The sequence below is a fragment of the Peptoniphilus grossensis ph5 genome (assembly GCF_000311825.1).
Taxonomy (GTDB): Bacteria; Bacillota; Clostridia; order Tissierellales; family Peptoniphilaceae; genus Peptoniphilus_A; species Peptoniphilus_A hominis.
On sequence record NZ_HE978567.1, the window covers coordinates 473497 to 529989 of the forward strand.

At 34.1% G+C, this 56493-nt stretch carries 60 protein-coding genes and 1 tRNA gene (1 of these 61 only partly in view); 22 read left to right on the forward strand and 39 right to left on the reverse strand.

Translation table 11 applies throughout. From position 1 onward, the window contains the following. Positions 1-26: 26 nt before the first annotated feature. Together HGPG_RS06530 and HGPG_RS06535 are read right to left on the reverse strand one after the other, a co-directional pair. Positions 27-656 (reverse strand): VanZ family protein, encoded by a 630-nt coding sequence (locus HGPG_RS06530; RefSeq protein ID WP_019125260.1) that lies wholly within the window; start codon positions 654-656, stop codon positions 27-29. Then, positions 653-1291 (reverse strand): HAD family hydrolase, encoded by a 639-nt coding sequence (locus HGPG_RS06535; RefSeq protein WP_019125261.1) that lies wholly within the window; start codon positions 1289-1291, stop codon positions 653-655. Before HGPG_RS06535 ends, HGPG_RS06530 begins: the two co-directional genes overlap by 4 nt. Before the next feature lie 188 nt (positions 1292-1479). Here HGPG_RS06535 and HGPG_RS06540 point away from each other — a divergent pair. From HGPG_RS06540 to HGPG_RS06560, 5 genes are all read left to right on the forward strand, one after another. After that, a tRNA-Pro gene (locus HGPG_RS06540) sits at positions 1480-1556 on the forward strand. A 359-nt stretch (positions 1557-1915) separates the two neighbouring features. After that, positions 1916-3370, forward strand: coding sequence for a carbon starvation CstA family protein (locus HGPG_RS06545; protein ID WP_019125262.1), 1455 nt, complete (start codon positions 1916-1918; stop codon positions 3368-3370). 76 nt (positions 3371-3446) lie between these two features. Next, positions 3447-3767 carry a CC/Se motif containing family gene (locus tag HGPG_RS06550; RefSeq protein ID WP_019125263.1) on the forward strand — a complete coding sequence of 107 codons (321 nt, stop codon included), beginning with the start codon at positions 3447-3449 and terminating at the stop codon, positions 3765-3767. A gap of 16 nt (positions 3768-3783) precedes the next feature. Next, positions 3784-4662 (forward strand): AAA family ATPase, encoded by an 879-nt coding sequence (locus HGPG_RS06555; protein ID WP_019125264.1) that lies wholly within the window; start codon positions 3784-3786, stop codon positions 4660-4662. 8 nt (positions 4663-4670) lie between these two features. Continuing rightward, positions 4671-6362 carry a hypothetical protein gene (locus HGPG_RS06560; RefSeq protein WP_019125265.1) on the forward strand — a complete coding sequence of 564 codons (1692 nt, stop codon included), beginning with the start codon at positions 4671-4673 and terminating at the stop codon, positions 6360-6362. Between the two features lie 90 nt (positions 6363-6452). Here HGPG_RS06560 and HGPG_RS06565 read toward each other — a convergent pair whose 3' ends face one another. Together HGPG_RS06565 and hpf are read right to left on the reverse strand one after the other, a co-directional pair. Further along, on the reverse strand, positions 6453-8069 hold the full coding sequence (locus HGPG_RS06565; RefSeq protein ID WP_019125266.1) for an alkaline phosphatase: 1617 nt from the start codon (positions 8067-8069) through the stop codon (positions 6453-6455). A 163-nt stretch (positions 8070-8232) separates the two neighbouring features. Beyond that, complete coding sequence (gene hpf / locus HGPG_RS06570; protein WP_019125267.1) at positions 8233-8754, reverse strand: ribosome hibernation-promoting factor, HPF/YfiA family; 522 nt, start codon at positions 8752-8754, stop codon at positions 8233-8235. A gap of 183 nt (positions 8755-8937) precedes the next feature. Between hpf and HGPG_RS06575 the strand changes: the two genes are divergently transcribed. From HGPG_RS06575 to HGPG_RS06585, 3 genes are all read left to right on the forward strand, one after another. After that, complete coding sequence (locus HGPG_RS06575; protein WP_019125268.1) at positions 8938-9789, forward strand: FUSC family protein; 852 nt, start codon at positions 8938-8940, stop codon at positions 9787-9789. 8 nt (positions 9790-9797) lie between these two features. Beyond that, positions 9798-11543, forward strand: a complete 1746-nt coding sequence (locus HGPG_RS06580; RefSeq protein WP_019125269.1) for a hypothetical protein — start codon at positions 9798-9800, stop codon at positions 11541-11543. Positions 11544-11728: 185 nt separating this feature from the next. Continuing rightward, positions 11729-13036: a YjiH family protein gene (locus tag HGPG_RS06585; RefSeq protein WP_019125270.1), complete on the forward strand. Its 1308-nt coding sequence runs from the start codon at positions 11729-11731 to the stop codon at positions 13034-13036. Between the two features lie 368 nt (positions 13037-13404). Here the strand turns inward: HGPG_RS06585 and HGPG_RS09970 are convergent, their stop codons facing one another. The 4 genes from HGPG_RS09970 to rpsF all read right to left on the reverse strand — a co-directional run bounded on the left by HGPG_RS09970 (position 13405) and on the right by rpsF (position 15658). Further along, a complete protein-coding gene (locus HGPG_RS09970) occupies positions 13405-14445 on the reverse strand; it encodes a copper amine oxidase N-terminal domain-containing protein (protein WP_019125272.1) in 1041 nt (346 codons plus the stop codon). 128 nt (positions 14446-14573) lie between these two features. Further along, on the reverse strand, positions 14574-14798 hold the full coding sequence (gene rpsR / locus HGPG_RS06600) for a 30S ribosomal protein S18 (protein WP_019108153.1): 225 nt from the start codon (positions 14796-14798) through the stop codon (positions 14574-14576). Between the two features lie 11 nt (positions 14799-14809). Then, a complete protein-coding gene (locus HGPG_RS06605) occupies positions 14810-15364 on the reverse strand; it encodes a single-stranded DNA-binding protein (RefSeq protein ID WP_019125273.1) in 555 nt (184 codons plus the stop codon). A 9-nt stretch (positions 15365-15373) separates the two neighbouring features. Then, positions 15374-15658: a 30S ribosomal protein S6 gene (gene rpsF, locus HGPG_RS06610; protein WP_019125274.1), complete on the reverse strand. Its 285-nt coding sequence runs from the start codon at positions 15656-15658 to the stop codon at positions 15374-15376. Between the two features lie 118 nt (positions 15659-15776). On the opposite strand from rpsF, the gene HGPG_RS06615 reads away from it, so the two are divergent. From HGPG_RS06615 to pepT, 4 genes are all read left to right on the forward strand, one after another. After that, a complete protein-coding gene (locus HGPG_RS06615; protein ID WP_019125275.1) occupies positions 15777-16250 on the forward strand; it encodes a methylglyoxal synthase in 474 nt (157 codons plus the stop codon). Between the two features lie 78 nt (positions 16251-16328). Next, a complete protein-coding gene (locus tag HGPG_RS10520; RefSeq protein ID WP_245543895.1) occupies positions 16329-16535 on the forward strand; it encodes a PCC domain-containing protein in 207 nt (68 codons plus the stop codon). Further along, positions 16474-16752 carry a PPC domain-containing DNA-binding protein gene (locus tag HGPG_RS06620; protein WP_245543896.1) on the forward strand — a complete coding sequence of 93 codons (279 nt, stop codon included), beginning with the start codon at positions 16474-16476 and terminating at the stop codon, positions 16750-16752. The genes HGPG_RS10520 and HGPG_RS06620 overlap by 62 nt, the downstream gene beginning before the upstream one ends. A 75-nt stretch (positions 16753-16827) precedes the next feature. Next, positions 16828-18036, forward strand: a complete 1209-nt coding sequence (gene pepT, locus HGPG_RS06625) for a peptidase T (protein ID WP_019125276.1) — start codon at positions 16828-16830, stop codon at positions 18034-18036. A 64-nt stretch (positions 18037-18100) separates the two neighbouring features. Here pepT and HGPG_RS06630 read toward each other — a convergent pair whose 3' ends face one another. Continuing rightward, positions 18101-19231: an LCP family protein gene (locus HGPG_RS06630; protein WP_019125277.1), complete on the reverse strand. Its 1131-nt coding sequence runs from the start codon at positions 19229-19231 to the stop codon at positions 18101-18103. Between the two features lie 96 nt (positions 19232-19327). Between HGPG_RS06630 and HGPG_RS06635 the strand changes: the two genes are divergently transcribed. Continuing rightward, positions 19328-20017 (forward strand): DUF188 domain-containing protein, encoded by a 690-nt coding sequence (locus HGPG_RS06635; RefSeq protein WP_019125278.1) that lies wholly within the window; start codon positions 19328-19330, stop codon positions 20015-20017. 1 nt (position 20018) lies between these two features. Continuing rightward, positions 20019-20564: a nitroreductase family protein gene (locus tag HGPG_RS06640; RefSeq protein WP_019125279.1), complete on the forward strand. Its 546-nt coding sequence runs from the start codon at positions 20019-20021 to the stop codon at positions 20562-20564. Positions 20565-20595: 31 nt separating this feature from the next. Here the strand turns inward: HGPG_RS06640 and HGPG_RS06645 are convergent, their stop codons facing one another. The 7 genes from HGPG_RS06645 to HGPG_RS06675 form a co-directional block, all read right to left on the reverse strand. Next, complete coding sequence (locus HGPG_RS06645) at positions 20596-21192, reverse strand: response regulator transcription factor (protein ID WP_019125280.1); 597 nt, start codon at positions 21190-21192, stop codon at positions 20596-20598. Beyond that, positions 21170-22330, reverse strand: a complete 1161-nt coding sequence (locus HGPG_RS06650; protein ID WP_019125281.1) for a sensor histidine kinase — start codon at positions 22328-22330, stop codon at positions 21170-21172. The genes HGPG_RS06645 and HGPG_RS06650 overlap by 23 nt, the downstream gene beginning before the upstream one ends. Next, entirely contained in the window at positions 22327-22959 is a 633-nt protein-coding gene (locus HGPG_RS06655; protein WP_019125282.1) for a hypothetical protein, read from the reverse strand. Before HGPG_RS06655 ends, HGPG_RS06650 begins: the two co-directional genes overlap by 4 nt. After that, on the reverse strand, positions 22950-23651 hold the full coding sequence (locus tag HGPG_RS06660) for a hypothetical protein (protein ID WP_019125283.1): 702 nt from the start codon (positions 23649-23651) through the stop codon (positions 22950-22952). The genes HGPG_RS06655 and HGPG_RS06660 overlap by 10 nt, the downstream gene beginning before the upstream one ends. Continuing rightward, the gene (locus HGPG_RS06665) at positions 23648-24307 is read right to left on the reverse strand and encodes an ABC transporter ATP-binding protein (protein ID WP_019125284.1); all 660 of its coding nucleotides are present in this window, start codon (positions 24305-24307) and stop codon (positions 23648-23650) included. The genes HGPG_RS06660 and HGPG_RS06665 overlap by 4 nt, the downstream gene beginning before the upstream one ends. Positions 24308-24620: 313 nt before the next feature. Continuing rightward, positions 24621-25976, reverse strand: coding sequence for a PFL family protein (locus HGPG_RS06670; protein WP_019125286.1), 1356 nt, complete (start codon positions 25974-25976; stop codon positions 24621-24623). Between the two features lie 9 nt (positions 25977-25985). Further along, complete coding sequence (locus HGPG_RS06675) at positions 25986-26255, reverse strand: ACT domain-containing protein (protein ID WP_019125287.1); 270 nt, start codon at positions 26253-26255, stop codon at positions 25986-25988. A 115-nt stretch (positions 26256-26370) separates the two neighbouring features. Between HGPG_RS06675 and HGPG_RS06680 the strand changes: the two genes are divergently transcribed. Continuing rightward, complete coding sequence (locus HGPG_RS06680; RefSeq protein WP_019125288.1) at positions 26371-27447, forward strand: hypothetical protein; 1077 nt, start codon at positions 26371-26373, stop codon at positions 27445-27447. Positions 27448-28168: 721 nt separating this feature from the next. On the opposite strand, the gene HGPG_RS09975 is transcribed toward HGPG_RS06680, so the two are convergent. From HGPG_RS09975 to HGPG_RS06695, 3 genes are all read right to left on the reverse strand, one after another. Continuing rightward, positions 28169-30367 carry an S-layer homology domain-containing protein gene (locus HGPG_RS09975; RefSeq protein ID WP_019125289.1) on the reverse strand — a complete coding sequence of 733 codons (2199 nt, stop codon included), beginning with the start codon at positions 30365-30367 and terminating at the stop codon, positions 28169-28171. Positions 30368-30459: 92 nt separating this feature from the next. Continuing rightward, entirely contained in the window at positions 30460-31599 is a 1140-nt protein-coding gene (locus HGPG_RS06690; protein WP_019125290.1) for a YibE/F family protein, read from the reverse strand. A 527-nt stretch (positions 31600-32126) separates the two neighbouring features. Further along, positions 32127-32861 (reverse strand): gamma-glutamyl-gamma-aminobutyrate hydrolase family protein, encoded by a 735-nt coding sequence (locus tag HGPG_RS06695; protein ID WP_019125291.1) that lies wholly within the window; start codon positions 32859-32861, stop codon positions 32127-32129. Between the two features lie 129 nt (positions 32862-32990). On the opposite strand from HGPG_RS06695, the gene HGPG_RS06700 reads away from it, so the two are divergent. Further along, positions 32991-34313, forward strand: coding sequence for an MATE family efflux transporter (locus HGPG_RS06700; RefSeq protein ID WP_019125292.1), 1323 nt, complete (start codon positions 32991-32993; stop codon positions 34311-34313). Positions 34314-34373: 60 nt separating this feature from the next. On the opposite strand, the gene HGPG_RS06705 is transcribed toward HGPG_RS06700, so the two are convergent. The 5 genes from HGPG_RS06705 to selD are packed head-to-tail and all read right to left on the reverse strand — an operon-like array spanning position 34374 to position 38252. Then, positions 34374-35252, reverse strand: coding sequence for a DegV family protein (locus tag HGPG_RS06705; RefSeq protein ID WP_019125293.1), 879 nt, complete (start codon positions 35250-35252; stop codon positions 34374-34376). A gap of 17 nt (positions 35253-35269) precedes the next feature. Further along, a complete protein-coding gene (locus HGPG_RS06710; protein ID WP_019125294.1) occupies positions 35270-36403 on the reverse strand; it encodes an aminotransferase class V-fold PLP-dependent enzyme in 1134 nt (377 codons plus the stop codon). Further along, positions 36400-36663: a putative Se/S carrier protein gene (locus HGPG_RS06715; RefSeq protein ID WP_019125295.1), complete on the reverse strand. Its 264-nt coding sequence runs from the start codon at positions 36661-36663 to the stop codon at positions 36400-36402. Before HGPG_RS06715 ends, HGPG_RS06710 begins: the two co-directional genes overlap by 4 nt. Next, positions 36657-37232, reverse strand: a complete 576-nt coding sequence (gene yedF / locus HGPG_RS06720; protein WP_019125296.1) for a sulfurtransferase-like selenium metabolism protein YedF — start codon at positions 37230-37232, stop codon at positions 36657-36659. The genes HGPG_RS06715 and yedF overlap by 7 nt, the downstream gene beginning before the upstream one ends. Continuing rightward, entirely contained in the window at positions 37233-38252 is a 1020-nt protein-coding gene (selD, locus tag HGPG_RS06725; RefSeq protein WP_019125297.1) for a selenide, water dikinase SelD, read from the reverse strand. Positions 38253-38357: 105 nt separating this feature from the next. Here selD and HGPG_RS06730 point away from each other — a divergent pair, with 105 nt between their 5' ends. Continuing rightward, complete coding sequence (locus tag HGPG_RS06730; protein ID WP_036731846.1) at positions 38358-38810, forward strand: nucleoside deaminase; 453 nt, start codon at positions 38358-38360, stop codon at positions 38808-38810. Here the strand turns inward: HGPG_RS06730 and HGPG_RS06735 are convergent. Continuing rightward, positions 38784-39335, reverse strand: a complete 552-nt coding sequence (locus HGPG_RS06735; RefSeq protein ID WP_019125299.1) for a phosphatase PAP2 family protein — start codon at positions 39333-39335, stop codon at positions 38784-38786. The two genes, HGPG_RS06730 and HGPG_RS06735, sit on opposite strands and share 27 nt — an antisense overlap. Before the next feature lie 41 nt (positions 39336-39376). Beyond that, positions 39377-39616, reverse strand: coding sequence for a CDIF630_02480 family spore surface protein (locus tag HGPG_RS06740; protein WP_019125300.1), 240 nt, complete (start codon positions 39614-39616; stop codon positions 39377-39379). Positions 39617-39785: 169 nt separating this feature from the next. Between HGPG_RS06740 and HGPG_RS06745 the strand changes: the two genes are divergently transcribed. Together HGPG_RS06745 and HGPG_RS06750 are read left to right on the forward strand one after the other, a co-directional pair. Further along, positions 39786-41522: an ABC transporter ATP-binding protein gene (locus HGPG_RS06745; RefSeq protein WP_019125301.1), complete on the forward strand. Its 1737-nt coding sequence runs from the start codon at positions 39786-39788 to the stop codon at positions 41520-41522. Next, positions 41509-43353: an ABC transporter ATP-binding protein gene (locus tag HGPG_RS06750; protein WP_019125302.1), complete on the forward strand. Its 1845-nt coding sequence runs from the start codon at positions 41509-41511 to the stop codon at positions 43351-43353. The genes HGPG_RS06745 and HGPG_RS06750 overlap by 14 nt, the downstream gene beginning before the upstream one ends. 47 nt (positions 43354-43400) lie before the next feature. Here the strand turns inward: HGPG_RS06750 and HGPG_RS06755 are convergent, their stop codons facing one another. The 3 genes from HGPG_RS06755 to HGPG_RS06765 are packed head-to-tail and all read right to left on the reverse strand — an operon-like array spanning position 43401 to position 45272. Beyond that, entirely contained in the window at positions 43401-44054 is a 654-nt protein-coding gene (locus HGPG_RS06755) for an ABC-2 transporter permease (RefSeq protein ID WP_019125303.1), read from the reverse strand. Further along, a complete protein-coding gene (locus HGPG_RS06760; protein WP_019125304.1) occupies positions 44051-44893 on the reverse strand; it encodes an ABC transporter ATP-binding protein in 843 nt (280 codons plus the stop codon). The genes HGPG_RS06755 and HGPG_RS06760 overlap by 4 nt, the downstream gene beginning before the upstream one ends. Then, complete coding sequence (locus tag HGPG_RS06765; RefSeq protein WP_019125305.1) at positions 44883-45272, reverse strand: GntR family transcriptional regulator; 390 nt, start codon at positions 45270-45272, stop codon at positions 44883-44885. Before HGPG_RS06765 ends, HGPG_RS06760 begins: the two co-directional genes overlap by 11 nt. 123 nt (positions 45273-45395) lie before the next feature. Here HGPG_RS06765 and HGPG_RS06770 point away from each other — a divergent pair, with 123 nt between their 5' ends. After that, positions 45396-45812, forward strand: a complete 417-nt coding sequence (locus HGPG_RS06770) for a hypothetical protein (protein WP_019125306.1) — start codon at positions 45396-45398, stop codon at positions 45810-45812. Positions 45813-45833: 21 nt separating this feature from the next. Then, positions 45834-47237, forward strand: coding sequence for a phospholipase D family protein (locus HGPG_RS06775; RefSeq protein ID WP_019125307.1), 1404 nt, complete (start codon positions 45834-45836; stop codon positions 47235-47237). Between the two features lie 43 nt (positions 47238-47280). Here HGPG_RS06775 and HGPG_RS06780 read toward each other — a convergent pair whose 3' ends face one another. The 10 genes from HGPG_RS06780 to HGPG_RS06825 all read right to left on the reverse strand — a co-directional run bounded on the left by HGPG_RS06780 (position 47281) and on the right by HGPG_RS06825 (position 55542). Beyond that, positions 47281-47742 (reverse strand): hypothetical protein, encoded by a 462-nt coding sequence (locus tag HGPG_RS06780; RefSeq protein WP_019125308.1) that lies wholly within the window; start codon positions 47740-47742, stop codon positions 47281-47283. Positions 47743-47749: 7 nt separating this feature from the next. After that, positions 47750-48220 (reverse strand): hypothetical protein, encoded by a 471-nt coding sequence (locus HGPG_RS06785; RefSeq protein WP_019125309.1) that lies wholly within the window; start codon positions 48218-48220, stop codon positions 47750-47752. A 7-nt stretch (positions 48221-48227) separates the two neighbouring features. Beyond that, complete coding sequence (locus HGPG_RS06790; RefSeq protein WP_019125310.1) at positions 48228-48698, reverse strand: hypothetical protein; 471 nt, start codon at positions 48696-48698, stop codon at positions 48228-48230. A gap of 7 nt (positions 48699-48705) precedes the next feature. Continuing rightward, positions 48706-49176, reverse strand: a complete 471-nt coding sequence (locus HGPG_RS06795; protein WP_019125311.1) for a hypothetical protein — start codon at positions 49174-49176, stop codon at positions 48706-48708. 7 nt (positions 49177-49183) lie between these two features. Then, complete coding sequence (locus HGPG_RS06800) at positions 49184-49654, reverse strand: hypothetical protein (protein WP_019125312.1); 471 nt, start codon at positions 49652-49654, stop codon at positions 49184-49186. A gap of 7 nt (positions 49655-49661) precedes the next feature. Continuing rightward, a complete protein-coding gene (locus HGPG_RS06805; protein ID WP_019125313.1) occupies positions 49662-49931 on the reverse strand; it encodes a metal-sensing transcriptional repressor in 270 nt (89 codons plus the stop codon). Further along, positions 49928-52711 (reverse strand): heavy metal translocating P-type ATPase, encoded by a 2784-nt coding sequence (locus tag HGPG_RS06810; protein ID WP_019125314.1) that lies wholly within the window; start codon positions 52709-52711, stop codon positions 49928-49930. The genes HGPG_RS06805 and HGPG_RS06810 overlap by 4 nt, the downstream gene beginning before the upstream one ends. A 129-nt stretch (positions 52712-52840) precedes the next feature. Next, entirely contained in the window at positions 52841-53737 is an 897-nt protein-coding gene (locus tag HGPG_RS06815) for a Fic family protein (RefSeq protein WP_019125315.1), read from the reverse strand. A 162-nt stretch (positions 53738-53899) separates the two neighbouring features. Further along, positions 53900-54535: a hemerythrin domain-containing protein gene (locus HGPG_RS06820; RefSeq protein ID WP_019125316.1), complete on the reverse strand. Its 636-nt coding sequence runs from the start codon at positions 54533-54535 to the stop codon at positions 53900-53902. Between the two features lie 8 nt (positions 54536-54543). Next, on the reverse strand, positions 54544-55542 hold the full coding sequence (locus HGPG_RS06825) for a threonine aldolase family protein (RefSeq protein ID WP_019125317.1): 999 nt from the start codon (positions 55540-55542) through the stop codon (positions 54544-54546). Between the two features lie 87 nt (positions 55543-55629). On the opposite strand from HGPG_RS06825, the gene HGPG_RS06830 reads away from it, so the two are divergent. Continuing rightward, on the forward strand, positions 55630-56493 hold the 5' portion of the coding sequence (locus tag HGPG_RS06830; RefSeq protein WP_019125318.1) for a pyridoxal phosphate-dependent aminotransferase. 210 nt of this gene lie beyond the right edge of the window; only the first 864 of its 1074 coding nucleotides appear in the window; its start codon is at positions 55630-55632; its stop codon lies beyond the right edge, outside the window.

The window sequence follows — 56493 nt, forward strand, 5'->3', positions numbered from 1 at the left end:
ACTAAAATTCCGCCTTTTTGTCAATTTTAGCCCATCTCAGTCTTCTTCAATTTTTTTCTCTTTTTCTTGGCAAATTTAAATCTTAAATTTTTCTTCCAAATAAAATATCCAATCACTGACCCAAGGACATTTAACATCAAGTCGTCAATGTCAACAGACCTTCCTATAAAAAATTGTATGAACTCAACAAAAAAGGAAGAAAAAAAAGTTATGACAAGGATCTTTGAAAGGCTTCTCGCCTTGGGAAAGATTTCTGCCACAAAAATTCCAAAGGGCACAAATATTATTACATTGCCCATTACATTTGTCATTGTGTGAAGGAAACCTGAATATTTTATGTAATTTTTTATAGTTCTAAATGGAACTAGGTTTACGCCCCAGGCTCCTGATGTTATCCTGTCTTTAAAATTTCCAACGAAGTCAAAGTTTTCGTTCGTTAAATTTATTCCTGAGTTGGCAATATAGGAGTTTGGTGTAAATAACATTATTACTAGAAAGGCAAGGTAGCCTGCAAAAAGACTCAAGAGAAATTCCCTAAATCCGTTGGAATTTATTTTTCTGTGGGAGAAAAATTTTACTCTCACCATGGAAAAGACTACAAAGGTAATTATGAAGGCAGGTATTGTCCTTGCCACAAAAAATAAAAATAATCTCATATATTTTTTAGTTCTATTAAATTTGTTATGGAATATTTATTTTCTTCTACAACTAAGTGCCACTTGTCCTTGGAATTTTCATCATAGATGCCCACTGTTTCAAGGCCTGCACTTTTGGCAGTCCTAAGGGCAAGATAGGAGTCGTCAATTAAATATACATCCCTTGGATCTTCCTTTATTTCAGAAGTTATTGTAGTGAAAAATTTTTCTTCGCCCTTTATGTGGCCAACTGAATCTGCTGTGTAAAGTCCTTCAATGTATTTGTCTATGCCGTATTTTTTTATGACTATGTCCGCAAAGTGTTCTGCAGTTGATGTTCCTATGACAATCTTTTTATCCCTGTCCTTAAAATATTTTAAAATTTCAAGGGCATTGTCCTTTAACTTAACTTTGTTGGAATAAAAATCTATAACTGTGTCGCTAAAACCATTATAAAGTTCTTCAAAGCTTTCGCTTAACTTGTAATAGTCCTTTAAATACCTTAGGGAAGTGTTAAGGCTCATGGTGGTCATCTTGTGTTGCACACTGTCTTCTATATCTATTCCCTTTGTCTTCATAAAGTCGCGAGAAACTCTTCTCCAATATCCCATGGAGTCCACCAGGGTTCCGTCTAAATCAAATATAATAGCTTTCATGTTACCTCCTTCTTTAATAATACTTATATTTTAGTTGTAATCTTTTTATAAATCAACTATAATAGTCTTCTAAGTGCTTTTAAAAATTTTTTTAAAAAGTCTTTGACAAAATTTTTTTTCATGTTATAATAATATCTGTTCGAAAATTAAATATAAAGAATATAAAATTCTTGTAAAATTTTCATTGTCGGGGTGTAGCGCAGTTTGGTAGCGCACGTGGTTTGGGACCATGGGGCCGGGGGTTCGAATCCTCTCACCCCGACCATTTTATTTTAAGGCTTAGGCCTTATTTTTTTGTCTAAAAATATCTTTATGGACCTAAGTCCATTAATCCTCTTAAGATTTTTCTAATTTTTCAACTTATTAAATGTTTTAAGTTCCAATAATATTTTTAATAAAATTTTACTTTTCTATAAGTTTTTTCATAAAAGCTCCCATAAAATTTTCCAAATAATATTAATAATTTTTAAATAAAGATTTTAAATTAAAACTTTGTAAAAACATTTTTACTCAATGTTCTGCAAACGATTGATGCGTTGAAATTCTTCAATGTTATTTCCTTGTATTTATAAGTTCATTGTTCTATAATTGAACTAAGAATAATAAAAGTAAAGGAGGATTTATATGTTACTATTTATTATTGGACTTATAATATTGCTTGGTGGCGGATTTTTCTACTCAAAATATGTAGAAAGTCAATTGGCACCAGACGACAGAGAAACTCCAGCTGTTAGAAAAGCTGACGGAGTTGACTATGTAGTAATGAGTCAAAAGAAAAACTGGCTCATCAATCTACTAAACATTGCAGGTATGGGACCAATCATTGGACCTATCCAAGGTATTCTTTTTGGACCTATTGCTTTTTTAGCAATTCCACTTGGATGCGTATTTGCAGGTTCAGTTCATGATTACATGACTGGATTTATTTCAATGAGAAATGGTGGATCACAAGTTCCTAAGCTCGTTGGAAAGTACATTGGCGATGGAGTTCGTAAATTCTACAATATTGTTATTGCAATCTTACTTCTACTTACTGGTGTAGTTTTTGTCTACACTCCTGGGGACTTAATCGCAAATGATATTCTTAAGGTTGGAGCTGATTCAAATGTTATTTGGATTATCTATGCAGTAATTTTTGCTTACTACATTGCTTCAACTGTACTTCCTATCGATAAATTAATCGGTAGAGTTTATCCAATCTTTGGTGGTTTCCTAATTGTATCTGCTATTGGAGTATTTATTGGAATCTTTATTAAGGGTTCAGGACACTTAGCATTTGAAAATGCTGGTCTTCTTGCAGAACACCCACTTGGACAAAGGTTTATCCCATCATTCTTTATCACAGTTGCTTGTGGTATCTTATCAGGTTTCCACGGTTCTCAAGTAACACTTATTTCTAGAACTGTTAAATCTGAATCAGAAGCTAGAACAACTTTCTACTCAACTATGATCGCTGAAGGTTTCATCGCCATGGTTTGGGCAGCAGGCGCAATGGTTCTATTCTCTTCTGGACAAGCTGCACTTGACACTCCGGGAACAATTATGGTTGGTCAAGTTTCTAAGTACTTCATGGGTAATGTTGGTGGACTTCTTGCAGTTCTTGGTGTTATTGCACTTCCTATCACTTCTGGTGATACTGCTTTTAGATCTCTAAGACTAATAATTGCTGAAGAATTAAATATTGACCAAAAGGCTCCTTCAAAGAGAGCTGGACTTTCTGCAGTATTATTTATCCCAGCTTTTGCAATCCTATACTTTGCAAAGACAAATCCTAATGGATTTAACCTACTTTGGAGATACTTTGGTTTCACAAACCAATTCGTAGCAACTTTCGCTTTAGCTGTTGCCACTATTTATTTAATTGATACAGGTAAGAATTATATTATTACTCTACTTCCAGGAATCTTCTATGTATTTATAGTATTCTCATTTATTATTAACATTAAGGGTCTTGGACTTGGATTGCCATTCTCAATTGCATACCCTGCAGCAGGCGTTATTGCAGTACTATATGCTTACTTCGTAATCAAACTTGGCAAAAAGAACAAAACTAGAATTGAATCTATAGTTTTAGATTAAATATTTTAAAATTTTAGATTAAATATTTTAAAGTAAGAGGTGGCTGGAAATGCCACCTTTTTTGTTAGGAGGTTTTATGAATTTTATACTAAGTGATAAGGCTCTAACTTATCTTAAAAATAAAAATAAGGATAAAATTTTTATCAATCCCGACCTTGATGCTAAGGCTTGTTGCTGCGGCGTGGGCACCTTTGACTTTGACATAAGCATAAGGGACGATGAAGACATAAGTAGGTATAAAAAAGTTGATGTCTCAGGCATAGCTGTTTTTTATAATCCCACTATTGATCTTTACCTGGAAGGTCGAGAAGACATGGATATAATAATATCTGCAGTGGGTCTTGGAAGTTTTAAAAAATTATATGTTGAGAACGAAATAAATTCAATTGACCAGTGAATCGATGAGTGATTAGATGAAAAATAATAAAATTGACGAATTTATAAAAAATTATGACTTAGATGAAAAATATAAAAATAGAATACCAGATCCTCACTTCTTTTATTCTGGCGATGAAATTTTAAGGGAGGCAATCTCTGCAGTCTTGGCAGGCAAAAATATTCTCTTAGTTGGCGACAAGTCCACAGGCAAAAATGTCTTGGCAGAAAATCTCGCCTACATTTTTAAAAGGCCTCTTTGGAATTTGTCCTTTCACATAAATATTGACTCTTCCGTTTTAATTGGCGACGACACCCTAAAAAATGGAAATGTCCTCTTTCGTGAAGGACCTATAACAAAGGCGGCAAGCTGTGGAGGCTTTGTTGTCCTAGACGAAATCAATATGGCAAAAAACGAAGCCATGGCAGTCCTCCACTCCATCCTTGACTACAGAAGAATCATTGACATACCAGGCTACGACATCATCAAGCTTCATCCTGCAACGAGATTTATTGCCACTATGAATTATGGCTACGAGGGCACAAGAGAGTTAAACGAAGCCCTCCTCTCTCGTTTTGTAATTATAAAGATGCCCCTTATTTCTCGCGAGAGACTTGTTGAGCTTATTAAAAAAGAATATCCAAAGATGAAAGATGAATATGTGGGAAACATTGCCTTTTTCTTTTACGATTTAAAACTAAAGGCAGAGTCAGGAGAAATTTCCAGAACTGCACCAGATCTTAGGGGGATCTTTGATGCCATTGACCTTGTGAGAGAGGACTTAAGTCTAACTTCTGCTCTTGATCTCACTATTGCAAATAAGCTTTTTGATTCCTATGAAGAAGAAATTTTAAAGGACTTAATAAAGACGAGATTTAAAGAAAATTTATATTTTAAAGATATTTTCCAAGAGTGATTTTTACTATGACAAATAAAAATTCAAGAAAAGAAGAAAATCGAATAAAAAATATAATTTGGGACGGGTCCATGGACTATGATAAGGAGCCTTTTATCACTGGCGAAGACATCTCTGGCAATCCCGACTTTTATCTAAATTTAATAATTGGCCTTTCTGCAAAATATTTTGGCAGCGAAAATTTAGAAAAAATTTTTAATAATTGGCAGTACAATCTCTACAGAGATAAGTTTGATTTATTTGCCATTTTTCTCCTAGAAGATTTGGTCTACGAAAAAGAAGTAGGGTCCCGACAAGTCTTGACACCTCTTCGCAAGCTTTACGCAGAAAAATTTTTGGAAGATAAATATGATTTGCAGAGAAAAAATTTGGCTCTAAAAGAAAATTTATTTTTCGAGATGCAGCTTAAAAAAGTCAATAATATTTTGGAAAGGCCCTATAATTTAAGCGACAAGAGAGAAAATATTTTTGAAAATTTAAGGCTTCAAGGTGACACTAACGAGAAAAATTTGGAAGAGAGAATCTTAAATATTTTTCGTGAAAATTTAAGTTACAAGGAAAATGAAGTCTTAAAATTTTCTCCCCTAAAAAATTTTACCCTCTTTGACAGCCTTAGCTTTGTCAAACTGGAAAGGTCCAATAGTCCAACTATTTTCGGTGATTTTCAAGAGAAAAAGGCTTCTGGTCTTACAGGCTTTTTCTATTCCCTCGCCCTAAAAAGGCGAAGGGAAAAAGAAAAATACATTGAGGAGACCTTTGGCAAATCAATTTACTCTGAGGAAGAGATGAAAGTAATCCAGGAGAAATATTTATATGGCTCCCACAAAAAGTCAAGGCTTCACTACACAAGAGGGCAAAGCCACAAAAATATTGATGAGGAAAATTTTGACGACCAGGCAATAAATAGGCACCTCTTAAAATTTAAGGAAAACAGAAATTTTTACAACAATGAAATTAAAAGTCTATCCAAAAAAATTAGGCTGGCTCTTTCCAATCACTCCGGCATGGAAGAAGTGGTGACATCTAGCGGCAAACTCATTTCAAAGCTTGCCTACAAGTCCATGATTTCTGACAGAGTAAATATTTTTTCCAAGAAAATTTTAAATCTCAACTCCTACTTAAAGGTAGACCTAGTCCTAGATGCCTCTGCATCCTTAATGGACCTAGAAAGCGACATTGCCATTGAGGCATATATTGTGTCCAAGTCTCTTGAAAACAACGAAATATTAAATCGTGTGATTTCCTACGAGACTGTAGGGGACTACACAGTCATCACTATCTTAAAGGACTATGAAGATAAGTGCGACTTTGAGAAAATTTTTAGGTACAGGACTGCTGGTTGGAACCGCGACGGACTTTTTTATCGTGCCTACAAAAACCTAGTGGATTTAAAAAACGAAAATCACCTTTTAATTGCCCTAACTGATGCCCATCCTCGTGACATAAGGCCCCTGGCTTCAAAAAACTTTTTCGGCTCAAAAAATTATTCTGACCAAAACTCTTTAGAGGACACAAAAAAGGAATTGGACAAGCTTAAAAAACTGGGCATTCACACATCGGCAATATTAAATAGCTATAAAATAGAAAATGCAAAATTTTTGTTTGGACGAAATTATATTAAAATCAAAAGCGTAAAGGAAATTGCCAATGTGGCTGGTCGCTTCATTCAAAGAGAAATTGCAAATATCGAGAAAAAATAAAAACTGCAGCTGTCAAGGTAGCCGCAGTTTTTTTGATGGATTTGAAATATAATTAGGATTATCAAATATTTGGATTTATTAAAATTTTTATTATTTTACTAGGTCAAAAGCTTTTTGTGGAACATATACGGCTCTTGTGCTGTAAATTGTAAGTCCGCCAAGTTCAACTTTTTCGCCATTTTTAATTGCGTAATTCTTTGATACTGGGAATACAATTTTGTCTTCGCCCTTTGTTACAATAGCTTCGTAATCATTTTCGCCCTTCTTCACAAAATTAACCTCTGCTCCTTTGTCTTCGAAGCCCTTTCTAATTGGTTGGTAAAGTTCTTCAGTTAACTTGTCAAGGTCTAGGTCAAGTACATCTTCAAGGTATCTTCCAATTTCATAATTGTGAACTGTTCCAATAAGTCTTTCTGCCTTATCTGATGTTGAGTAAGAGTAAAGTCCTATATCTCCACCAACGTGTCCACCAGTTGTCCATGCAATGTGGCTTCTTGCTGAGATAATTCTTCCCATTGCTGAAACTACATCTTTTTCACTTTTTATTAAGTTCATTTCTTCTTCTGTCAAATCTTTGATGCCAAAGTCCTTTGCCATTACTTCTTTTACATTAGACTTGTCTTCTTTAACTTCTTCTGCTGCCTTAGTTACAGAAATTTTTGCAGATAAAATTAAATCTGTAAATTCATTAAGAGGCCTCTTGTCGTAGCCGTGAGATATATTTCTGTGTCCAAAAGTTATTCCGCCAGTTCCATGGTCTGCTGCAATTACAATTACAGTGTCCTTGTGTGTGTCTGCAAAGTCTTTTGCAACTTTTACTGCATCGTCAAAGGCTTTGATTTCGTGAATAAGTGCAACTGGATCGTTGGAGTGAGCTGCCCAATCAACTTCTGAACCTTCAACCATTAAGAAAAATCCCTTGTCATTTTTTGAAAGGACCTTTAGTGCCTTGTCAGTCATTTCTGCAAGAGAAGGCTTGTTTACTTTATCTCTATCAATTTCATAAGGGAAGGATTTGTCTTCGAAAAGTCCCCAAATTTTGTCGCCCTTTGAATCTTCCATTGCCTTTTTAGTAGTTACATAATCGTAGCCTTTGTTTTTAATTTCAGCAAGAAGGTCTTCCTTGTCTTTTCTGGTTTCCTTACTTAAATAAGTGCTGCCTGCTCCTAGAACCACATCCATATCTTGGTAAACTTGTTGTTCGCCAAGGTCTTCATAGTTGTTTCTGTCAGGATTGTGAGCAGAGAAGTCAGCTGGTGTTGCGTGTTGAATATTTGAAGTTGAAACAATACCAGTGGATCTTCCACTTCTCTTTGCACCTTCAAGGACATTTGCTATAGGTTGTTTTGCCCTATCCTTTTCAAGTTCAGCAGCACCTGGCATGCCTGCCTTTGTTGGATAACATCCTACAAAAGGTGATTCTGTTTTTATTCCTGCTGCCATAGCTGTGGCTGCTGGAGCAGAGTCTGCAATAGGTGTGTTTGAATTGTTTGTTCTAACAAGACCTGTTGCCATATCATCCATAACAAATTTTTTGTCCTTAGTCATCCATCTTGCTGTAGTAAGTGCTTCTACACTCATGCCATCAGGTATCATCATGATTACATTTTTTGCACTGCCATAATCTTTCTTTTCAGCAAAGACGAAACTTGGTGCAAGAGTTGCCACTGCAAGTGTCACTGCCAAAATTTTCTTAAAACTTTTCATTTATTCCTCCTAGATTTTCTTTAGCTATAATGTAACAGAGGAATGTAAATTTAATATTTATCTTATGTAAAAATATTTTTTATTAATATTTATTGGCAGCAAAATTTTTCTACACAAAAAATTCCATAAAAAAAGGACGCCTAAGCGTCCATAAATTTTTATTTTATACTTCAATCTTTCCGTAATTGCCATCTTTTCTCTTGTAGACAATAGAAACAGCTTCAGTATCTGCATCTAAGAATACGAAGAAATTGTGATTTAAAAGTTCCATTTGAAGAATTGCTTCTTCTTCCTTCATTGGACTTAATTCGAAATTCTTTCTCTTAACGATTTTGTTTTCAGCTTCTTCCTTTTCTTTTTCAACAATTTCATCGAATCTAATAGTTTCGTTGTTTTGGTATCTTCTCTTTAATTTAGTCTTGTGTTTTCTAATTTGTCTAGCAAGTGCATCCACAGCGTTGTCCATTGAAGAGTACATATCGTCTGTAGTTTCTTCTGCTCTAATAATTGTCTTAGGTAAAAATATTGTAACTTCAACAGTTTGTTCTTCTCTTACAGTAGAGAATACAACTCTTGCTTCAACTTCTTCAGAAAAGTATTTATCCAATTTGGAGAATTTTTTTTCTGCCACGTTCTTTAATGATTCTGTAAGTTCAATGTTTTTTCCAACAAAGTTCAATAACATAAATGTCACTCTCCTTTTCTTTGTTAATTATTTACCCAATTTTTACAAAAAATATCAAGGCTCTCGTAAATTATCAAAATGTACTTTTATATCCATTATTGATATAATTATCTTGCATATAAAAAATAGATGGGATGATTACATGGCTATCAAAAAAAATTTGATTACAAATACAGAATTGGGATGCGTGCAATTAAGACAGCCCTTGCTGTTGTAATTGGGCTTTACATCTCTTATCTTTTAAATTTAAATTCGCCAATATTTGTATCCATCGCCGCAGTTTCTTCCATGAAGCCCTCAATGTCAGAATCACTTAGCGACATGAAGAAGAGACTTTTTACCTGCGTCTTTGGAGTAATACTTGGCTATCTAAGTTCCAAAATATCTGTGCCCGATTTAGTTGAGCCACTAATTGCTGGTTTTGGCATTTTGATTACAATCTATATACTTTCTGTAGTAAAGATGCGTGACATGGCACAACTTTCTTGCATAGTTTTCGTTGCAAGTTTTTGCTCCGATTCAAATAAAGCCCTCTACGCCGTAAATAGAATATTAGGTACAGTTATAGGAGTTGTTGTTGGCGTCCTTGTAAATTACTATATATCCTCTCCCAACATCGGGGAAGATTTTATTGCAGTTTCAAAAAAATGCTACCAATCAGCAAATAGGGTTTTGAGAGAAATAATTTACGACAAGAGGGCAAATTTGTCTGATTTTAACGAAAATTTATCTAATGCAAATACTCTTTATAAACTTTTAGAAAATGAAGTAAAGACACCCTTCCACCACGACCATTCTCTTGATAAAGAAACAAAAATTGTCTCCCTACTGGAAAGCATATCTGTTCGGTTAGAAGTAATAAATAATATGAACGCAAATTATTTAAGCGAAAAAGTTTCTGAGGAAGTGAAAAGTCGCTACGATTTAGATGAGCCAACTTCTCACAATTTAACTGAAGTGGACAGCGTCTACAACTATCACATAGAATATATTTTGCGATACATGGATGAACTAAAGGATTTAGTTGAAGAATAGGTGAAAAAATGAATTTAACTACAAGAGAAATTTATGAAATAGGAAAAAAACTCTTGAGCCAAGCAAGCATTGGCTTTGATACTTTTATAAATGAAATTGAATTTGCTCCCATTACAGAAAATCCCTATGTAATGGTAAGAGATAGAGACGAACTGGCAGCCTTTATGCTCTTTGACTTTAAAGAGTATGAGGATAATGCAAAGAGAGTTTTAAAAAGCATACTAGAAGAGCTCGAAGTTCCTGAAGAAAATTATGATTCTCTTATAAAAATTTTCAGGGATTCCTATGTGTCCCTTTTTAGGATAAGGGAAGAAGATGACCATTTTACCTTTTACGATGTCCTTTTAGATGAATATATAGAAGTTGAAAATTACACAAAGATCAATATTAGCAAAGATGAATTTGGTCTCTACAGGATTTTTGGCCATGAAAATAAAAAATCCATACTTCAAGTAATTCAAATTATGGATGAGAAAGTCTTTTTTTCTTTTTCAGAAAACCTCATTAGTTTATTCAGGCACATAGAGGACAATTACGGTCCCATAAAAATGAATAAGGACTTCTTAAAAGGAGATTTTTTAAATATCATTGCCGTCTTTGGCGTAACTTTAGAATCTATAAATAATTATTTTCTCCATCCCAATGAAGATCTAGAAGATTTAGATGGCTTGGAAGATTTTGGTCACTTGCTAAGGTCTTTTTATGAAGAGGACCTTCTTATAGCCCAAGACACACAGTTATTTCAAAAAATTTTCCCTGGTGAGGATGTGGAATTTATAATGGGATTCTTCTTCACTCTCTTCTCAAAGTTAAGTCGATGCCTAAGCCTTGGTGATTATGAAGAAGAAAAGACCTTCAAAGATTACGACCTATACTACAAGGAAATGATTAAAGACCTTTGCGAAGCTGGAGACTTTTTGTCCAGAGAAGACTTAATAAAGTCCATAGACTTTTTGCTTGTCTTTTATGGACAGCTTCAAATTATGGGCAGGGGCGTAAAAAATATTTTAAAAGATTTAGGAGAGATAAAGAACAACATATTTTATTATATGGAGCTTTTGAAAAACAGCGAAAGCGGCTTTTACTCTGACGACAACCTCCTAGATATACTTTATGAAAACAAGAAAGCAGTCTTTGGCAACAGCTTTATAGAAAACTTTGATGGCTTTATCACTTTCCTCGACATGAACTATGTGAATTTGTTAAAGTCAGGGGACCTTTCTCCCTCTATGTTAAAAGAATTTTCATCCACCATAAATCTAAAGCCCACAAAGGATGTTAAGACCCTAAAAAATAAGCACCTTCCACTAATTGAGCTCTACCTAAACTTTATGCTCAAAAAATATTTGACCCTAATAAGTAGAGATTATTTTCCACAAGAACTTTTTCTCACAGATTATGCCGATGAATACCAAGCCCTTGACGACATAACTAAGCTTTCCCTCTGGGTTGAATCCTTGACTAATAAAAAATTTCTGGAAAGCTCTTTTGGCACAAACTACGAAAAATATGTTGGCTTTGTGAAAGATCTTTTGAAAGACTTAAAAGATGTAGAAGAGATAAAAAATAGGGACTTTGCAGAAGATGAAGCCGCCCTCTTAAATATTTTAAAAGATTTGGAAGTAATAAAGATAAAGGAATCTGATAAAAGTATAAAACTTACAAAGTTTGGCAAAGACATTTATAATTACTACACAACAGAAGATATAAATGCCGACAATATTATAAAGGTTAACTTCAATGACGAAAAATAAAAAATTTTGAGCTTGTCCACTAGCTTGTGACGGGCTCTTTTTTTATGGAAGTTTAAAAAAATTTCCCTTATCTTAAATAATTTTTAAAAATAAGTTGAAACTTAGTCAACTCTCGTTTTATCTGCTAATACTATGGTATAATAAAGCTTAACCATAGTATATTAATATAAATTAAGGAGGACATTATGGAAAAGAAAAAATTCAACTCGTCAGACATTGCACTATTTATTTTTTATTCACTTTTTGGAATTTTTATGTTCTTTGTGCCTGTTACAATTGGCGGAGCAAAGAGTATACCAATTGACCACATCACAAGCCTTGTGAAAAAACTTCCAAATTACAATTTAGTTTTCGGAGTTTTCATGGTACTTGCTGGTATAGCCTATGCAATAAAAACTAAATCTTGGCAAAAGAGTAAACTTCACTCAGTATTCTTTGCAATTAAACTTGTAGCCTTAGTCTTTGTATTCATGTATGTAACTAATAAGGGTCCTGCAAGAATTTTTGATGGTGATATGCTTCCACTTATTTGGAACGGAATCATGGTATCTGTAGCTACAATCGTGCCAATTGGATCAGTTTTCTTGGCATTCTTGACTGGCTTTGGACTAATGGAATTTATTGGTGTATTTATGGAACCAGTAATGAGACCAGTCTTTAAAACTCCTGGTAGGTCAGCAGTAGATGCCGTTGCATCCTTCGTAGGATCTTATTCATTAGCACTTTTAATTACAAATAGAGTTTACTTGGAAGACACTTACACAAAGAAGGAAGCAGCAATTATAGCAACAGGTTTCTCAACAGTATCTGCAACCTTTATGATTATAGTTGCAAAAACTTTGGACTTGTTAGACTACTGGCTAGCCTACTTCTGGATTACACTTTTTGTAACATTTTTAGTAACAGCAATAACAGCAAGAATTTTCCCACTAAACAAAAAGCCACAAGAATATTATTCTGGAAAAGAATATGTACCTGAAGAAAAGAAAAAAGTTACTTTTGGTGAAGCCATAGAAGCAGGTATGGAAGCTTACAAAAATTCTGGCTCACTAGCATCAGTTGTAAAAGATAACTTTATCGATGGATTTAAAATGGCACTTAACATTGCACCATCTCTTCTTGGCGTAGGTATGATAGGACTTTTACTTGCAGAGTACACTCCAATCTTTGATATTATTGGCTACATCTTCTACCCATTCACACTAATTACTAGAGTAGAAGAACCACTTATGGTGGCACAAGCCCTTGGCATGAGTATAGCAGAAATGCTTTTACCAGCTCCAGTTGTAGCAAATGCAGGACTTGGACTAATAGCAAAAATGCTAGTAGCAGTAGTTTCTGTTTCAGAAATCCTATTCTTCTCAGCATCAATTCCTGTAATGATGGGAACAGAAATACCTCTAAAATTCTCAGATTATATTATAATTTGGATTGAAAGAGTTATTTTAAGTATAGTAATCACTATGCCAATACTTTATCTATTCTTTAGATAAGTTAAAATAATTTAATAAATTTTAAAAACCAGGTTTATTTCATTTTCCTGGTTTTTTTTACGCTCATTTTACAAGAACTTGTTACAATAATTTTGGTGATAATATGAATTTTTACTTCATTATAAAATCCATTGCTTATGTAATATTAGAATTTTTATATGGCTACAAGTTAGAAAAATCAAAATTATGCAAGAGAAAAAATTTCTATCTCTTAAGCCTCCTTGTTCTTATTTTAGAATTTCTAAAAATAAATTATTATAGGTCTGACTTCTGGGATAGACAGTCAATTGGCTTTCTGATTGGCTATAATTTGTATTTCTTTATAAAAGTCAAAACAAAAAAGACTAGCACAAGCTAGTCCCTATAACTTAAAAATTTTTGTAAGCTTGATCGTAATATACATCAAGAGTCTTTAATAGTTTTTCCATATCCTTCTTGTTGGCCTTGATAAACTTAATCTTCTTTGCATTTGCAATTTCTTCCGTTATTTGCTCTATCATTCTCTCTGGAGTGTCGTGGTAGTGAAGTGGAAGTCTGAAATAGCTAAAAGTTCCATCGTAATTTATATAATAATCAAAGTGCTCAAGTCCTGCCATAGATGGACCAGAGGCAAGACCCATGCAGTCTCTCTTGTAGTAGTCTTCTCCCTCCGTTTTTTCGTAACCTGACATGGCTTCTCCCCTTTTAGTCAAGCCTATGTCAAATCCATCCTTATTAGGATTTATAAAAGGATCCTTGTTTAATTCAGGTCCAAAAAATTCTCCAGCCTTGGCAAAGGATAACCAGGCAAGGCAAGCCTCAACATCTCCATTCTTATAGCCCTTAAAGACCTTAGATTCTTGTGCCCTCATAGTCCTTTCATAATTAACTTTTTTTTCATCAGACTTTCCTGCCATGTCTTTATTGTAAAGGTAGTCAAGTCCAAGTGGGTCTTCTGACTTTTCTTTAACAGTATCCTTTATCTTATTAGACTCATAGCCTTCGCCAATCACAACCACTCTCTTGTCATTGTCCCAATGAACTTTTTCGCCAAAGGCCTCGGCGATAGCTCTTATAGGCACAAAGGTCCTGTCATCTTTAATTACAGCAGGAGCATCAAGCTCTATCTTTCTATATACATTACTGGAAATATCTTCCATAAATTTTTCATTTATAACAAGAGAAAACTCATTGCCCTTTTCATCCTTAATAATAACCTTTTTATCATCATTATTCCAAGTAACGACCTTTCCCAAATTTTCTGAAATAACTCTTATAGGAACCATGGTTCTATCCTCAGCAATATAGGGCGCCACATCAGAATTCACAATTTTGCCCTTTACCCAAAGCCTAATATCAGAATTAGCAAGCACAAGGCTTGGAATAGAAAGAGCAAATAAACTTAGTCCCAAAATAAATTTCTTTTTCATAAATCCTCCTAAAAAATAAAATCAGCAAAAATCTTTTACTATGTAACTCTTTAAAGCAATTATATATGAGTGGAGATAAAAATACAAAATAAAAAAACTGCTGGGGTAAGCCAGCAGTTTAAGTCTAATTAGTCAGCGCTATATGGAATAAGTGCGATTTGTCTTGCTCTTTTTATAGCAACTGTCATTTCTCTTTGATGTTTTGCTGTTAAACCTGTGATTCTTCTTGGAAGAATTTTTCCACGGTCAGAAATATAATTTCTTAGCATATCAACATCTTTATAGTCAATTTTTTTAGTTTTATCTTTTTCAAAAGGATCTACTTTTTTCCTTCTGCCAAATCTTCTTTGCATTTTTACCCTCCTTAAAATGGAATATCGTCATTATCAACAGGGAAAAATCCATCTTCATCGTCGTTATCATTTTTAGAAAAATCATTTCCGTAGGCTGAATTTACTGGTTGATCACTATTAAATCCACCTTGATTAAAGCCGCCTTGGTTAAATCCACCTTGGTTTTGACTTTGGAAATTATTTTGATTAAAGCCGCCTTGGTTTTGGTTAAATCCGCCTTGGTTTTGTCCTTGGCTTGAGCCGATAAAAGAAATAGCATTTACTACAACATCTGTTGTATAAATTGTTCTTCCTTCTTTTTCATAGCTTCCTGTTTGGATTCTACCCTCAACTCCTATTTGACTTCCTTTTCTATGGTAATTGGCAATAAGTTCTGCTACTTGACCAAAAGCTGTACAAGAAATAAAATCAGCAGTTGGTTGATTATTTGCTTGAGCTTCTTGTCTCTTTTGCTTTGACATTCTTCTGTCTACAGCAATAGTGAACCTACACATAGCAGTGCCTGTTTGCGCATAACGAAGTTCTGGATCTCTTACTAGTCTTCCTATTAAACTAACACAATTCATAAAAACTCCTTAGTCTTCAACTTTTATAATCATTTGTCTCATAACTGGGTCCATGATCTTTGCGACTCTGTTGATTTCAGCAATGTCTTCTGGTTTTGTTTCGAATTCAACGAAAATATAATAAGCTTCTTTTTTGTAGTCGATTTCGTAAGCTAATTTTCTCATGCCCCATTCATCAACGTTATCAATTTTACCGTCTTTTTCGATTACCTTTTTAAGTCTGTCGAAAGAAGCATTTATTTTTTCTTCTTCCACTTCAGGATAAAACATAATCACCGCTTCGTATTTGTTCATACTTTCACCTCCTCATGGTCTTCGGCATAGCTAAAAAAACTATGCAAGGATTTCAATCTTTGATATTATATATTAAAGAAAGAGCTTAGTCAAGATTTTTTAAAAATTCGAGGTACTTATGCAAGTTAAAAAAATTAAAGTGAAGGAAAAGAAAAACATAGCCCTTGTTGCCCATGACCACAAGAAAAAGGAACTCCTAGCTTGGGTTAAAAGGCACGAAGAAAAATTAAGGGGACACAATTTTATTGGAACAGGGACTACTGCTGCCCTCATCTCTCGTGAGACATCTCTTGATGTCAAAAGACTTGTTTCTGGTCCACTTGGCGGCGACCAACAACTTGGTGCAAAAATTTCTGATTCAAAAATTGATATTTTGATTTTCTTCTGGGATCCTCTTGAGGCGCAACCTCACGACCCCGATGTCAAGGCCCTACTTAGGATTTCCACCCTATACAATATTGCCATGGCAACATCTCCTACTACTGGCGACTATATTTTGTCTTCGCCAATGTTTAACGAGGAGTATGATGTGGAAATTTTGGACAACGAATACTCTGTGGAAGATAGAATTTCAAAAAATGATTTTGATTAATTTTTAAAAATTTTTGGTAAAATTATTTTAAAGAAGTTAAATTTTTCAAAGGTTTCGATAATAAAACTAGGAGGAATTATGGATTACAAAAGATTTGGCGACAAAATTATTGCAAGAATTGACAGAACTGAAGAAGTTCACGAAAAATTAAGAGAAATTGCTTTAAAGGAAAATATTAAACTTGCCAGCATTTATGGCATTGGAGCCACAGACGACTTCACTATTGGACTCTTTAGCCTGGCAAAAAGAGATTACAAGGAAAAAAAATTTCAAGGGCGAATTTGAAATTTTATCTCTAATTGGTAGCATCACAACCCTAGATGGCGAATACTATCCACACCTTCACATATCTGCATCTGACACTGACGGAAAAGTTTATGGCGGCCATTTAAAGTCTGCTAAAATTAGTGTAACTTGCGAACTAACTATTAATGTAATAGAGGGCACTGTGGAAAGACAAAAGGACGACTACACTGGCATAAATATTTATAAGTTTGATTAATTTTTTAAAGGCGACTTTTTAGTCGCTTTTATTTTTTTTAATTTTTTTGATAAAATAAATTCATTGGAGGTTATTATGACAAATATTTTAGATAGATTTTTAAATTATGTTTCCTTTGAGACAACTAGTGACGAAAGTTCCCCTACTTGTCCTTCAACTAAAAGACAATTAAAACTTGGAAATTTTTTGGTGGAGGAGTTAAGATCCCTTGGCATTGAGGCTGAGATTGATGAAAATGGCTATGTCTATGGAAAAATTCCTGGCAGGGTAAAAGCCAAGAAGACTGTTGGTTTTATTGCTCACATGGACACTGCTCCCGACATGAGCGGTAAAGATGTAAAGGCAAGGGTCATTGAAAATTATGATGGCTGCGATATAAAATTAAATGAGGACTTTACCACATCTGTATCCGATTTTCCTTTTTTAAAAGATTTAAAGGGCGAGACAATCATAACAACTGACGGGACTACACTCTTAGGTGCCGACGACAAGGCTGGCATAGCCATAATTATTTCTGCTGTGGAAGAACTTTTAAGGGACAAAGATGCCAAATATGGCGACATAAAAATTGCCTTTACACCTGACGAAGAAATCGGCAGAGGTGCAGACAAGTTTGATGTGAAAAAATTTGGGGCAGACTTTGCCTTTACAGTTGATGGCGGACCTCTTGGCGAGCTTGAATACGAAACTTTTAACGCGGCTTCAGCAAAAATCGAAATCCAAGGCAAAAATGTCCACCCAGGTTCTGCCAAGGACACCATGATAAACTCACAGCTAATTGCCATGGAATTTAATTCAATGCTCCCAGTAAATGAAAGACCTGAATACACTGAAGGTTACGAGGGCTTCTCCCTCCTTCTTGGCATAGAGGGATCTGTTGAATTCACAAAAATGAACTACATCATAAGAAATCACTCAAGGGAAAAGTTTGAAGACATGAAAAAATTATTTGAGGAGATTGCAGATTTCTTGAATAAAAAATACGATGGCCGCATAAAACTTGAAATCAAGGACCAATATTACAACATGAGAGAAGTTTTAGAGGACCACATGGAAATAATTGACCTTGCAAAAAGAGCCTTTGAAAAATCTGGCGTCACTCCAAAAATTGGCCCAGTAAGGGGTGGAACTGACGGCTCAAAATTATCCTTTATGGGTCTTCCCACTCCAAACATCTTTACTGGTGGCTACAATTATCATGGTCGCTATGAACTTGTAAGCCTTGATCAAATGCAAAAGTCCAAGGAAGTTGTAAAAAATATAATAGAGCTTCTAGCTCAATAAGAATTACATTAAAAAAGACCATCACAGGCATGATGGTCTTTCTTTATAAATTAATTTTCCCTATTTAATTTTCATCTTTACTTTCATTTTCATTAGAATTAGAAACAGAAGTAGAATTTTCTTCTTTCACAGCTTCTTCCTTTAATTTTTCCCTAAGCTTTTTGTCTCTAATTTTTTGCTCAATAGCTGCCCTTTCTTCCTCTGTCATGTTTTGTAACTCTTCTTCAGTATAATTTAAGTCTTCTTCGCTTGCTTCTGTTTCATTTTCTCTCAGTCTTACAAGTTCATGGGCTTCATAAGTTGCACTATCTTTATCCACAAAATATAGGGGTGAACCCTTTTTAGTAGTGCCTTCCACAGTTTTCATGCCAATATTTTCCTTGTCCAGAGTTATGCCATAGTAGGCAAGATAGGAAAGCTGACCGTAGTTCATGTCCGTCTCAATGTGTTTATTAGCAATAGAAACAAGTTTTGGAACTTTCAAAAGCATTTTAGGTGACTTCATCTTGTCAAAAATCTTCATGATGAAATCTTGTTGTGCCTTAATCCTGTCAAGGTCTTGATTCTTGTAAAGTTTTCTAATTCTAAGATACTTCACAGAGTCTTCTCCATTTAAGAGGTGAAGACCTTCTTCAAAATTAATTTCTAGTGGCGGTATAGTCGATGGATCTGTGTACTTGTATTCTGGCGTGTAAACTTCCACTCCGCCAATGGCATCTACAAGCTCCTTCACTGCGTCATAATTAACTGTAACATAATGATGGATCTTTACTCCCATAAAATCTTCTACACTTGAAACTTGAAGGTCAATGCCTCCACGAGCATAGGCTGCATTCATCCTATAATTGTCGTAGCCCTTTATCTTGTAGTATGTATCTCTTGGGATGGATAAAAGTCTAACCCTATCGTACTTTGGATCAATGGATAAGAGCATAATTGTGTCTGCCCTCTTAGAGTCCTCGTCCTTTTCATAAGTAACTTGGCTGGAATCAAGTCCAACTAATAAAATATTTACAATGTCCTCATTGTCATTAAAGACAGTAATTTTTTCTGGCTCAGCAACTTCTTCTTTATTTATAATTTTTTTATTGTCATCTAATTTTTTTCCCCTTGGCATAAATATAAATGTAAGTCCTAGTGCTCCAAGGAGGAGTATAACTGTAAGGAATACAAATATTCTGTAAATATATTTCATATTAACCTCCTAAACTAAGTCTATATAAAAATTAATAAATTTTCAATACTTTTTACTCCCATGATATTGTGAAAATACTTTGGGTAAAAGATAAATATGAAAATATTATTAGACGCAGACGGTTCACCAGTGCGCGAAATATGTGAAAGGCTCTGTCAAAAATACGGTGCAAGGCTTCTCTTGGTAAAAAATTACAGCCAGGACTTCTCGCCAACTTATGGCGAGGTCATTAGCGTTGACATCTCCAAGGAAGCAGCCGACATCTACATTGCCAATCATGCAAAAAGTGGAGATCTGGTCATAACAAATGACAAGGGTCTATCTTCCCTTGCCCTTTCAAAAAATGCAAGAGTCATGGACTTTCAAGGTAAGATCATAGACGATGACAATATAGTAGCCATGCTAGAAAGCCGTCACTTTAAGAGAAAAATGCGAGAGAGACAAGTTTATTTTAATATTGCAAAAAGAGATAATAGTGCCGATGAAGAATTTTATAGGGCCCTAGATAAATTTTTGGAGGAAAATAATATGCTTACACTATTTGTTTCAAGCCTCTGCCCAGACTGTCCACCTGCAATTGCAGCAGTAAAAGAAAAAAATTTGGACTGCGAAATTGTAGACATAACGGCATCAATGGCAAACTTGAAGAGATTTTTAAAGGAGAGGGACTTCTCCGAGGACTTTGACGAAATTGTTGAAGAAAATCGCGTTGGCGTGCCTGCACTTAAGCGCGACGACGAATTTTACTTTTTTGATGGAAACTTAGATGAATTTTTAGAGGGATAATATGGATTTTAACGAATTTAAAGAATTGGCGAAAAAAAGAGAGTCATGTAGAGACTATGACCCAGATAGAGAAGTTGAAATAGAAAAAATTGAGGCTTGCCTTGAAACTATGAAGCTTGCACCATCAGCTTGCAATGCACAGCCCTACTACTATTACCTTGTCCGCGGCGACGATGCAAAAAATATTTCAAAATACTTTCAACTTGGCAAAATGAACTCCTTTACAAAGGATGTATCTGCCTTTGCTATTGTCACAGAAGAAAATTACAACTTATCTGCCAAGATTGGCTCAAGTGTAAAAAATCAAGATTACAAATCCATTGACATAGGCATTTCTGCCGCCTACTTTACAGCAGAAGCCACAAGCCTTGGACTATCAACTTGTATAATCGGTTGGTTTGACGAAGAAAAGTTGCAAAAATTTTTAAAGACCAAGAGCAAAATCAGACTTGTAATAGCTATTGGCTACGCAAAAAATGACGATTTGCGCGAGAAAAAAAGAAAGACATCTGATGCCCTATACAAAATAATTTCAGAAGACAAATAAAAAGAAAACTAGGTTCATTGGACCTAGTTTTTTACATTATGGGTTTGATGTAGCCAAGCTCCATGGCAGTGTTATAAGCCTCAACAAGATTTTTCGCCCCAAGCTTTGCGTAAATATTTGCTATGTGATTGTAGAGAGTCCTTTCGCTTATGAAAAGTTTCTCTGCAATTTCTTTTTTTGTCATACCCTTTACAAGTTCAGTCAAAATTTCTTCCTCTCTTTTTGTGAGGGTTTCCAAAAGGTCAGGGCCTTGATCTTTAGATAAAATTTTTTCATCTCTATAGACTCTTTCTAGCCTTTCAATTAATTCATCCACTTCCACAGACTTGTTTATAAAGTCTCTGGCGCCCTTTTCCTCTGATTTTCTTTTGTAGTTAATCATGTCGTAGGAAGTCAAAATTACAACCTTTTTATTTTTGTCAAAGTCATAAATTTTATCCAAGATGTCAAAGCCCGTCTCATCTCTTTTTAAATTTATGTCCACAAGAAAAATGTCATAGTCTTTTTTCATTTCAGCATAAAATTTTTCCACTTCATTTGTGTAAAAGCAAGAGATTCCCCTTTCTTCCAAGAGGAGCCTTAAGCTCTCACCAAAAATTTTGTGGTCATCTAATAAAAGAATTTTCATCTATAAACCTTCTCAATCTTATTTTCGTGTAAAGGGTCCTTCCCCTGTCCTCGTAGGAAATTTCGCCTTCATTAGAGGAAATTAGCATCTTCAAAAGGAGAACCCCCCTCTTTGAATCCTCTATATTTTTAAAGTCCCCTTCAGCCATGCCGTCGCTTTCCACTTCCATAATTATAAAGCCTCTATCTTCATAGAGTCTGTAAAAAATATAGGTGGCCTCTGAATGCTTGTAGATGTTGTTGACAAGCTCCTTGGTAATTAGGGCAATTAATTTTACTTCCTCGCCCCTTAAATTTTCTAAGGCACTTGAAATTTTCTTGTCAATTTTTGGAGTCTTATAAGGATAAAGGCTAGCCACATTTTCAAAGATGACATGAATATTTTCTTCCATGCCAAAGTCTTCAAAGAGACTTGTCTGATAAAACTTCATAATTTTTCTCAGTCTTTCATTTAATTTTGTAAGCAAGTCGCTTGCCTCATTGACCTTGGGCTCTTTTAGACTCAAATAATTTTTGGCAGCAAAAATATCTTGTAGGACCTCGTCGTGGATAAGCCTTGCAAAATTTTCCCTTTCACTTGCAAGGTACTGAGACATGTAAAATAATTTAAAGGTCTTGTCGTAGACATCTTCCCTATCCTTTAAGAATAGGAAAAAGAAAAGGCAGCAGGCAAAAAATATGACCTGATTAAAAATATTTATTACAAGGACATCTAAATCCAAGAGATAAGTTAAAAGCATAATCACGCAAATGAAAATTCCCGTAAAGACCTGAGTCATCTTTTTTGAAATTGGAAGAATACTTATGTAAAAAGTCTTCTCTTTTCGATAGTTTTTCACTATATAAAAAATTGAAGTCAATAGTCCTAGACCAAGGCAAATTAAAAAATGCAAATTTTTATTTAGGGCAAGGGCAAAAAATAAGAGTGAGGCAAAAATATAAAGTCCGTCAGTTTTTTTATCCTCTTTCTTAGTAATTTCTGTGTAAATGAAGCCATAAATAATTAGGATTAATCCTGCTGAAGTTAAGTTTATTATTGGATCCTTGCTTGTAATTTCGCCTGTCTTATAGAGGTAGGACCAATAAAAAATCAGGGCGGCATGTGAAATTATTATTTTTAAAATTCTCTTATAGATCAAAAGTAACTCACCGCAATCCTTTCCTTGCTTGTCTTTATTGCCACAAAAATATTTGCAAAAATTAAAATTAAAAACTTGCCTATCAAGTACAATTTTATCACAGAAGTGAAAATATAAATATTAGTTGAGACTATTAGTACAAGGCCTCCAAAAATAATTATCTCCTTTTGGATCCCAGCCATCTTGTTCATGTTTTCTGTATTTAAAATTTTTAAAATTAAAAAACTTGTGTAAAGACCAGCTGTAAGTAGGAAGTTTAAAATTTCAAGGACCCCAATCCTTGTCTTCAAGGCAAAAAATATTAGGGAAGGCAAAAGCGTAATGAGGCTTGAAAAAAATAAGGCTCCAAAATATTTTTCTAGCAAAAATTTTATGGAGACGCCATTGGCAAGAAGAAACTCTAATTTTTTCCTGGCCTTGTCTTCTTGGAGGGTCCCCTTGGAAAACTCTAAGGCAAAAACTAAAAAGAGGAGGGCAAGACCCTCTAGGCCCATGAGCCTTGATAGACTTGTGTTTTTTTCAAGAGATACCCTTGATAGAAGGGTAAAAATAAGTCCAAAGAAACCCATTAAGAGGGCATTCCTGTCCAGGCTTTTCTTTAGGTCAAGACCAATTAGTTTTAAGACCACTCTGCCTTCACCTCCATTACATTTTCATTTTCTAGTTTTCTAACTTGGTTAAAAGAATAAAGTCCTAAAAGAAGACCAATAATTACATTTGCAAGAATTAAAAATAGGCTTAAGTCCAAATTTACAAGTTCTAGAAAATTTAAAATCCTTCCAGAAAAATTTCCCAAGAGATAAATCATAAGACTCGTGCTAAAGAAAACTATATTTTTGAAAAACTTAAAATTCTTCCTATACATTGCCCTTATGTTAAGAGTCAAGATCAAAAAATAATGAAGGATGATACAGGTTAGGTAAAGGACGATAAAGGATTTGTCCAAGTCACAAATCACATAAGTTCCAAAAAAAATTATGAAGTAAGCAAGAGATGAAAGCCTCCAATTTTCTATTGAATATACCTTTATTATCTCTCTTACGTAAAGTCCAGTCCCCAATAAAAACTCCAACCTGCCACTTAGCTTGTCCCTGAGACTTAAATTTACAAGAATAGTGTTGGAGCCAATTATTCCAAAGCCAAGTATGAGGGCGTAGGTCATGAGGATGATAAAATCCTCTCCCCTTGCCCTAAAGAGAAACTTGTAAAGAGCAAATAGGTAGGCAAGGGCAAGTAGGAAAAATAAAATTGTGTTGATCATCACTTCTTTGTCCCTAAAGATTATGTATCTCGTAGCCTTGTTTAAATCCGTGTCCTTCATTTTGATCCCTCCTCTATAAATAAGTCCTCAAGATTTTCTCCAAGCTCTGAAATTTCTCTGGTGAATAAAATTTTCCCATCCTTAATCATAGTGACTTTATCGGCAACTTTTTCTATCTCTGACAAGTCGTGAGAGGTGATGACAAGGGTCTTGCCTTCCTCCTTTAAGCTGGCAATAATTTTTCTAATTTCCACTCGAGAAAGGGGATCTACACCAGAAGTTACTTCGTCTAAAAAGATTATGTCCCTATCCATTAAGACAATAATTAGAAGAGATAATTTCCTCTTCATGCCCTTGGAATAAGTTGCAACTTTTCTATTAAGGTCATCTGTAATCCCCAATATGTCAGAATATTTTTTATAATTTTCCTTGTCTGCGCCAAAATAAAGGGAGAAGATATTTATATTTTCCATGCCAGTTTTTTCCTCATAGAGGTAGTCATTTTCAAGTAGCATGGCATAGGAAGCCTTGACTTCCACATGACCTTGGCACTTATAAATGCCCGTCAAAATCCTCAGTAGGCTTGTCTTTCCTGACCCATTTGGTCCAACAAGGGCATGGACAGTATTTTTTTCCACAGAAAAAGAAAAATCACAAAAGAGTTTTTTGCCCTTAAAGTTTTTCTCAATATTTTTTACAAGTATTATGTCTTCCATATTGCCTCCTTGTGCAAGCTCCCTGTGATTTTTATTTTTCTATTCTATTTTTAATTTTAAATTTAAAAATTCAAAAATTTTAAGATGCATCCCAAGACTGTCAGGATGATTCCCAAAAATTTTTTCTTATTCTTATCTCTATTCAGGATAGAACTTGCAAAAATATAAATTCCAACAAATATAATAATGTTTGATAATGTTAAGTATTTCATTTCTAACTCCATTCTAATTTTTTATGGTCATAAGTTCATGAGTAATAACTGCAAATATTAAAAAAAGTGTATGCAGTCCACCTACACTTAAAATTTATTTTTTAGTTCTTAAAGCTGTGAACGGGAGCTGGTATAAAGCCACCGCGGTTTGCAAATCTTTCACTGCTTCCCACATGGACTGGAATAATTGGAGCTGAACCAAGTAGTCCGCCAAAGGTTGCTTCTTCGCCAACGCCCTTTCCTATTACTGGGATGAGTCTAACGGCAGTTGTCTTTTGATTTATAATTCCAATCATGGCTTCGTCGGCAATTATGGCAGCAAGTGTTGATGCCTTAGTGTCTCCTGGAATTGCAATCATGTCGAGACCAACTGAGCACACGCAAGTCATGGCTTCAAGCTTATCTAGTCCAATGTGACCATTTCTTGCAGCTTCAATCATGCCCTCGTCTTCACTCACTGGTATGAAGGCTCCAGAAAGTCCACCAACATGATCAGATGCCATAATGCCACCCTTTTTCACTGCGTCATTTAACATGGCAAGGGCAGCAGTAGTTCCATGTCCTCCTGCAAATTCTACGCCAATTTCTTCTAGAATTCTTGCAACAGAGTCGCCAATAGCTGGTGTTGGTGCAAGGGACAAGTCAATTGTGCCAAAGGGAACTCCCACCTTATTGGCAACTTCTGTTCCAATTAGTTCGCCAAGCCTTGTGATTTTAAAGGCAGTCTTCTTAATAGTTTCTGAAACTACATCAAAGCTTTCGCCCTTAACTTTTTCTAGGGCATACTTGACTACACCTGGACCAGAAACTCCAACATGAAGGACAACATCCCCCATGCCAACTCCGTGAAAGGCTCCTGCCATAAAGGGATTGTCTTCCACTGCATTGGCAAAGACAACGAGTTTTGCACAGCCAATGGAGTCTGCATCCTTAGTATTTTCTGCAGTGGTAACAATTTTTTCGCCAATTAATTTAACTGCATCCATGTTTAGGCCTTTTTTTGTTGTCCCAACATTTACTGAAGCACAAACTTTTTCTGTTTCAGCAAGGGCGCGAGGAATAGAATTTATTAAAATTTCATCAGCTGGCGTCATCTCTCCATGAACTAGGGCAGAAAAACCACCGATAAAGTCAACGCCAATTTCCTTTGCAGCCCTATCAAGTGTCCTTGCAAATTCTGTGTAGTCTTTTTCATCAGTTGCCCCTGCAATAAGTGCAATAGGTGTAACTGAAACTCTCTTGTTTACAATTTCTACGCCATATTTTTTGCCGATTTCATTGGCGTAGTCAACTAAGTGCTTGCCATACTTAATTATTTTATTGTAAATTTTTTCGCGAGCAGCCTCGCCATCTTTATCTATACAGTCTAAAAGTGATATGCCAAGAGTTACAGTCCTAATGTCTAGGTTCTCTTGGTCAAGCATCCTAACTGTCTCTAATATTCTTCTCTTATCCATAATAGCTCCTTAAATTTGGTGCATCTTGTCGAAGATACCTTGGTGTTGAACCCTAATAGAAAGATCTAATTCTTCGCCAAGTTTTTCGTAGGCGTCAACAACTTCTTGGAACTCAACATTCATCTTAGTCAAGTCAACTATTACAATCATTGTAAAGTAGTCGTCTAAAATTGTTTGTGTGATGTCCACAATATTTAGATCGAATTCCACCATCTTCTTTACTACTTCGTATACAATACCGATTTTGTCACTACCAATAACAGTTATAACAGCTCTCATAGCATCCCCCTTATTTAAAATTACAACCATTATACCATAATTTAAGGCTTTAATTTTATTTTTGTAATTGAATCTCCTCTTGCTTTATTATATTATAAGTTAAAAGGGTGGTAATATGAAAAAATTAAAAATTATAATAATTTCTTTAATTGCAATTTTATTTTTCACTGCTTGTGGCAAAAATAAAAATTCCAATAAAGAAGATCTAGCAGAAAAAAATAAAGTTGAAGAAAGTGAAAAGGAAAAAGTAAATGAGCCGGAAATAAAACTCCTTATTGCAAGAGAAAATCTTGGCGAGTCAAGTGAAAAATTTCCTCTTGCAGAAATTCTTGGCGACTTGACTTTAGATGACTACGAAAGAATTTTTATGGGAGTGAGCTTTAATAACAAGGACACACAAAAGACTGAAGATAAAGCAGGAGATCTAATAATTTATTCTCACGGTAGAATAGTTAAACTTTCCAAGGAAAAAGTAGATGGTATTTATAACAACGAAGAAATTAGAAAAGAAAATTCAAAATTAATTGAGTCAAAGGATAATTTAAGGGACAAGGCCCTAGGACTTCTACTTTCAAATCAAGTTCAAAATATTGAAACTATGAAGAACCCTGGCGACTACCAAATTTATTATACTCATCTAGTTAAGGACTTCTTTGAAGATGGAAAATTAATTTTTCTTGCAATTGTAACTAATGAAAATTATTCCTACAAGAATGGAATTTTTAATGACGAATCTGGCTATACTACTCCCGTGGAAATTAGGTATGTCTTAGATGGCGATAAGAATTTTGTCTTTGATGAAAAGATTGAAGCTATGGATGGGGCAGGATACGGACCTTCTATTGAAAAAATGGCTCGAGGTGACGATGACATCTCTGGCAAATTGATGTTTTCTGATAGAAGAAAGGAACACTACGATAGATTAATGGAAGAATTATTTTACAAGGCTCAGGAAAGTGGACTAAAGGACTTCACCCACAAGCTTGAAGAAATTCCTGGTTACGAAAAAGATGTAGTCTATATCGAAAAGGGTCCAAACCATTACCCAGGCACAATAGAAATTGCCAAGAAAAAAGATTACGAAGAGGCAAAAAAGAAAGTAGGAACAGAAAACTTGCCTCACTGCGACGGAATCCTCTACCACGAAAAAACAGGAATAGCAGTAAAATGGACAGTTGATTATTTTGAATAAAAATAATTTAAAAAAATTAATAAAAATCTAGGATTTTTTTATTCAATAATATGTATTTTTATTATTAGGAGGGGGAGTAATACCCATTCGGGCACACAGAGGTCATCGGAAGGCCCTTTCCTACTCCTAAGAATCTACAAGAAAAAGCAAATGTTGGGGAATCAAAATCAAAGGCTTTGACATTAAAAGAAATTAATAATATTCAGAACGTAGGACTATCTGTGTTTACAGTTTATCAAAATGGAGGATATTATCCAAAATATTTTGCAAATGATAGCCAGGGAACAATAGACGCTCAGATTGGATATATTTCTGTATTAAAGTTTAATCTTAGTTGAATTGTATCATTAACTAGTGTATAGTTAGTTAGTTAATTAATGATGATGTATTTTTAACGGTTTTCATAAATACATTGTATCAAAAAAAGACGAAGATTTTTATGTTTCCTCGTCTTTTTTCTATATAGGGTTCTTTATAGGGGTCTTTTTCAACAACACCTTTTATTAAAATCACGTATCCCATTTTAAAAATAAAATTTCATTTTTTCTTCATCAAATATAATGGCTATAAAATTTCCATATACATTTTAGTCATTATATTTGAAAATTTAAAAATAAAACTTCATTTAATGATTTTCAATGAATTTTTATTGTTTTTTAATAAAGAATTGGATAAAAATAAACCTCAGCTCTTACACTGAGATTTACTTTAACTTGTGATTTTATTTAATCATGTTTACAATCATTTGAGCGACTTCTGCCCTAGTTAAATTATCTTTAGGCCCAAAAGTTCCATCATCACGTCCAACTAATAGACCCTTTTCTGTTGCTTCTTTTACATCTTTTGATGCCCAGTCAGAAATCTTATTTTGATCCTTAAATTTAGGAGCTTCTAGATTCTTTACTTTTATATCAAATTTTTCAGCAAATAAATTTAGTATTCTCGCAATTTCTTCACGAGTTATCTCTCTATCTCCTCCAAAAGTATTATCTTCATAGCCTACTATAATACCATTTTTGATTGCCCAATTTACATAAGCAGATTCTTCTGAATTTGCATCAACATCTTTCAAAGACTTGCCTTTATATTTTTCCACATCAATTTTTTTGAATCTTCCCAATGCCTTTACTACACTATATCTTGTAGCATTTTTATTTGGTTTAAATTCATTTCCTATTAAGTCAATTAAATTATTTTCAAGTGCGTAATTTATTGAATCTTTAGCCCAATGTCCATCAATATCAGTAACTTTTCCAGAATTTTTTGTTAAATTTTTATTTGCAATTTCTTCACCTTTCTTCAAGGCATCTTCCTTTGTAAAATTACTAGACTTTGACGTATATACAGGGTATGTTTTTGTATGGCTGTGGCTTCTGTGTCTTCTTACATTTGAAGATGATTCTTCTTTGTCATCTTTATTGTCTTTTTCAGGTTCAACTGGTGTTGGAATAACTGGTTTGTCTTGATTTTCTTTTTTATCTTCTTTTACAATTTTAAAACTATCTACAATAGATTTGTCGTTAGTTTTATAAGTTGTAACTTCAATTGAATTATCTGTAACTTTTACATTTGAAATATTTGGAACTTTTTCTTGGTTCTTTACTGCTGAATATTCAAACTTTTTATCTTGCATTATGTCATAAAATTTAGAACCTGATGCAGAGTTTGTTGTAACATATATAATTCCCTTTGGATTTACATATTCACTCGGTGCTTTTCCTTCTTCTCCATTTTTCCATTCAATTATTGGTTTTGTTCCATCCATTACATGAGTTCTTGTATAAACGTGGTCGTGTCCATTTAATACAAGGTCAATTTTATTTTCTTTTAATATTGGAACAAGTGTTGATCTCATATCTGTAATATAATCATCTAATGCATGAGATGCTACTGTGTATGGAGGATGGTGAAATGTTACTACTCTCCATTTTACATTTGGATTATCTGCAATTGCTTTTTCAATTGTAGCCTTGTGTTCAGCAAAATCAGCTTTGTTTGTATTTAAGCAAATAAAAAGTGTATTGTTATATACATAATAATAATTGCTTCCCGCCTTTGTTGTCCCTTCATCTTGCACGTTTGGAACTTTAAAATGTTCTGTGTAAGCATGATTTCCTGAATCATGGTTTCCTATTATTGGTGCAAGAGTTAATCCATTGAATCCATCTCTATTAATGTAAGCATCATATTGTCTTTCATTGTCTGAAATATTTACTTGATCTCCAAGTGAGAGTAAGAATGATGCACTAGGATCTAATTCTGGTAAAAGCTTTAGTGTTTTGTCCCAACCTTTTTCATCTTCGTCTTCAAAACCAGCCCCTATTTGAGGGTCTCCTGCTGCGAAGAAACTAAAATCTCCTGTTCCACCAGTTTTAAAAGTTTTAACTTCAGAAACTGCATCTCCATTAGAGAATCTATACATATATTCAGTGTCTGGTTCTAATCCATCTAAAGTCACTTGATTACTTGAATATCCTGGAAGATTTGTTTTTTCGATAACTGCTGCATGAAGAACTGTTGCATCTTTAAAATCTTTTTCTGCATTTCGTTTTGCAAACTCAAACTTTCCTTTTTCTTTTGTGTTTGCATACCATGTGAAGTTTCTTTCTGTGCCATCTTTTCCTATAGTCAATATATCATTTGTCAATTTAACTTCTTCATCTGTAGAAGATGTTCCATTGTCCACATCTGGTGTCACTTCATCTGATGCATTATTAACTTCTTCTTTAGGTGTCACTTCATTTGATGAATTATTAACTTCTTCTTTTGGTGTTGCTTCATTTAATTGAGCATCATCTTCTGCCGCTTCTACTACATTTGTACTAAATCTAATTTCATTACCTTCAAATCCCAATCCTAATGGTGAAAATACTGAAACTAACATTAGTATAGCTAAAAATAAACTGAATCTCCTTTTCATTATATACCTCCTCTTCAGTTAGAATTATTATTTCACAGTATTGTAAAGTCAAAAAATATAATCTGTAATGTATTCTTAAAGATTTTGTAAATTTATCTTCTTTTTAATTTGATTTTTTCTTTTTTATAGATTACTCCTGATATATAAGCACTAACTGGAACCATTATAATTACTACCGCTGTACCTATGAGCGAATTGACAAGTTCAACAGCAAAAAAATCCGAACTAACTAATTGATTAAAATCAACTCCATAGGATATTAAAACTAAAACTGTAGCTATGGAGCTTCCCAAAAATGCAAATATCAAAGTATCGACCATAGTACCTATAATATCCTTTCCTATTACCATCCCAGATTTAAAAAGTTCTATTTTTGTTATTTTAGGATTTTTTACATATATCTCATGAAGTGCAGAAGATATTGAAACGGAAACGTCCTTACAAGCTCCATAGGCTGCTATGGCAACACCTGCAAACATAAGAGGATATATTTGTAATCCTGTTTTTGAATTTATAAGTAAGAGTCCTTCTACATCAGCTAAATTATATCCACTTAAATGTGTGAAATAAGATGAAATATAAAAACATATTGCAGCAGATATAAATCCAACTGACACACTTATTAAGTTTACAAGTCCAATTAATGTGTAACCTTGGAGTATTACAACCGAATAAATACTTCCCAAGACACAGGTTAATATTGTAATCCATACTGGCGAATGTCCCAAATATATTAGAGGGATCATAAAACAAAACATTAAATATAAACTTATAAAAAGTGATGCCGCAGATTTTATCCCCTTTGACTTTCCAATTGCATATAACATTATTAAAAATAAAATTAACATAATAGCTATTGGGACAGATCTGTCGTAATTATAAATTGTATAATATGGCTCAATCCCCTTTGGTTCGTCCACATAAACTATTACCTTAGAACCTTCCTTTAAGTACACAGAATGTTCCGAAAATAAATTATTTTCTATAGTTATTGGTTTATCAAACCTTTTATCTTTCATTTCAACCAAAACTTTTTGGGATCCAGTCTTTAAATTTTGATAACTCTCAACTGTATCTTCATCTAAAACTTTTATAACCTTACCCTTCTCATAAGAAACTGCGTTTTGAACTATAACTGTATCTCCAAAGTCTACATCTTTCCAAAAAATAAAAATTAAAATTAAAATTAAAACTAACGTCCCATTACAAATATATTTTATTTTTTTACTCATCCCTTCACTCCTTCTGCAAAATTATTGCATTCAAAAGTAAATTTTATATATATTTAATGTAAAATAAAATTCATTATCCCATCACCTTTATAAAAAGGCTCTATGTCAAATATTGGTGAGACTCGTTAATTCGAGTCTCTCTTTTCATTTGATAAGTTGTAAAATTAAATGTGACACAAATAAAAAATAAAAACTCATACTAACTTCGTGTAAAATGTTAATAACTACAAAAACACACACGGAGGTTAATATGAGCTATAAAAATCTTACACTAAACGAAAGAAATAATATAGAGGTGTTAAACAAATAAAAAACCTCCTGTTATTTTTGTGTTCTGGTAAACCACAATTTATTTCAACATGGAGGTCTTTTTTTATTAGTTTTTCATCGCTAAAGCTAAATTGAACCCCTGGTCTAACCAGGGATATTCTAATTACAAAAAGACGAGGATTTTTATGTTTCCTCGTCTTTTTTCTATATAGGGGTCTTTTGCAACAACCCCTTAATTTTCTCAAAAATTTATAAACTTACTTGCAAGCGTCAATAAATTTTTCAAAAATCATATTCATTTCCTTGTCGTCGTACATCATTTCTGGATGCCACTGTACTCCTAGGACAAATTTTTTGTCCTCAAGATAAGCTGCTTCAACAAGTCCTTCTTCTGAAAGTGCGGCAACCTTTAAGCCCCTTCCTAGTTCATTTATGCCTTGGTGGTGGTAGGAGTTTGTCCAAATTTCATCTCTCTTAAATATTTCATAGAGGGGAGAATTTTCAAAAATTTTTAATAAATGTGAGGGCTCATTTCTCAGTGAATTGTTAAGTGAGTGTACAGGAAAGCCTGCTGAAGGCAAGTCTTGGTGAATGGATCCTCCAAGAGTGACATTTAAAATTTGAAGACCTCTACATATTCCAAGTATAGGTAGGTCCCTTTCAAGGGCATACTCTGTCATAAAAATCTCTTGGTGGTCGCGAATGTTGTCAAAGTTGCCAGCCTTTCCGCTGTTTCTTTCCTTATAGATTCTTGGGTTCACATCGTGACCGCCAGATAAAAGTAGTCCGTCAACCTTATCAAGGATAAGAGTCATGTTCTCTATGCTTTTTATGTTTGGAATTAAAATTGGCAGGCCACCATTTCTTTCTATGGCCCTAATATAATCTGCTGCCACAAGCTGCCAGTCTTGACCCTCCGCTCCAATTTGTCCAACATCTTTTTGAGAAAGTTCTCTAAGTGAATTCACAGAAATTCCTATAATTTTTTTCATAATTTTCCTCCCTTAAATTATCTCTAATTATATCAAAGAGAATCCTTCTTGATAATAGCTAAACTTCTATTTTGTCTTTCTTGATTAAAAAATAGGGCTGATATATAATTTAGGAATCAGAGGTGTTTTATGAACTTAAAGAGACAATTTTTCAAATTTGTTATCCCATCAATAATTGCTATGTGGGTCTTTTCAATTTACACAATTGTCGACGGATTTTTTGTAGCAAACTTTGCCGGTGAATTAGAATTATCAGCAGTGACAATAGTTATTCCCTATGTAAATTTTCTCTTTGCCATTGCCATTATAACAGGCGTTGGCTCACAAACCATAATTGGCATTGAGCTTGGAAAGGGAAATCGAGACGAGGCAAATAAGGTCTTTACCTTTATTCTTATTTTTATACTTGCCTTTGCAGTTCTTCTTGCCGCCCTTGCCTTAATTTTTATGGATAAAATAATTTTGTTTTTGGGGGCAAACTCAACTTTATTTCAACTGTCTCACGATTATTTATCTGTGATTGTATTCTTTTCGCCCTTTTATATAATTTCCTATGCCTTTGAAGTATTGGTAAAAGTGGATGGCTTTCCTAGAACTGCAATAATTGGTGCAGTTTCTGCCTGCCTGACAAATATTATTTTAGATTATATTTTAATAGACAAGTTTCACATGGGAGTGAGAGGTGCCGCTCTTGCTACGGGCATTGCACAGTTCTTATCTTGCGTCATTTTTTTCCTTCACTTTAGGGCTGCCAAGGGTTATCTACGCTTTGTGAAAATAAAAATGAGGGCAAAAGAAATTTTGTCCTATTTGAAGACAACTATAGCCTATGGCTTTGGCGAATTTATTTCTGAACTTAACACAGCAACCTTTGTCTTTATCTTTAACTTATTCATTATAAAATATATTTCGCCAGAATTTTTATCAGCCTATGCAGTTATAAATTACCTCTCCGTCTTTGCAAACTCAACCTTCCAAGGAGTTTGCCACGGAACTCTGCCACTCCTTTCCTACTATCATGGATCTGAAGAGCGAGAAAAAAGTTTAAAAATTATAAAAATGAGTTTCATCTTTATCTTTATAATTTCCATAATTATGTATGCCATATCTTATTTTGGGGCAGAAAAATTATTTTCTATGTTTTTAGAAAATAAAACTATGATTTCATCTTCCATTAGACCCCTAAGGCTTTACGCCTTGATGTTTTTATTGGCAGGACACAATTTATTTATAGCAACACTTTCTTCTGCCATTGGAAATCCAAAATATTCCATAGTAATAAATATAATGAGAGGCTCTCTTGCCCTCTTCTTCTCCATTTACCTATGTGTAAAACTTTTTGGAGCAAGATATTTATTCCTTGGCGCCTTTATATCTGAATTTATAGTATTTTTAATTGCAATGTATTCTCTAAAGAAGATGACAGAAAAACCAAAATTACAAAGTGCTTAAAAAAAGGAAGTCAAACATGGCTTCCTTTTACTTTGCAATATTTTTATTTTAAATTTTATTTTAGTCCAAATATTTTTTAAATTCTTCAGGAATATTTTCTGCCAGGTATCCCAGTCCACAAATGTCTGGACCCACATGGGCTGCTATTGTTTGACCTATCTCCAGTGACAAAAATTTGTGGTAATTCTCTTTTTCTAGTTTAGAAATAAGGGGATTTAAAATGTCCTTGTCGTCTGCATAAACTGGAAAGACTCTGTCCCTTCCATCTGCTGTGGAATTTTCAGAAATAATTTCCACCATCCTCCTGTAGGATTTGTTTTTGCCGCGCACAATTTCTGACACATAAATTTTTCCATCGCCGTCAACTTCAAGGATTGGAAAAATATTTAAGACGCTAGAAATTCTTGCCTTGGTCCTGGAAACTCTGCCACCTTCATAAAGATATTTGAGGTCAAAAACTGTAAAGATGTGCTTGGTATTTTTCACCAAAAATTTTACCAGGCTCACGACTTCTTCAAAGCTCGCTCCATTTTTTGCTGCAAGGCCTGCGAAATATGTTATTTGACCAAAGCCAACGGAAGCTGCAAGAGAGTCAATGACTTCAATTTTTACAGGATATTTTCCTTCTATTTCCCTTTTTGCCATGCAGGCATTTTGAAAAGTTCCACTCATTCCTGATGAAAGTGTGATGCAAATAAAATCATTGCCATGGCTTGCCAGGTCTTCAAATTTTTGCAAGTATTCGTAGTAAGTTATTTGACTAGTTTTAAAAAATTTGCCATCTCTCATCTCTTGGTAAATTTCTTTATTAGTCATTTCTTCTTTTAGGTCTTCGCCCTTATCATCTGTGCTTTTTATTTTTAAAACTTCTACATCAAGTTCTTCAATTGTCCTCATATCTAAGTCGCATGAAGAATCAGATATTATTTTAAATGCCATTTGTTCCTCCTGTGTGCTTATTTTAGCTTTTTTATTGTCTCTATTGTCTTATCTATTTCATCCTCATTGTTAAAATAGGAAAGTGAAAGCCTCACTATGCCCTGATTTTTTGTTCCCACTCTCTCGTGAAAGAGTGGCGCACAGTGTATTCCTCCCCTTGAGGCAATTTTACTCATCTTATATAATTTTTCTGAAATCTCTGATGAGGCATAGTCCTTGTAGTTAAAGGAAACTATGGATGTATCTTTTTCATTTGAGTATAATTTTATTCCAGGAATATCTTTTATGTCGCAGAAAAGTTTTTTGCGAAGACCGTGAATTTTTGCAGAAACTTCATCTATGCTCACTTCATCAATAAACTTTACCCCAGCGCCTAGGGCAATAATTGAGTGAAAATTAATTGTACCATATTCGAAGACATCGGGCATGTCTACTGGGTTATATCTGTCAAAAGAATTTACTCCGCTGCCACCAGTAAAGACATTTTTAAATTTTTCGCCAGACAAATCTATTATTGCCCCAGTGCCACTTGGACCAAAGAGAGCCTTGTGACCTGTTATGCAAAAAATTATCCTTGGATATTTTCTCTCATTAAATTTTATTTTCACAGTCCCTGCAGCCTGTGCCCCGTCAATTATTACTAAAAGATCATGGTCTATGGCAAAGTCGTAAAGGTAATCTAAATCTGTCATAGCTCCACTTACATTAGATTCTGCAGTAATAACTATTGCCTTAGTGTTCTCCCTTAAATATTTATCCAATTCCTCTAATTTTAAATTAAAATTGTCATCAATGTCTATAAAAGAAAGTTCTACTCCCCTATCTTCAAGTTGATAGAGGGGCCTTAGGACAGAGTTGTGCTCTGTTAGGCTTGTAATAAGGTGGTCGCCTGCCTTAAAAAGAGAGGACAAACAGAGATTTAGTGATGTAGTTATATTTGCCGTAAATGCAATATTAAGTGGATCTTCGATGCCAAAAAAATCTGCAAGAATCTCCCGAGTATCGTAGACTGCCTGGCTTGAATTTATAGCTTCATCATAAAATCCACGAGATGGATTGGAAAATTTCCTGCTGGCAAGAGCCTCATATAAAGTTTTTGCCACCACATCCGGTTTTATTAGGCTGGTAGATGAATTGTCTAAGTAAATCATTTTTCACCAATCCTTATAATTTTTCTAGCAGAATTTTCTTCTAGGAACTTATAAATTCCCTTGGGACAAATATCTTTTTCACACAAAAAAATTTTTGCCTCTTCTAAATTCCCATCTAGCCTCACAGCAAAGCCGCAGCCCTTAGATAATTCTTCAGGCACTGGTATTACTCTTGCGGCTAATTTGTTTCTCCTTAGAACTCTCTCTGCCTTTATTGATTTGTTTGAGGAATCAAAGGTCAAGATAAAATATTCTAGCATGGTTTTACGACTCTGTACTTAGTCATAATTTCACAAATTCTATACATGTTTGTTATTTCGCCAATTTTAAGTTGGTCTTTTAATTTATAATTTTCAAGGCAAAGTCCACAGGATAAAATTTCTGTGCCCTTTTCTTCTAATTTTTTAAAATCTTCTACAGTTTTTTCATTTATTGTAGTTAGATGTACTCCGTAATTGTAGCACAAGATGTATTTTGGATGGCTGTCCTCTTCTGATAGGGCATAAGTGAAGGATTCCATTAATTTTTTTGAAAATTCTTCTTCGCCAATGCCAAGTTTATCTGATGAAAAAATTACTACATATTCATCACTAACAACTTCAGATTTTTTTCCATCTGCTGATTTTTTTAGATGAACTTCGTAGTCAGTCTTTGAATTTTCAACAATACTTGTTGTATAGCCCAATTGGTCTGCCATCTTTTTTAAATTTTCTGTAGCAACTTCGTTATCTACTCTTACTAAAACTTCTTCCAAATTATTTTCGCTAATTGCCCTTTTAGTCATAATTACTGGCCTTGGACAAGCATATCCTCTTGCATCAATTTCCATTTATATCACCTTAAATTTTTTATTTTCTCTTGGTATCACGCGGCCTACATAAAAAGCAGGAATGCCACTTTCCTTCATTTCTCCTAAAATTTTTTCTGCCTCATCTTTTTTTGCAGCAAAGAGAAGTCCACCAGATGTCTGGGGGTCAAAGAGCACTTCTTCTAGGGCAAAGTCATCAAAGGTAAATTCAACCTTATCTTCTAGTGCCCTTCTATTTCTCTGACCGCCTGCAGTGAATAAAAATTCACTGGCAGCTTCATAACTTCCCGGCAAGAAATTTATTTGGTCGGCAAAAATTTCTACAGAGTCTTCAGTGCACTCGTCTAGATGGCCAAGTAGACCGAAGCCAGTTACATCTGTGACAGAAGAAACTTTGTACTTCTTTAAAATTTCCGCTCCATACTTATTTAATGTGGTCATATTTTTTATTGCCTCTATGTAATTTTCTTCTGAGGTCATTCCCACAGAATAAGCGCTCATAACTAGGCTCACGCCAAGAGGCTTTGTCAGAATAAAATAATCGCCCACTTCTGCGCCCCTATTTGTCCAGATTTCATTGTTTTTCACAAGCCCTGTCACGCATTGACCAAATTTAATTTTTCTGTCGTGAATAGAATGTCCACCAGTTATTGAAACTTCTGCCTCGCCACAAACATCTCCTGCACCCCGAAGAATTTCTTTTAAAATTTCAAGATTTTCTCCTTCAGGAAAGCAAACTATATTTAGGGCAAACTTTGGCTCTGCACCCATGGCATAGATGTCAGATATTGCATTTGTAGATGCAATCCTTCCAAAGTCATAGGGATCTTTTACCATTGTAGAAAAAAAGTCCAAGCTCTCAACGAGGGAGATGTCATCGTTTATTTTATAGACGCAGGCATCGTCTCTTCCGTCGAAGCCCACTGTGATTTCTTCTCTCTTGTAGGGCTTTAAATCTTTTAAGATGCTCGATAAATCTTTGACTCCAATTTTTTCATTGCAGCCGCCGCAAACTTCAAGCTCTAATTTTATTTCTGACATATTATCACCAATTAATATTATATCACAGAGAAATTTTTTCATATATCTTTTATAAAGGCAAATTACTTGTCTACAATAAATTTTTTTATTTGCTATAATAATTTTATGGAAATCAAGTATATGAAAGAGGCAATCCGCTATGGACGGCGCTCACTTTTATCTGACGACGTGCCCGTAGGATGTGTCATAGTAAAAAATAATAAAATAATTGGATATGGCTACAATAAAAAAGAAGAGCTTCACTCTCCCCTTGCCCATGCAGAAATTATGGCTATAAATATGGCGTCAAAAAATTTAAATTCCTATCACTTGGAAGGCTGCGACATCTATGTGACCTTAGAGCCCTGCCTCATGTGTGTCGGCGCTATTTTAAATGCCCGCATAAAAAATTTATATTTTGGCGCAAGGAATAAGCGCTTTGGTGCAGTTATTTCTCACCAAAAAATAGAAAAACTCATAACTAATCACAGGATAAGTTATGAGTCGGGAATCTTAGAGAGAGAATGTGCAAACTTAATAAGCGAATTTTTTTCAGATCTTAGGAAGAGGTCTAAATAAAAATCCAGCATTTGTTTGCAAAAATTCTAAGATAAATTTGTCGTAATTATTTTTTGTAAGTATGGCAATAACTATGCCAAGTATTGCTCCTATTATTACATCGCTGGGATAATGGACAAAGTGATAAATCCTGGAGAGGGCAATTAAAGTTGCCACAAGAAGGAAAAATATTCCCATGCCCTTAAAGTAAAAGTAAATAGTTAAAGCAGCTGCAAAGGATGAAGATGCGTGTCCTGATGGAAAGGAAAAGTCTGTTGGATTTTTTATCAAAAGCTCAACTTTTGATATCCATGAAGGTCTTTTTCTCTTTAAAATATTTTTTAAAAGTAAATTGCAAACTATTCCATTAAAAATTAGGGCAAGGGCAATATTTACGCTCTCAATTCTAAATCCCAAGTAAAATAAAATAAATGTGGTGAAGAGCCAAATAGCACCGCCTGTTCCCAGGTGTGTAATTGCAATCATATACCTATTTAATGTCTCCGTCCTTATGCTAAGGAGCCATTCTAAAAATTTTTTATCCATTTGCACCTCTTATGAAAAAAGGCCTATTCCTAGGCCAATTTTTACATTCTATTTTCGTTGTCAACCCATTCTTTAGCTTCTTCAACAGAATTTTCAGTTGGAATTTCGATTCCTGTTTCAGGATCTTTTCTTTCTGTCTTAGCATATACATCAGAGTCTGGTCTGTTTTCTGAGTTGATTTGCTTTTGTTGGTCCATATTTGCCTTCATTTGTTTCTTTTTTGCATCAGAAAGAGTTTTTGAATTTTCAATTAAATCTTTTTCTTTTTTATTGTCTGTCATAATAATTCCTCCATTAATAATAATAAAATATTCTTAATATTATATTAGTACAAAAAAACCTCAATTTCAATTCATTTAAGTAAAGTATTACAATAAATTTAGTAAAATGTTTGACAAAGTTTTTTTGGGTAGATATATTAAAGTATAATAAAAATTTAGGAAGTGCTATATGCTAAAAGTTGTTTTTGATAATTTAGGCGAGTATAAAAAATATGCTATTCTCTCGCCTTTTTTTGTTTTAATAGAAGTTTTAATGAATGCAGCAATTCCCTTTTTCATGACGAAGATCATTGATGAGGGCATACTAAAAAATGCAAGAGAAAATATAATCCACTACGGCCTTATTTTATTTGTTGTCGCAGGAATATCCCTTGCCACTGGCATCATTTCAGGCTATCTTGCTACAAAGGCATCCTCTGGCCTTGCAAAAAATATGCGTTATTCCATGTTCGAAAATATCACAAACTTTTCCTTTGAAAACATGGACAAGTTCAAGAGGGGAACTCTTATAACTAGGATGACTACTGATGTGCAAATGGTGCAAATGGCATTTCAAATGACTATAAGGATGGCAATAAGGTCCCCTCTAACTCTGATTTTTTGCTTCATCATGAGCTTTAAGCTCTCGCGAGAACTTGCGCCAACCTTTGTTATTATAATCCCACTAATTGCCCTTGGCATGGGCTATATAATTAAAGGCGCCTATCCAATTTTTGAAAGAGTTTTTAAAATCACTGACAAATTAAACACAAATGTGTCTGAAAATTTGTCTGCAATAAGAGTTGTCAAGTCCTTTGCCAGAGAAGACAAGGAAATAAAAAAGTTTAACGACATTTCTGATGAACTTCAAAATAATTACATCAAGGCGTCAAAACTTCTTGCCCTTTCAAATCCACTTATGAGTTTTTCCACCTACCTCATGACTATTTTAATTGCTTGGCTGGGAAGTCACTATATTGTTGCAGGCAATATGTCTACAGGAGCTCTTACAGGGCTTGTGACTTATGCCATTCAAATTCAAATTTCACTTTTAATGCTTTCAATGATCCTGGTGCAAATTACCATTGCGAGAAACTCCATAAGAAGAATCAATGAAGTAATAGAAACTAAACCATCCATTGTCAGCCCAGAAAATCCAGTTAAAAATGTAAAAAATGGAGAAATTATTTTTGACCAGGTCTACTTTTCCTATTCAGGAGACCTAGACAAGGCAGTTTTAAAAAATATTAATCTAAAAATAAATTCTGGCGACTATGTGGGCATAATTGGTCCCACAGGTTCAGGCAAGTCCACTTTAATAAGCTTAATAGCAAGGCTCTTTGACACTACAAGGGGCGATGTCTATGTTGGCGGAGAAAATGTAAAAAATTACCATTTAATTTCTTTAAGAGATGAAGTTTCTGTTGTCCTACAAAAAAATCAACTTTTCACTGGAACTCTTCGCGAGAATTTAAAGTGGGCAAATGAAAATTTAAGTGATGATGACTTAAAGGAAGCTCTCTACATTGCATCCTGCGATGACTTCATAGACCCTGAAAAGGACCTGGACATGATGGTGCAAAGAGGAGGCACAAACTTTTCTGGTGGACAAAGGCAGAGAATTTCTATTGCCAGGTCTCTTTTGAAAAATCCAAAAATTTTAATTATGGACGATTCAACTTCAGCCCTTGACAACAAAACCGAAGAAAAAATAATTGAGTCTTTAAATAAACTTAGACCTGACATGACAAAAATTTTAATTTCACAAAAGATCAAGTCCCTAAAAAATACTGACTACACTCTTGTTATAGATAGGGGAGAAATTGAATCTATTGGTAAGCACGCTGAGCTTATCGAAAAGAGTCCAATCTATAGAGAAATTAATGAAACTCAAGAAAGTGACGGTGATTTTGATGCAAAAGAATAGGACAAAAATTACATCAAAGGAAAATAAAGATGCTGCAAAAAAATTGCTGTCTTTTATCTTTAAGAGGCACAAGTATAAACTCCTTGCAGTTTCTGTATTGGTAATTATTTCATCCCTCGCCACAATTTCTGTGTCCTTATTTATGAGATTTCTAATTGATGACTACATCATCCCCTTGGTAAATAGCTCAAACCCAGACTTTTCTGACCTCTTGTCCATGCTAATTAAGATGGGAAGCTTCTTGGCTCTAGGTGTTCTTTCATCCTTTACCTATTCAAGGCTCATGGTCTACATTTCTGAAAACACCCTTGGCGACATGAGAAAGATTATGTTTGAAAAGATGGAGGCTCTTCCTGTTTCTTACTTCGATAGTAAAAGTCACGGCGACATTATGTCCTACTACACAAATGATGTAAGGGCACTAGGCGATATGATTGCCCAGTCCTTCCCTTCCTTTGTGTCATCACTTATGACTATAATTATGGTTTTAATAGCCATGTTTTCTCAATCAGCTACTCTTTCTCTTGTAATAATTTTTACAGTGGGACTGATGATTTTTGTCATGAATGTAATTGGAGGCAAGTCTTCCCATTATTTCTTGAGCCAACAAAAGTCCCTTGCCAAGACTAATGGCTACATCGAAGAGATGATTGACGGTCTAAAAGTTGTAAAAGTTTTTAACCACGAGGATGCTGCAAGGGAAGACTTTGCAGTAATTAACGACGAGCTAATGAACAACACAATGATTGCAAATAGATTGGGATTATTTTTATTCCCACTTATTTTTGGCATTGGAAACTTTCAATATATTTTATTTGCCCTAATAGGTGGACTAATGGCCGTTCACGGTGGCTTTGGCATAACAGTTGGCGTCGTTGCATCCTTCTTGCAACTATCAAGAACTATAACTGGTCCCATGGGACAAATTGGTGGCAATATAAACTCAGTTGTCCTTGCTCTAGCAGGCGCAAGAAGAATCTTTGAATTCCTAGAAGTTGAGCCAGAAGATTATTCAGGGGATGTGGAAAAAGTCCTTCGACAAATAGATGGAGAAGAAAAATATTTTTGGCACGACTTAAAGACAGATGACTACAGAGAACTTTTGGGGGACATAAGATTTAAGGATGTAGACTTTTCCTATGACGGCAAAAATAAAGTTTTGAAAAATTTAAATCTCTACGCCAAGCCAGGTCAAAAGGTTGCCTTTGTTGGTGCAACGGGCGCAGGAAAAACTACAATCACAAATTTGATTAACAGATTTTATGACATTGACAGGGGCGAAATCACCTTTGACGGCATTGACATTAAGAGAATAAAAAAGAAGGACCTTCGCTCATCACTTGGCATGGTCCTTCAAGACACTCACCTCTTCACAGGCACTATTGCAGAAAATATAAATTACTCTGTAGATGATGTGGACATGGATAAAACCCTTGCAGTGGCTAAGAGGACCAAGGCTCACGACTTTATAAAGAACCTAGAAGATGGCTACGACACTCTTATCACTGGAGCAGGTGGCGAACTTTCTGAAGGGCAAATGCAGCTTCTTTCCATTGCAAGAGCAGAAATATTTAACCCACCCGTTATGATCCTTGACGAGGCGACATCATCTATTGACTCTCGTACAGAAAAAATCGTTCAAGAAGGCATGGATCAAATAATGCAGGGAAGAACTACTTTTGTAATTGCCCACAGGCTTTCCACAATTATGAACTCAGATGTAATAATAGTTCTTCAAAATGGCGAAATTGTAGAAAGAGGCGACCACAAAGACTTACTAGAACAGAGAGGAATTTATTACAAGCTCTACACAGGTGGCTTCGACGAATAAAATTATATTAAAAAAAGGTGCTGGATTTTTTCCAACACCTTATTTTTTTAGAAATCTCTGTTGTTATAATTCTTTTCAGAAATCTTTATTGATGAAAAAATTATAATTATAAAAATTAATAAAAATACTCCAGAACTTATAATTTTATTGTTCTCTATTGCTAACAAAACTTTTTTAGCTGTTTCGTCAAAATAACTCCCTAAAAATCCTAAAATTCCAATTATTATAACTGGTATTAGATAAATTGTCCTCCCCTTTGTGTATCCATATTTAAAAAATATTGGATATTGAATGCAAATCATAATTATATAAACGAGAAAATATGATGCATAAATTGGTAATATATTTCCCATTTCAAGGTCTTTAGATAAAAATAAAGATAAAATTGTAAATATAAGTCCAATTATTACTGCAAATAAAAATAAAATTATTGCAAATATATATCTTCCAATTACAACATCTCTATTCTTTATTCCAAAAATTTTATATAAACCATCTAATCCAGCCTCATCTCCAACTAAAAAAGGATAAGAGGAATAAATTATGGCAAATATTAGTGGCATTGAAATTGCTATGGCCGGATTTTTGCTCACAACAAAATAAAAACAATATAAAAAAATCATTATAATTAAATTTTTAAAAGTAAAATAGGGGACTATTGAAATGTAATCTAACTTTATTATTTTTTTAATATCTTTCATTTTTTCCTCCCATATAAAACTAAAATTTTATTTATATCTGGCTTTTCAAGAATTAATTCTTCTGGAATTTTTCCTATTTCAATATTTTTTACAAGGGCTTCAAAGGAAGTGCCTGTAGATTTTATGCCAAGAAGATCAAAGTCTTTTAAAAGTTCTCTATCTTCTTCTCCTCCCTTTAAAACAAAATATTTTTCCAAAAAATCTTCTTTACTAGAATTTTCAATGATCTTTCCTTGGTCAATAAAAATAATATAATCAGCAATCATGTCTAAATCTTCTGTTATGTGAGTGGAAAAAAGCACTGTATTATTTTCATCTTCCACAAATTCCTTTAACATATCTGTAAGTTCATCTCTCATACTTGGGTCAAGTCCACTTGTTGGCTCATCTAAAATTAAAAGATTTGCCTTGTGAGAAAGCGCAATTGAAAACATTAATTTTATTTTCATTCCACGAGATAATTCTCTAACTTTTTTATTTTTTTCAATGCCAAAATTTTTGATGTAAGATAAAAATTTATCTTCCTGCCAATTTTCATAGCCACACTTCATTGCCTCATTGACCATGGAAATTTTCCAGTCCTTTGACAAGAAGGAATCGTCCATAATTATCCCCACATCTTGAAGATAATTTAAGTTTTTTGCATCTTGGCCGTCGACAAAAATTTCTCCATCATAATTTATTAAGGACAAGAGTGATTTTATTGTAGTTGTCTTTCCCATTCCATTTTTCCCAATAAATCCAGTGATAAATCCCTTTTTTATATCAAAGGAATTTTCCCCAAGGACAAAATTGTCATAAGTTTTTTTCAAATTTCTAACTTCAATTTTATTCGTCATAGTCCAAGCCCTCCTTGTATAAAAATTCAAATAATTCTAAAACTGTCTTTTTGTCTAAATTTAATTGAATAGACAAATTTATTGCTTCTTGCAAATGCTCTTCTAATTTCTTTTGTAGTTCTTCTCTTTTTACTTCAGAGTCTTTTCCTGCGACAAAGGTGCCAAGTCCCTGTCTTGATTCAACAAAGCCCTCTTCTTCCAACTCATCGTAAGCTTTTTTTACTGTCAAGATGCTTACCTTTAAATCTTTAGAAAGAGTCCTTACAGAAGGGAGCTTCTCGCCTTCTTCAACCTTGTTTTTTAAAATATTTTCTTTAATTGCGTTTTTTATCTGCTCGTAAAGAGGAACAGCAGAGCCATTTATTAAAATAATTTTCATTTTGCCTCCTCGTTATATAACACTATATAACACACCATAACACTTGTCAATTTATTTCCTGTAAAATTTTATTTACAAGTTAGTCTTAAAACTTTGATATAATAAAAAAAAGGAGTGATATTGATGGTTAATAAGAACTTGAAATCTAAAAAGAATTTAACTTTTATAATTTTTGCAAGTTTAATAATATTTTCCACTTGCTTTTATTATGTAAAGCTAAGAAAACCTGACGCCTATGTGACCATGGACCCTCTCACAATTCAGTTTCACTTCACTGGCTATGATGGATCTGGCAAGGCTGAGATAGAAGTTCTTGAATATCCCAAAATTATCAGCATAAAGAATGAGAAGGACAGGGAAGATATAGAAAAAATTCTTCATAATCCAAGCATTGAGTGGAGCAAAAATGAAAATTTAAGAAACGGAGAAGAAATATTTTATTATCTTAGATATCCTAATACAGGAAAATATAATATTAAATTTGATAGAGAGTATGGAAGTACTGGTACAAGGGTCCAAGACCTAATTCCCACAAAGTAATTTTAAATTTTGGAGAAGATTTTGAAAAAGAAAAAGAAAATTATGATTTTTATTATTTTATTACTTATTTTTATTCCAATTTTATACAGCTTAAATACAAAAAATCCTCCTGGCACCAATGTGTCCAGCGATTTTAAGGATGCTGACTGTAAGTTTTTATATGATTTAACATATCTTAAAGATGGCAAGAGGATTCATGAGCAGGAAATTTTTAAGAGCGAGATGGAAACTATAAAAAATGCAAAAAAATTTCTCATGATTGATTTTTTCCTCTACAATGATGAATATGACAAGTCCATGGACTTTCCAAATCAAGTGGAAGAAATGACAGACCTTTTAGTGGCAAAGAAAAAAGAAAATCCTGACATGCCAATTTTATTTGTAACAGACCCCATAAATAATTTTTACGGAGCTTACGAAGAAGATAATCTAAAGAAGCTTCGTGAAAATGGAATTGAAGTGGTTGTCACTGACTTAAATAAAATGCGTGACTCTAACGCCCTTTTATCTGGCGGCTACAGAGCCTATGTCAAGTGGTTTGGCACATCTGGTAGTGGCTGGATAAGAAACTTTTTTGACAAGGACGGAGAAAAAGTAAATGTGAGGTCAATTTTAAAGCTGATAAATTTTAAGGGCAACCACAGAAAAGTTATCATTTCAGAAAAGGAAGCCATAGTTGCTTCTGCAAATCCACATGACCCATCAGCTTATCACTCTAATGTCGCTCTTGTCTTTCGCGGCAAGGCCATGGAAGATTTAATTAAGTCTGAATCTATATTTTTTGACAAATTACCTGACGCAATAGAAAATTTTAAGGCAGAAGAAGTAACTTCTCCTTACAAGGTAAAAGTTATTAGTGAAGGAAAAATCTTTGAAGAAATTTATAAAAATATAAGGGAGACAAAAAAGGGCGACAAAATAAGTCTTGGCATGTTTTACCTTTCTGAATTTAGGATTTTAAAAGCCCTTGGCGAAGCAGCAGAACGCGGCGTTGATGTAAAAATCATTGCAGATTTAAACAAGGATGCCTTTGGTCTTGAAAAAAATGGGTCGCCAAATAGACCTGCCCTCTGTGAATTAAAAGAGGACTATCCAGACATAAATATTCGCTGGTATCAAACTTCTGGCGAGCAGTTCCACACAAAATTTATTTATTTTAAATTCAAGGACAAAAATCCCCTTGCCATACTTGGTTCTGCCAACTACACAAGGAGAAATTTAGACAACTATAACTTGGAGACAAATCTGGCTCTTGAAATGGAAAAATCTTCTGAAATAGCAAGAGAAATGGAAGCATATTTTGAAAGACTTTGGAATAATAAAGGCGGGGACTACACCCTTCCTCTTGAAGATCATTATGAAAAGAGATTTTTCATGAGAATACTTTGGAAGATTCAAGAAAAAACTGGTCTCTGCACTTGGTAAAATTTTAAGCACAAAAAATCACGGTAAGACTACCGTGACTTTTTTATTTGTCCACTATATACTTTATCTCAGAAATTAAATCCTCATCAGATAAAAGACAAGCTCCATCGTATTTTCCAAGTCTGCCATATAAGGAATAGTGAAATTTATTTGTGTTTCTATCTCTTTCTGAGTCGTACATAAAAATTGTATCTTCCTTATTTTTATCCCTTAGTTTAATAATTAAACTTTGGTAATCTGGGATAGAAGCATAGCAATTGCTTTCGTCTGTAGCCTGGCACTTTTCCAAAAGACTAATTATTTCTTTTAACTTTTCTTCATTATCCTCAGAAGAAAATATTTCTCTAGTTTTCATATTTTCTTCGTCAGAAACTACTTCCACAGATAAAGTCTCAAACTTATAAACTTCTCCAGTGGAAAATTTTATCTCATGAGCTTGGTCCTTCTTGCAAGCTGTGAGAAAAATTAAGACTACTAACAAATAAAATATTTTTTTAATTTTCATATCACACCTACTTTGACAACTTATTTATTATATACTTTATTTCTGAAATCAAGTCGTCATCTGATAAGAGTGTAGGACCTTCTTGGTTGCCAAGCTTTCCATAGAAAGAATAGTGAAATTTATTGGTATCTCTATCTCTTTCTGAGTCGTACATATATATTGTATCTTCCTCATCTTTATTGTGTAGATTAATTAATAAAGAATTGTGGTCTGGGATTGAAGCATAGGAATATCCCTGGTCCACTACCTTACAGTTTCCCAAGAGACTTATTATCTCCCCTAACTTTTCTTCATTATCCTTAGAAGAAAATATTTCTCTCGTGGTCATTTTTTCTTCGTCAGCAACTACTTCCACAGATAAAGTCTCAAACTTATAAACTTCTCCAGTGGAAAATTTTATCTCATGACTTTGATCCTTCTTGCAAGCTGTGAGAAAAATTAAGACTACTAACAAATAAAATAATTTTTTAAATTTCATATCACACCTACTTTGACAACTTATTTATTATATACTTTATTTCTGAAATTAAATCATCATCAGATAAAAGACAAGCCCCATCGTATTTTCCAAGACTGCCATATAAAGAATAGTGAAATTTTTTTGTGTTTCTATCTCTTTTTGAGTCATACATATAAATTGTATCTTCCTTGTTTTTATCTCTCAGTTTAATTATTAAACTATCATAATCTGGGATAGATTTATATCCATAACCTGGGTCTGTAGCCTGGCACTTTTCCAAAAGACTAATTATTTCTTTTAACTTTTCTTCATTATCCTCAGAAGAAAAAATTTCTCTAGTTTTCATATTTTCTTCGTCAGAAACTACTTCCACAGATAAAGTCTCAAATTTATAGACTTCTCCAGTGGAAAATTTTATCTCATGACTTTCCTCCTTCTTGCAAGCTGTGAGAAAAATTAAGACCAAAAACAAATAAAATATTTTTTTAAATTTCATAATAAACCTACTTTGACAACTTATTTATTATATACTTTATTTCTGAAATCAAGTCGTCATCTGATAAGAGTGTAGGACCTTCCTGGTTGCCAAGATTTCCATAGAAAGAATAGTGAAATTTATTGGTATCTCTATCTCTTTCTGAGTCGTACATATATATTGTATCTTCCTCATCTTTATTGTGTAGATTAATTAATAAAGAATTGTAATCTGGGATTGAAGCATAGGAATATCCCTGGTCCACTACCTTACAGTTTCCCAAGAGACTTATTATCTCCCCTAACTTTTCTTCGTTATCCTCAGAAGAAAAAATCTCTCTTGTAGTCATATCTTCTTCATCAGCTATTACTTCCACAGATAAATCTTGAAATTTATAAACTTCTCCAGTGGAAAATTTTATCTCATGACTTTGATCCTTCTTGCAAGCTGTGAGAAAAATTAAAACCACCAACAAATAAAATATTTTTTTAATTTTCATATCAAACCTACTTTGACAACTTATTTATTATATATTTTATCTCTGAAATTAAATCATCATCAGACAAAAGACAAGCTCCATCGTATTTCCCAAGTCTGCCATATAAGGAATAGTGAAATTTTTTTGTGTTTCTATCTCTTTTTGAGTCGTACATAAAAATTGTATCTTCCTTATTTTTATCCCTTAGTTTAATAATTAAACTTTGATAATCTGGGATAGAAGCATAGCCATGGCCTGGATCGGTAGCCTGGCACTTTTCCAAAAGACTAATTATTTCTTTTAACTTTTCTTCATTGTCTTCAGAAGAAAAAATCTCTCTTGTAGTCATATCTTCTTCATCAGCTATTACTTCCACAGATAAATCTTGAAATTTATAAACTTCTCCAGTGGAAAATTTTATCTCATGACTTTCATCCTTCTTGCAAGCTGCGAGAAAAATTAAGACTACAAATAAATAAAATATTTTTTTAATTTTCATATCACACCTACTTTGACAATTTATTTATAATGGTGTTGATTTCTTCGATTTTTTCGTCAATTTCTTCCTGACTCTTGGAGTAAGAATCTTTCACGCAGCCCCTTAGGTGGGCTGTCAGGACATCCTTATTTATATTTTTTAAGATGGAAATTGACGCCATAAGCTGGTTGGATATGTCCAGGCAGTACCTGTCCTCTTCCACCATTTTTATAAGGCCGTCAATTTGTCCCCTGACAGTTTTTAATTTCCTAAGTTGGACTTCCTTGTCTGCTCTCATTTTTCTATTTTTGCAGAGTAGCCTGCGCCTTCCACTGCCTTTACAAGGGCATCATCTGAAACCTCTTTGTCCATTTTTACTTCTGCTCTTTTTTCTTCAAGCTTTACATCAGCTTCCCTTACGCCTTCTAGCTTTTCAAGTGCTTCTTTTACATGAGCTACACAGTGCATACAAGACATTCCTTCAACTTTTAAAATTTTTTCCATATTATTTTCTCCTTTATTTTTAATAATTTTATAACCTGCTTCTTCCACTGCTTTTTTTATTTCTTCTGCAGTGATTCCACTATCAACAAATTTTACTGTGCCCTCTTGGTGGTTGGCAAGGACATTTTTTGCTTTACCAGTTTTCTCCAAGGCTTCACTTACTCTTTTTTCGCAGTGCTCACACATCATGCCCTCTACTTTTATTGTAGTAAGATTTTTTTCTTCCATTTTTACATTTTCTTCGTGAAGATTTTTTATGATTTCAGAATTTTTTTCTTCATTAAGAATTTTTTCCTTTTCAGGAGTTTTTTCTTCCAAAGAATTTATACCCCTTGGCTTAAATCTTCTAAGCCTAAGTGCATTATTTACAACAAAAACTGAAGACATGCTCATGGCAAAGGCGCCAAACATTGGCGATAATTTTATGCCAAAGCCTGGGTATAAAAGACCTGCCGCAAGGGGAATTCCAATTGTATTGTAGAAAAATGCCCAGAATAAATTTTCCTTTATGTTTTTTATTGTGGCGCTGGAAAGTTCAAGGGCAGAGACAACATCTAAGAGGTCTGACCTCATTAAGACCACATCGGAAGACTCTATTGCCACATCTGTTCCGTGCCCTATTGCCATGCCAATGTCAGCCTTGGCAAGAGAGGGTGCGTCATTTATTCCATCACCAATCATGAGGACCTTGTCGCCAGATTTTTGCAAGTCATCAATTTTTTTGTTTTTTTCATCTGGAAGTAGACCTGCAAAAGTTTCGTCAACGCCAATTTCTCGGCCTATGGCTAAAGCTGTCTTCTCGTTGTCACCAGTAAGCATTATTATTTTTTTGCCCATGGCTTTTAAAAGGGCAATGGCATCTTTGGAGCTTTCCTTTGGAAGGTCCTTTACAGAAATTATTCCTATGACCCCACTTTCATTTGCAAAGTACATGGAAGTTTTGCCCTCTCCTGCAAGTTTTTCTGCCTTCCTTTCATAGTCCTTGAGGTCAATATTTTCTTCTTCCATAAATTCTCTGTTGCCGGCAAAATATTTTTTGCCATCTAAGTCTGCACTTAGACCTCTTCCGCTAACTGAATCAAAATTATTTACTTCAGAAATTTTTATATTTTTTTCATCAGCATAATTTAAAATTGCAGTTGCCAGTGGGTGCTGTGAATTTTTTTCAATTGATGCAGCAATTTTTAAAAATTCATCTTGGTCTAAGTCTGTAAGAATGTCTGTTAGCTTAGGCTTTCCCTCAGTAATTGTGCCCGTCTTATCCATAACAATGGCATCAATCTTGTGAAGATTTTCCAAAACTTCTGCATTTTTAAAGAGGAGTCCAAAGTCTGCACTCTTTCCCGTTGCCACCATAATGGAAACTGGCGTTGCCAGTCCAAGGGCACAAGGACAAGAGATGACGAGGACTGAAATTGCAAAGTTAAGGGCACTTTCAAATCCATAGCCAAGGCTTGTCCAAATAATAAAGGTAAGGGCAGAAATAATTAAAACTGCTGGCACAAAAACGCCTGCGATTTTATCTGCCAATTTTGCAATGGGAGCCTTAGATTCATTTGCCTGGTCAACTAATTTTATGATCTGAGAAATTGTTGTGTCTTCGCCAACTTTTTCTGCTATGAATTTAAAGGAGCCCGTTGTGTTAATAGAGGCAGAGATGACTCTATCGCCTACTGACTTTGAAACTAGAATAGATTCGCCAGTCACTGCAGATTCATCAAGGGAAGATGTGCCCTCGATAATTTTTCCGTCAACTGCAACAGCTTCTCCTGGCCTTACCATTATGACATCGCCGACTCTCACATCTTCAATATTTTTTTGAACTTCTTCATTATTTTCTATAACTGTTGCCCTTTTTGGCGCAAGATCCATTAACTTTGTTAGGGAAGACCTAGTCTTATTTTTAGATTTTTCTTCAAGATATTTTCCAAGAGTTATTAGGGTCAAAATCATGGCAGAAGATTCAAAGTACAAATTATTTCTGTATACATCAACTAAGTCCAGGTCACCATGACCAAAGCCATAAGCCATCATATAAATGGCAAAGATACCATAAATTAGAGATGCGGCAGAGCCTATGGCAACTAGAGAGTCCATGTTAGGCGCCCTATTTTTTAGGCCCTTAAAACCAGAGATGTAAAAGTCTCTATTGATATAGACTACTGGAAGAGCCAAGAGAAATTGTGTGAAGGCAAAAATTATTGCCCCTTCTCTGCCATGAAAAATCCTTGGACTTGGAAGGTGGACCATATGACCCATGGCAACATACATGAGAATAAGCATAAAAACTAGAGAAGACACAAGTCTATTTTTTAAATGCCCTTCTCTGTCCTCTTCTTTTTTATTTTCCCCTGTAACTTTTTCGCCAGAGATCTTGGCACCGTAGCCAATTTTTTCCACTGCACTAATTATTTTATTGTCGTTAACTTTATTTTCATCGTAAGATACTTTCATTGAGTTGGTCATGAGATTTACATTTGCATCACTTACGCCATCAAGCTTTTTTACAGCCTTTGTGACATTGGCGACGCAAGATGCACATGTCATGCCACTTACATCAAATTTTTTCTCCATATTACCTCCCATACCCCCTAGGGGGTGTTCCTATTATTATAGTAACACTGGAAATATTTTTTTGCAAGTATATGATAATAGTTCTTAAAAAAGAGCTGGAAGTTATTAAAACTTCTCAGCCCTTCATTTTTATTTACTTTCCAAAAGTCTAATATATTCATCAAGTCTTTTGTCTACATAGGAGGCGAAGAGATCTTCCATTGCAGCTAAATTATTTTTTCTATGATATTCTTCAAAGGCTTCGTAATACTTCATCCTATCCTTAAATTTAATATCAATTGGTGGATATCCATGCTTCATTAGTTCCAAATTTACTAATAATCTTCCCGTTCTTCCGTTTCCATCAATAAATGGATGTATTGATTCAAATTCAATATGAAATTTAGCTAATTTTTTTATAAGATTTTCCTCAGATGATTTGTAATCTATCAATAGAGATTCCATCATGGGTTGAATTAAATAAGGTTGAACTGGTTGGTGACTTGCTCCCATAATTCTAACAGGAACTCTTCTATAAAGGCCTCTATCATCTTTTTTATCTCCCAATACTAGATAATGTATTTGCTTTATTATGCTTTCAGATAAGTCTCTCTTTTCTTTTACCAAATCAACTACAAAATAAAAAGCTTCCTTGTGAGAGACTGCTTCTATGTGATCTTTTAAAGGTTTTTGTCCTATAGTGAGACCTCTGAGCACCATATCCGTTTCTCTCAATGTAAGAGTGTTGCCTTCAATGGCATTAGAATTGTAAGTGTACTCAACCATAAAGTCTTCTGTTAACCTTTCAACTTCTCCCTCTGTTAAAGGTCTTAAAGAATTTAGCTTTTTTAATTTTTCATCTATTGTTTTTAATAATTTTTCTAAATTTTTCTTCCTGTCGTCGGAAGGTTTTACTGCATCCTCAGGAATTTTCCATATATTTCCTTCCTTGTAGGCTCCATCTATTCTTCCCTCTGAGCACAAAAACCTTACTCTTCTTTCAGATATATTCCAAAGCTTAGCTATTTCTTTTACTCCAATATACATTTTTATCTTCTCCTCACTTAAAGAAATTATAAAACTTTGTCGGAACAATAGCAAGGGCATCGGAATGATATAAAACCATCCTCGGAATGATATAAGATCATTTAAAGGCAAAAAAATGGTCTAGCCAAAAGCTAAACCAATAAAATTTATTAAATTATAAAATTACATCTTAAATAAAATTTCGTTTTCGATGTAAATATGTCTTCTCATGTCCTCGTCAAGTTCGCCCATGAGTTTGTTGAGCTCTTGTACTTCTGGTTCTTCTGCCTTCATTTTGTAGTCGCGAGTTAAATATTTTATTCTGTCAAAAAGTCCAATAGTCTTTTCGTGCTCTGCAACTAGATTTTCGAAGTCCACATCTTTTCCTGCCAAGGCATCCTTAAATTCAAACTCTTCTTCGCTGGAGAAGTGGGAAACAAGCTCTGCCTTAATTAATAAAAGAACTTCGTAAATTACAAAGAGTTGTTCTCCCCTCTCTCTGTAATATTTTTTTATTGCTCCCCTAAAAATTTCATCGATTTTTTCCGTTGTTGCCAGTTCATAAGGGTGAATTTCATCAACGATATAGTTAATGAGCTCTTCCTTATTCATCTTTCTAACCCTATCCATGTCCTTAAAGTCAGTCTGGCCCTCAACTCTTTTTATAAAGGCATCGCAGTTTTCGCCAAGGGATTTTAAGGCATCTTCCAAGCTTTCCATGGCTATAAAATCATATTCTGCGCCAAGTTTTTGAAGTTCCTGTAAAACTTTTGGGTTTTCCATTACTGCAGCTTCAACTGTCATATTTCTTTCTAACATAATTCCTCCTAATTTTTAAGAGAATTTAGAAATCCTCTCACATCTTCTTCACTAGTTCTATAATTTGTCACAAGTCTAATTATTGACTCTTTCACATTGTCTATTTCAAAAATATTTTCTTCTTTTAATTTTTCAATTTCCTCTGGATTTGACTTAATAAAAATTTGGTTGGACTCGCCAAAAAGTGGCTCTCTATTCATTTCCTTTAGTCCATCAACAAGAAGTCTTGACATCTCATAGGCTCTCTTGGCATTTTTATAATATAAGCCATCTTGAAATAAAACCTTAAAAGATAAACCAATCAAGAAGGACTTTGCCATCATGGCTCCTCTTTGCTTTAGATAATATCTGATGTCTTTTTTCAAATTTTCATCTAAAATAACTAGGGCTTCTCCAAAAATTGCCCCGTTTTTTGTGCCGCCGATGGAAAAAATGTGTGAATACTTGGCGTAATCAGATAATTTTGTATTATTTGCAGCCATGGCATGAGCAATTCTCGCACCGTCAATGTATAGGTATAGGTCCTTTTCGGTGCAAACTTCATTAATTTCTCTTATTTCATCAAGAGAATAAACTGTACCAACTTCTGTGGTTTGTGAAATATAGACAACTTTTATCCTTACATCAACTTCGCCAGCTTGGTTTTCCACTAAATCTTTTATGTCCCCTGCCCTTAATTTGCCGTCAGAAGTTTTTATTGTCACAACCTTGTGTCCCGTTGCTTCAATGGAGCCTGTCTCATGATGGGTTATGTGGCCAGTGGATGCAGACAAAACTGCCTCGTAGGGTCTAAGGCCAAAGGTTGTCGCCAAAATATTTGTGGCAGTGCCGCCAGATACAAATTCAATGTCGGCGTCCCTTCCTATTTCCTTTAAAATTAAAGCTCTGGCAGAATTTGAAATCTCATCAGTACCATAGCCAGAAATTTTTTCGTCAAAAATTCTATTTATCTCCTCATAAATTTCTCTCGAACCAAAATCGTTATAATCATTTCTAAAATTATTCATAAGCCACCTCACTCTCTTCTTACCCAATATTATATATTAAATGTAAAAATTTTACCAAATAGGGTACAATAGGAGGGAGGTGTTTTAATGAACAGTCATGGTGCAAATGTTTTTGAAATTGCAAAAAATAAGGGCATTGAAATAAGGGACATAAGAGATTTTTCATCAAATATAAATCCCCTTGGTCCCAGCAAAAAAGCTCTCGACGGCCTATTAGACAATTTAAACTTGCTTTCTAGCTATCCCGATGTAGATTACATAGATTTAAGAAATTCAATTTCAAATTATGTAAATTGTAAAAGCCATAATATAGTCCTTGGACTTGGGTCTACAGAAATTTTAAAGGACGCAATAAAATTTTTTGCGCCAAAAGTTTCTATTATATTGTCTCCTTGTTACTCCGAGTACGAAAATGAGCTTAATAAAATAAATTCTGAGATAATTGAATATAATTTAGAAGAAAAAAATGATTTTAAAATTGATTTAGATGACCTTATAAAAACTATTGTGGAAAAAAGTGTGGAATTTTTAGTTTTTGCAAATCCCAATAATCCCACTGGCACAATTTTAAGTGCAGATGAAATAGAAAAAATTTTAAATGAAACTTCTGCAAAAATTTTAGTAGATGAAACTTATATTGAGTTCACAGATATGTCCACCTACTCTTCCACAAAACTAATTGATTCTTACAAGAATCTCGCAGTGGTAAGAGGGACATCAAAGTTTTTTGCCCTACCTGGCATAAGGCTGGGCTATGGACTTTCCTCTGATGAGAATTTTTTAAACTACTTTAAAAATAAGGAAGTCCTTTGGCAAATAAATTCTGTTGCAGAAATTTGCGGCAAGATAATGTTCTCTGATGAGGATTATCTTAGAGAGGTCTTTGATTTTATAAGATCAAGGAGAGATTACATCTTCAGTGAAATTTCTAAAATAAAAAATTTAAAGCCA

Excerpts from the sequence above, each read along its gene's own strand:
- HGPG_RS06795 (WP_019125311.1), bottom strand. The coding sequence starts at position 49,176 with ATGAAAATTAAAAAAATATTTTATTTGTTGGTGGTTTTAATTTTTCTC.
- HGPG_RS06760 (WP_019125304.1), bottom strand. The coding sequence starts at position 44,893 with ATGACGAATAAAATTGAAGTTAGAAATTTGAAAAAAACTTATGACAAT.
- pepT (WP_019125276.1), top strand. The coding sequence starts at position 16,828 with ATGACAAATATTTTAGATAGATTTTTAAATTATGTTTCCTTTGAGACA.
- rpsF (WP_019125274.1), bottom strand. The coding sequence starts at position 15,658 with ATGAACAAATACGAAGCGGTGATTATGTTTTATCCTGAAGTGGAAGAA.
- HGPG_RS06765 (WP_019125305.1), bottom strand. The coding sequence starts at position 45,272 with ATGAAAATTATTTTAATAAATGGCTCTGCTGTTCCTCTTTACGAGCAG.
- HGPG_RS06820 (WP_019125316.1), bottom strand. The coding sequence starts at position 54,535 with ATGTTAGAAAGAAATATGACAGTTGAAGCTGCAGTAATGGAAAACCCA.
- HGPG_RS06580 (WP_019125269.1), top strand. The coding sequence starts at position 9,798 with ATGAATTTAACTACAAGAGAAATTTATGAAATAGGAAAAAAACTCTTG.
- HGPG_RS06670 (WP_019125286.1), bottom strand. The coding sequence starts at position 25,976 with ATGGATAAGAGAAGAATATTAGAGACAGTTAGGATGCTTGACCAAGAG.
- HGPG_RS06680 (WP_019125288.1), top strand. The coding sequence starts at position 26,371 with ATGAAAAAATTAAAAATTATAATAATTTCTTTAATTGCAATTTTATTT.
- HGPG_RS06710 (WP_019125294.1), bottom strand. The coding sequence starts at position 36,403 with ATGATTTACTTAGACAATTCATCTACCAGCCTAATAAAACCGGATGTG.
- HGPG_RS06665 (WP_019125284.1), bottom strand. The coding sequence starts at position 24,307 with ATGGAAGACATAATACTTGTAAAAAATATTGAGAAAAACTTTAAGGGC.
- HGPG_RS06530 (WP_019125260.1), bottom strand. The coding sequence starts at position 656 with ATGAGATTATTTTTATTTTTTGTGGCAAGGACAATACCTGCCTTCATA.
- HGPG_RS06615 (WP_019125275.1), top strand. The coding sequence starts at position 15,777 with ATGCAAGTTAAAAAAATTAAAGTGAAGGAAAAGAAAAACATAGCCCTT.
- HGPG_RS06585 (WP_019125270.1), top strand. The coding sequence starts at position 11,729 with ATGGAAAAGAAAAAATTCAACTCGTCAGACATTGCACTATTTATTTTT.
- HGPG_RS09975 (WP_019125289.1), bottom strand. The coding sequence starts at position 30,367 with ATGAAAAGGAGATTCAGTTTATTTTTAGCTATACTAATGTTAGTTTCA.
- HGPG_RS06810 (WP_019125314.1), bottom strand. The coding sequence starts at position 52,711 with ATGGAGAAAAAATTTGATGTAAGTGGCATGACATGTGCATCTTGCGTC.
- HGPG_RS06730 (WP_036731846.1), top strand. The coding sequence starts at position 38,358 with ATGGAAATCAAGTATATGAAAGAGGCAATCCGCTATGGACGGCGCTCA.
- HGPG_RS06705 (WP_019125293.1), bottom strand. The coding sequence starts at position 35,252 with ATGGCATTTAAAATAATATCTGATTCTTCATGCGACTTAGATATGAGG.
- rpsR (WP_019108153.1), bottom strand. The coding sequence starts at position 14,798 with ATGCAAAGAAGATTTGGCAGAAGGAAAAAAGTAGATCCTTTTGAAAAA.
- hpf (WP_019125267.1), bottom strand. The coding sequence starts at position 8,754 with ATGTTATTGAACTTTGTTGGAAAAAACATTGAACTTACAGAATCATTA.
- HGPG_RS06635 (WP_019125278.1), top strand. The coding sequence starts at position 19,328 with ATGAAAATATTATTAGACGCAGACGGTTCACCAGTGCGCGAAATATGT.
- HGPG_RS06715 (WP_019125295.1), bottom strand. The coding sequence starts at position 36,663 with ATGCTAGAATATTTTATCTTGACCTTTGATTCCTCAAACAAATCAATA.
- HGPG_RS06815 (WP_019125315.1), bottom strand. The coding sequence starts at position 53,737 with ATGTATATTGGAGTAAAAGAAATAGCTAAGCTTTGGAATATATCTGAA.
- HGPG_RS06695 (WP_019125291.1), bottom strand. The coding sequence starts at position 32,861 with ATGAAAAAAATTATAGGAATTTCTGTGAATTCACTTAGAGAACTTTCT.
- HGPG_RS06535 (WP_019125261.1), bottom strand. The coding sequence starts at position 1,291 with ATGAAAGCTATTATATTTGATTTAGACGGAACCCTGGTGGACTCCATG.
- HGPG_RS06605 (WP_019125273.1), bottom strand. The coding sequence starts at position 15,364 with ATGAATTGTGTTAGTTTAATAGGAAGACTAGTAAGAGATCCAGAACTT.
- HGPG_RS06780 (WP_019125308.1), bottom strand. The coding sequence starts at position 47,742 with ATGAAAATTAAAAAAATATTTTATTTGTTAGTAGTCTTAATTTTTCTC.
- HGPG_RS06645 (WP_019125280.1), bottom strand. The coding sequence starts at position 21,192 with ATGAAAATTCTTTTATTAGATGACCACAAAATTTTTGGTGAGAGCTTA.
- HGPG_RS06550 (WP_019125263.1), top strand. The coding sequence starts at position 3,447 with ATGAATTTTATACTAAGTGATAAGGCTCTAACTTATCTTAAAAATAAA.
- HGPG_RS06825 (WP_019125317.1), bottom strand. The coding sequence starts at position 55,542 with ATGAATAATTTTAGAAATGATTATAACGATTTTGGTTCGAGAGAAATT.
- HGPG_RS06555 (WP_019125264.1), top strand. The coding sequence starts at position 3,784 with ATGAAAAATAATAAAATTGACGAATTTATAAAAAATTATGACTTAGAT.
- HGPG_RS06800 (WP_019125312.1), bottom strand. The coding sequence starts at position 49,654 with ATGAAAATTAAAAAAATATTTTATTTATTTGTAGTCTTAATTTTTCTC.
- HGPG_RS06660 (WP_019125283.1), bottom strand. The coding sequence starts at position 23,651 with ATGAAGGACACGGATTTAAACAAGGCTACGAGATACATAATCTTTAGG.
- HGPG_RS06745 (WP_019125301.1), top strand. The coding sequence starts at position 39,786 with ATGCTAAAAGTTGTTTTTGATAATTTAGGCGAGTATAAAAAATATGCT.
- HGPG_RS06790 (WP_019125310.1), bottom strand. The coding sequence starts at position 48,698 with ATGAAATTTAAAAAAATATTTTATTTGTTTTTGGTCTTAATTTTTCTC.
- HGPG_RS06630 (WP_019125277.1), bottom strand. The coding sequence starts at position 19,231 with ATGAAATATATTTACAGAATATTTGTATTCCTTACAGTTATACTCCTC.
- HGPG_RS06735 (WP_019125299.1), bottom strand. The coding sequence starts at position 39,335 with ATGGATAAAAAATTTTTAGAATGGCTCCTTAGCATAAGGACGGAGACA.
- HGPG_RS06700 (WP_019125292.1), top strand. The coding sequence starts at position 32,991 with ATGAACTTAAAGAGACAATTTTTCAAATTTGTTATCCCATCAATAATT.
- HGPG_RS06755 (WP_019125303.1), bottom strand. The coding sequence starts at position 44,054 with ATGAAAGATATTAAAAAAATAATAAAGTTAGATTACATTTCAATAGTC.
- HGPG_RS06785 (WP_019125309.1), bottom strand. The coding sequence starts at position 48,220 with ATGAAATTTAAAAAATTATTTTATTTGTTAGTAGTCTTAATTTTTCTC.
- selD (WP_019125297.1), bottom strand. The coding sequence starts at position 38,252 with ATGTCAGAAATAAAATTAGAGCTTGAAGTTTGCGGCGGCTGCAATGAA.
- HGPG_RS06740 (WP_019125300.1), bottom strand. The coding sequence starts at position 39,616 with ATGACAGACAATAAAAAAGAAAAAGATTTAATTGAAAATTCAAAAACT.
- HGPG_RS06545 (WP_019125262.1), top strand. The coding sequence starts at position 1,916 with ATGTTACTATTTATTATTGGACTTATAATATTGCTTGGTGGCGGATTT.
- HGPG_RS06675 (WP_019125287.1), bottom strand. The coding sequence starts at position 26,255 with ATGAGAGCTGTTATAACTGTTATTGGTAGTGACAAAATCGGTATTGTA.
- HGPG_RS09970 (WP_019125272.1), bottom strand. The coding sequence starts at position 14,445 with ATGAAAAAGAAATTTATTTTGGGACTAAGTTTATTTGCTCTTTCTATT.
- yedF (WP_019125296.1), bottom strand. The coding sequence starts at position 37,232 with ATGGAAATTGATGCAAGAGGATATGCTTGTCCAAGGCCAGTAATTATG.
- HGPG_RS06770 (WP_019125306.1), top strand. The coding sequence starts at position 45,396 with ATGGTTAATAAGAACTTGAAATCTAAAAAGAATTTAACTTTTATAATT.
- HGPG_RS06640 (WP_019125279.1), top strand. The coding sequence starts at position 20,019 with ATGGATTTTAACGAATTTAAAGAATTGGCGAAAAAAAGAGAGTCATGT.
- HGPG_RS06565 (WP_019125266.1), bottom strand. The coding sequence starts at position 8,069 with ATGAAAAGTTTTAAGAAAATTTTGGCAGTGACACTTGCAGTGGCAACT.
- HGPG_RS06575 (WP_019125268.1), top strand. The coding sequence starts at position 8,938 with ATGCGTGCAATTAAGACAGCCCTTGCTGTTGTAATTGGGCTTTACATC.
- HGPG_RS10520 (WP_245543895.1), top strand. The coding sequence starts at position 16,329 with ATGGATTACAAAAGATTTGGCGACAAAATTATTGCAAGAATTGACAGA.
- HGPG_RS06560 (WP_019125265.1), top strand. The coding sequence starts at position 4,671 with ATGACAAATAAAAATTCAAGAAAAGAAGAAAATCGAATAAAAAATATA.
- HGPG_RS06805 (WP_019125313.1), bottom strand. The coding sequence starts at position 49,931 with ATGAGAGCAGACAAGGAAGTCCAACTTAGGAAATTAAAAACTGTCAGG.
- HGPG_RS06690 (WP_019125290.1), bottom strand. The coding sequence starts at position 31,599 with ATGAGTAAAAAAATAAAATATATTTGTAATGGGACGTTAGTTTTAATT.
- HGPG_RS06750 (WP_019125302.1), top strand. The coding sequence starts at position 41,509 with ATGCAAAAGAATAGGACAAAAATTACATCAAAGGAAAATAAAGATGCT.